Origin of the sequence: Tenacibaculum salmonis (assembly GCF_041053065.1) — a bacterium.
Taxonomy (GTDB): Bacteria; Bacteroidota; Bacteroidia; order Flavobacteriales; family Flavobacteriaceae; genus Polaribacter; species Polaribacter pacificus_A.
Genome location: NZ_JBFCVV010000001.1, coordinates 2,206,545 through 2,264,215, shown reverse-complemented (window position 1 = coordinate 2,264,215; position 57,671 = coordinate 2,206,545). Strand labels below are relative to the sequence as shown.

56 protein-coding genes and 3 tRNA genes (1 of these 59 only partly in view) are annotated in these 57,671 nt (G+C 29.4%); 28 read left to right on the top strand and 31 right to left on the bottom strand.

Translation table 11 applies throughout. The features are described from left to right. Positions 1 to 486, top strand: partial view of an MBL fold metallo-hydrolase gene (locus AB0T67_RS09970; protein WP_369220177.1) — the 3' portion only. It extends 477 nt beyond the left edge of the window; only the last 486 of its 963 coding nucleotides appear in the window; the start codon falls outside the window, past its left edge; its stop codon occupies positions 484 to 486. A 108-nt stretch (positions 487 to 594) separates the two neighbouring features. On the opposite strand, the gene AB0T67_RS09965 is transcribed toward AB0T67_RS09970, so the two are convergent. Then, the gene (locus AB0T67_RS09965; RefSeq protein ID WP_369220176.1) at positions 595 to 2,511 is read right to left on the bottom strand and encodes an ABC-F family ATP-binding cassette domain-containing protein; all 1,917 of its coding nucleotides are present in this window, start codon (positions 2,509 to 2,511) and stop codon (positions 595 to 597) included. Positions 2,512 to 2,588: 77 nt separating this feature from the next. Between AB0T67_RS09965 and AB0T67_RS09960 the strand changes: the two genes are divergently transcribed. Next, positions 2,589 to 2,984, top strand: a complete 396-nt coding sequence (locus AB0T67_RS09960) for a DUF983 domain-containing protein (RefSeq protein ID WP_369220175.1) — start codon at positions 2,589 to 2,591, stop codon at positions 2,982 to 2,984. Positions 2,985 to 2,987: 3 nt separating this feature from the next. Here the strand turns inward: AB0T67_RS09960 and AB0T67_RS09955 are convergent, their stop codons facing one another. The 7 genes from AB0T67_RS09955 to topA form a co-directional block, all read right to left on the bottom strand. After that, entirely contained in the window at positions 2,988 to 4,028 is a 1,041-nt protein-coding gene (locus tag AB0T67_RS09955; RefSeq protein WP_271232166.1) for an NAD(P)/FAD-dependent oxidoreductase, read from the bottom strand. A gap of 85 nt (positions 4,029 to 4,113) precedes the next feature. Then, positions 4,114 to 4,977: a type IX secretion system ring subunit PorN/GldN gene (porN, locus tag AB0T67_RS09950; RefSeq protein ID WP_369220174.1), complete on the bottom strand. Its 864-nt coding sequence runs from the start codon at positions 4,975 to 4,977 to the stop codon at positions 4,114 to 4,116. A 19-nt stretch (positions 4,978 to 4,996) separates the two neighbouring features. Then, positions 4,997 to 6,529: a type IX secretion system motor protein PorM/GldM gene (gene porM / locus AB0T67_RS09945; RefSeq protein WP_369220173.1), complete on the bottom strand. Its 1,533-nt coding sequence runs from the start codon at positions 6,527 to 6,529 to the stop codon at positions 4,997 to 4,999. A 47-nt stretch (positions 6,530 to 6,576) separates the two neighbouring features. Next, on the bottom strand, positions 6,577 to 7,233 hold the full coding sequence (porL, locus tag AB0T67_RS09940) for a type IX secretion system motor protein PorL/GldL (protein WP_369220172.1): 657 nt from the start codon (positions 7,231 to 7,233) through the stop codon (positions 6,577 to 6,579). 54 nt (positions 7,234 to 7,287) lie between these two features. Next, positions 7,288 to 8,664, bottom strand: coding sequence for a T9SS ring complex lipoprotein PorK/GldK (porK, locus tag AB0T67_RS09935; RefSeq protein WP_271230658.1), 1,377 nt, complete (start codon positions 8,662 to 8,664; stop codon positions 7,288 to 7,290). Between the two features lie 91 nt (positions 8,665 to 8,755). Continuing rightward, positions 8,756 to 9,916 carry a formimidoylglutamase gene (locus AB0T67_RS09930; RefSeq protein ID WP_369220171.1) on the bottom strand — a complete coding sequence of 387 codons (1,161 nt, stop codon included), beginning with the start codon at positions 9,914 to 9,916 and terminating at the stop codon, positions 8,756 to 8,758. A gap of 58 nt (positions 9,917 to 9,974) precedes the next feature. Continuing rightward, the gene (gene topA, locus AB0T67_RS09925) at positions 9,975 to 12,473 is read right to left on the bottom strand and encodes a type I DNA topoisomerase (RefSeq protein WP_369220170.1); all 2,499 of its coding nucleotides are present in this window, start codon (positions 12,471 to 12,473) and stop codon (positions 9,975 to 9,977) included. A gap of 198 nt (positions 12,474 to 12,671) precedes the next feature. Here topA and miaB point away from each other — a divergent pair, with 198 nt between their 5' ends. The 6 genes from miaB to groL all read left to right on the top strand — a co-directional run bounded on the left by miaB (position 12,672) and on the right by groL (position 18,697). After that, complete coding sequence (miaB, locus tag AB0T67_RS09920) at positions 12,672 to 14,126, top strand: tRNA (N6-isopentenyl adenosine(37)-C2)-methylthiotransferase MiaB (protein WP_369220169.1); 1,455 nt, start codon at positions 12,672 to 12,674, stop codon at positions 14,124 to 14,126. Positions 14,127 to 14,227: 101 nt separating this feature from the next. Continuing rightward, positions 14,228 to 15,472, top strand: a complete 1,245-nt coding sequence (locus AB0T67_RS09915; RefSeq protein ID WP_271230661.1) for a sigma 54-interacting transcriptional regulator — start codon at positions 14,228 to 14,230, stop codon at positions 15,470 to 15,472. Between the two features lie 29 nt (positions 15,473 to 15,501). Then, on the top strand, positions 15,502 to 16,011 hold the full coding sequence (locus AB0T67_RS09910; protein WP_369220168.1) for an LptE family protein: 510 nt from the start codon (positions 15,502 to 15,504) through the stop codon (positions 16,009 to 16,011). Between the two features lie 230 nt (positions 16,012 to 16,241). After that, entirely contained in the window at positions 16,242 to 16,580 is a 339-nt protein-coding gene (gene secG, locus AB0T67_RS09905; RefSeq protein WP_271230663.1) for a preprotein translocase subunit SecG, read from the top strand. Positions 16,581 to 16,749: 169 nt separating this feature from the next. After that, on the top strand, positions 16,750 to 17,025 hold the full coding sequence (locus tag AB0T67_RS09900; RefSeq protein ID WP_232112261.1) for a co-chaperone GroES: 276 nt from the start codon (positions 16,750 to 16,752) through the stop codon (positions 17,023 to 17,025). Positions 17,026 to 17,068: 43 nt separating this feature from the next. Beyond that, on the top strand, positions 17,069 to 18,697 hold the full coding sequence (gene groL / locus AB0T67_RS09895; protein ID WP_369220167.1) for a chaperonin GroEL: 1,629 nt from the start codon (positions 17,069 to 17,071) through the stop codon (positions 18,695 to 18,697). A 203-nt stretch (positions 18,698 to 18,900) separates the two neighbouring features. Here groL and AB0T67_RS09890 read toward each other — a convergent pair whose 3' ends face one another. From AB0T67_RS09890 to AB0T67_RS09825, 14 genes are all read right to left on the bottom strand, one after another. After that, entirely contained in the window at positions 18,901 to 19,878 is a 978-nt protein-coding gene (locus AB0T67_RS09890; protein WP_369220166.1) for a polyprenyl synthetase family protein, read from the bottom strand. A 22-nt stretch (positions 19,879 to 19,900) separates the two neighbouring features. Continuing rightward, the gene (rlmN, locus tag AB0T67_RS09885) at positions 19,901 to 20,941 is read right to left on the bottom strand and encodes a 23S rRNA (adenine(2503)-C(2))-methyltransferase RlmN (RefSeq protein ID WP_369220165.1); all 1,041 of its coding nucleotides are present in this window, start codon (positions 20,939 to 20,941) and stop codon (positions 19,901 to 19,903) included. A gap of 68 nt (positions 20,942 to 21,009) precedes the next feature. After that, a complete protein-coding gene (gene queA / locus AB0T67_RS09880; protein ID WP_271230669.1) occupies positions 21,010 to 22,059 on the bottom strand; it encodes a tRNA preQ1(34) S-adenosylmethionine ribosyltransferase-isomerase QueA in 1,050 nt (349 codons plus the stop codon). A gap of 65 nt (positions 22,060 to 22,124) precedes the next feature. Then, a complete protein-coding gene (locus AB0T67_RS09875) occupies positions 22,125 to 23,357 on the bottom strand; it encodes a 3-phosphoshikimate 1-carboxyvinyltransferase (RefSeq protein WP_369220164.1) in 1,233 nt (410 codons plus the stop codon). A gap of 27 nt (positions 23,358 to 23,384) precedes the next feature. Continuing rightward, positions 23,385 to 23,633 carry a hypothetical protein gene (locus AB0T67_RS09870; protein WP_369220163.1) on the bottom strand — a complete coding sequence of 83 codons (249 nt, stop codon included), beginning with the start codon at positions 23,631 to 23,633 and terminating at the stop codon, positions 23,385 to 23,387. Beyond that, positions 23,634 to 23,960, bottom strand: a complete 327-nt coding sequence (locus tag AB0T67_RS09865; RefSeq protein WP_369220162.1) for a nucleotide pyrophosphohydrolase — start codon at positions 23,958 to 23,960, stop codon at positions 23,634 to 23,636. Positions 23,961 to 24,097: 137 nt separating this feature from the next. Next, on the bottom strand, positions 24,098 to 25,309 hold the full coding sequence (locus AB0T67_RS09860) for an MDR family MFS transporter (RefSeq protein WP_369220161.1): 1,212 nt from the start codon (positions 25,307 to 25,309) through the stop codon (positions 24,098 to 24,100). A gap of 549 nt (positions 25,310 to 25,858) precedes the next feature. Beyond that, positions 25,859 to 26,611, bottom strand: coding sequence for a cyclase family protein (locus AB0T67_RS09855; RefSeq protein ID WP_369220160.1), 753 nt, complete (start codon positions 26,609 to 26,611; stop codon positions 25,859 to 25,861). Between the two features lie 4 nt (positions 26,612 to 26,615). Beyond that, complete coding sequence (gene hemW, locus AB0T67_RS09850) at positions 26,616 to 27,731, bottom strand: radical SAM family heme chaperone HemW (protein WP_369220159.1); 1,116 nt, start codon at positions 27,729 to 27,731, stop codon at positions 26,616 to 26,618. A gap of 1 nt (position 27,732) precedes the next feature. After that, a complete protein-coding gene (locus AB0T67_RS09845) occupies positions 27,733 to 29,862 on the bottom strand; it encodes a KAP family P-loop NTPase fold protein (RefSeq protein WP_369220158.1) in 2,130 nt (709 codons plus the stop codon). A gap of 7 nt (positions 29,863 to 29,869) precedes the next feature. Further along, on the bottom strand, positions 29,870 to 30,424 hold the full coding sequence (gene ruvC / locus AB0T67_RS09840; RefSeq protein WP_369220157.1) for a crossover junction endodeoxyribonuclease RuvC: 555 nt from the start codon (positions 30,422 to 30,424) through the stop codon (positions 29,870 to 29,872). A gap of 172 nt (positions 30,425 to 30,596) precedes the next feature. Then, positions 30,597 to 32,219: an adenine deaminase gene (gene ade, locus AB0T67_RS09835; protein WP_369220156.1), complete on the bottom strand. Its 1,623-nt coding sequence runs from the start codon at positions 32,217 to 32,219 to the stop codon at positions 30,597 to 30,599. 90 nt (positions 32,220 to 32,309) lie between these two features. Further along, a complete protein-coding gene (gene pckA, locus AB0T67_RS09830) occupies positions 32,310 to 33,917 on the bottom strand; it encodes a phosphoenolpyruvate carboxykinase (ATP) (RefSeq protein WP_369220155.1) in 1,608 nt (535 codons plus the stop codon). An 86-nt stretch (positions 33,918 to 34,003) separates the two neighbouring features. Continuing rightward, a complete protein-coding gene (locus tag AB0T67_RS09825; protein ID WP_369220154.1) occupies positions 34,004 to 34,387 on the bottom strand; it encodes a DUF423 domain-containing protein in 384 nt (127 codons plus the stop codon). Between AB0T67_RS09825 and AB0T67_RS09820 the strand changes: the two genes are divergently transcribed. Both AB0T67_RS09820 and AB0T67_RS09815 read left to right on the top strand, forming a co-directional pair. Continuing rightward, positions 34,363 to 35,841 (top strand): saccharopine dehydrogenase family protein, encoded by a 1,479-nt coding sequence (locus AB0T67_RS09820; RefSeq protein WP_369220153.1) that lies wholly within the window; start codon positions 34,363 to 34,365, stop codon positions 35,839 to 35,841. The genes AB0T67_RS09825 and AB0T67_RS09820 overlap by 25 nt on opposite strands. Positions 35,842 to 36,037: 196 nt before the next feature. Beyond that, positions 36,038 to 36,667: a WG repeat-containing protein gene (locus tag AB0T67_RS09815; protein ID WP_369220152.1), complete on the top strand. Its 630-nt coding sequence runs from the start codon at positions 36,038 to 36,040 to the stop codon at positions 36,665 to 36,667. Between the two features lie 88 nt (positions 36,668 to 36,755). Here the strand turns inward: AB0T67_RS09815 and AB0T67_RS09810 are convergent, their stop codons facing one another. Next, positions 36,756 to 38,615, bottom strand: coding sequence for a B12-binding domain-containing radical SAM protein (locus AB0T67_RS09810; RefSeq protein ID WP_369220151.1), 1,860 nt, complete (start codon positions 38,613 to 38,615; stop codon positions 36,756 to 36,758). Between the two features lie 218 nt (positions 38,616 to 38,833). On the opposite strand from AB0T67_RS09810, the gene AB0T67_RS09805 reads away from it, so the two are divergent. Then, a complete protein-coding gene (locus tag AB0T67_RS09805) occupies positions 38,834 to 39,685 on the top strand; it encodes an alpha/beta fold hydrolase (protein WP_369220150.1) in 852 nt (283 codons plus the stop codon). An 8-nt stretch (positions 39,686 to 39,693) separates the two neighbouring features. Here the strand turns inward: AB0T67_RS09805 and AB0T67_RS09800 are convergent, their stop codons facing one another. From AB0T67_RS09800 to mnmD, 3 genes are read right to left on the bottom strand one after another with little or no spacing between them, the layout of a single operon-like run. Then, positions 39,694 to 40,413 carry a tRNA1(Val) (adenine(37)-N6)-methyltransferase gene (locus AB0T67_RS09800; RefSeq protein WP_369220149.1) on the bottom strand — a complete coding sequence of 240 codons (720 nt, stop codon included), beginning with the start codon at positions 40,411 to 40,413 and terminating at the stop codon, positions 39,694 to 39,696. After that, positions 40,414 to 40,545, bottom strand: a complete 132-nt coding sequence (locus AB0T67_RS09795) for a hypothetical protein (protein ID WP_369220148.1) — start codon at positions 40,543 to 40,545, stop codon at positions 40,414 to 40,416. 27 nt (positions 40,546 to 40,572) lie between these two features. Further along, entirely contained in the window at positions 40,573 to 41,253 is a 681-nt protein-coding gene (mnmD, locus tag AB0T67_RS09790) for a tRNA (5-methylaminomethyl-2-thiouridine)(34)-methyltransferase MnmD (protein WP_369220507.1), read from the bottom strand. Between the two features lie 195 nt (positions 41,254 to 41,448). On the opposite strand from mnmD, the gene AB0T67_RS09785 reads away from it, so the two are divergent. Both AB0T67_RS09785 and AB0T67_RS09780 read left to right on the top strand, forming a co-directional pair. Beyond that, positions 41,449 to 42,504 (top strand): branched-chain amino acid aminotransferase, encoded by a 1,056-nt coding sequence (locus AB0T67_RS09785; RefSeq protein WP_369220147.1) that lies wholly within the window; start codon positions 41,449 to 41,451, stop codon positions 42,502 to 42,504. A gap of 138 nt (positions 42,505 to 42,642) precedes the next feature. Next, positions 42,643 to 43,491: a TlpA family protein disulfide reductase gene (locus tag AB0T67_RS09780; protein ID WP_369220146.1), complete on the top strand. Its 849-nt coding sequence runs from the start codon at positions 42,643 to 42,645 to the stop codon at positions 43,489 to 43,491. Between the two features lie 48 nt (positions 43,492 to 43,539). Here AB0T67_RS09780 and AB0T67_RS09775 read toward each other — a convergent pair whose 3' ends face one another. Beyond that, complete coding sequence (locus tag AB0T67_RS09775) at positions 43,540 to 43,923, bottom strand: nucleoside triphosphate pyrophosphohydrolase family protein (RefSeq protein WP_271230692.1); 384 nt, start codon at positions 43,921 to 43,923, stop codon at positions 43,540 to 43,542. Between the two features lie 116 nt (positions 43,924 to 44,039). Between AB0T67_RS09775 and AB0T67_RS09770 the strand changes: the two genes are divergently transcribed. Further along, the gene (locus tag AB0T67_RS09770) at positions 44,040 to 44,255 is read left to right on the top strand and encodes a hypothetical protein (protein ID WP_369220145.1); all 216 of its coding nucleotides are present in this window, start codon (positions 44,040 to 44,042) and stop codon (positions 44,253 to 44,255) included. Here AB0T67_RS09770 and AB0T67_RS09765 read toward each other — a convergent pair. Both AB0T67_RS09765 and AB0T67_RS09760 read right to left on the bottom strand, forming a co-directional pair. Then, positions 44,252 to 45,172 (bottom strand): ion channel, encoded by a 921-nt coding sequence (locus AB0T67_RS09765; RefSeq protein ID WP_271230694.1) that lies wholly within the window; start codon positions 45,170 to 45,172, stop codon positions 44,252 to 44,254. The genes AB0T67_RS09770 and AB0T67_RS09765 overlap by 4 nt on opposite strands. Before the next feature lie 70 nt (positions 45,173 to 45,242). Then, positions 45,243 to 45,800: a DNA-3-methyladenine glycosylase I gene (locus tag AB0T67_RS09760; RefSeq protein ID WP_369220144.1), complete on the bottom strand. Its 558-nt coding sequence runs from the start codon at positions 45,798 to 45,800 to the stop codon at positions 45,243 to 45,245. Between the two features lie 233 nt (positions 45,801 to 46,033). Between AB0T67_RS09760 and sppA the strand changes: the two genes are divergently transcribed. Then, the gene (sppA, locus tag AB0T67_RS09755) at positions 46,034 to 47,779 is read left to right on the top strand and encodes a signal peptide peptidase SppA (RefSeq protein WP_369220143.1); all 1,746 of its coding nucleotides are present in this window, start codon (positions 46,034 to 46,036) and stop codon (positions 47,777 to 47,779) included. A 65-nt stretch (positions 47,780 to 47,844) separates the two neighbouring features. Here the strand turns inward: sppA and AB0T67_RS09750 are convergent, their stop codons facing one another. Together AB0T67_RS09750 and metK are read right to left on the bottom strand one after the other, a co-directional pair. Next, the gene (locus AB0T67_RS09750; protein WP_369220142.1) at positions 47,845 to 48,618 is read right to left on the bottom strand and encodes a hypothetical protein; all 774 of its coding nucleotides are present in this window, start codon (positions 48,616 to 48,618) and stop codon (positions 47,845 to 47,847) included. A gap of 93 nt (positions 48,619 to 48,711) precedes the next feature. Next, positions 48,712 to 49,968 carry a methionine adenosyltransferase gene (gene metK, locus AB0T67_RS09745; protein WP_369220141.1) on the bottom strand — a complete coding sequence of 419 codons (1,257 nt, stop codon included), beginning with the start codon at positions 49,966 to 49,968 and terminating at the stop codon, positions 48,712 to 48,714. A 316-nt stretch (positions 49,969 to 50,284) separates the two neighbouring features. Between metK and trxA the strand changes: the two genes are divergently transcribed. The 13 genes from trxA (at position 50,285) to AB0T67_RS09680 (ending at position 57,617) form a co-directional block, all read left to right on the top strand. After that, positions 50,285 to 50,602 (top strand): thioredoxin, encoded by a 318-nt coding sequence (gene trxA / locus AB0T67_RS09740; RefSeq protein WP_271230699.1) that lies wholly within the window; start codon positions 50,285 to 50,287, stop codon positions 50,600 to 50,602. 70 nt (positions 50,603 to 50,672) lie between these two features. Further along, positions 50,673 to 51,596 carry a DUF58 domain-containing protein gene (locus AB0T67_RS09735; RefSeq protein ID WP_369220140.1) on the top strand — a complete coding sequence of 308 codons (924 nt, stop codon included), beginning with the start codon at positions 50,673 to 50,675 and terminating at the stop codon, positions 51,594 to 51,596. Between the two features lie 58 nt (positions 51,597 to 51,654). Continuing rightward, a tRNA-Asp gene (locus AB0T67_RS09730) sits at positions 51,655 to 51,728 on the top strand. A gap of 39 nt (positions 51,729 to 51,767) precedes the next feature. Further along, positions 51,768 to 51,841 (top strand) — tRNA-Asp (locus tag AB0T67_RS09725). Positions 51,842 to 51,880: 39 nt separating this feature from the next. Further along, positions 51,881 to 51,954, top strand: a tRNA-Asp gene (locus AB0T67_RS09720). A 524-nt stretch (positions 51,955 to 52,478) separates the two neighbouring features. Further along, positions 52,479 to 52,814, top strand: coding sequence for a hypothetical protein (locus AB0T67_RS09715; RefSeq protein ID WP_369220139.1), 336 nt, complete (start codon positions 52,479 to 52,481; stop codon positions 52,812 to 52,814). A gap of 10 nt (positions 52,815 to 52,824) precedes the next feature. Continuing rightward, positions 52,825 to 53,199 (top strand): hypothetical protein, encoded by a 375-nt coding sequence (locus tag AB0T67_RS09710; protein ID WP_271230702.1) that lies wholly within the window; start codon positions 52,825 to 52,827, stop codon positions 53,197 to 53,199. After that, positions 53,189 to 53,431, top strand: a complete 243-nt coding sequence (locus AB0T67_RS09705; protein WP_369220138.1) for a hypothetical protein — start codon at positions 53,189 to 53,191, stop codon at positions 53,429 to 53,431. The genes AB0T67_RS09710 and AB0T67_RS09705 overlap by 11 nt, the downstream gene beginning before the upstream one ends. A gap of 276 nt (positions 53,432 to 53,707) precedes the next feature. Next, positions 53,708 to 55,654: a threonine--tRNA ligase gene (thrS, locus tag AB0T67_RS09700; protein ID WP_369220137.1), complete on the top strand. Its 1,947-nt coding sequence runs from the start codon at positions 53,708 to 53,710 to the stop codon at positions 55,652 to 55,654. Positions 55,655 to 55,725: 71 nt separating this feature from the next. Next, positions 55,726 to 56,244: a translation initiation factor IF-3 gene (gene infC, locus AB0T67_RS09695; protein WP_271232168.1), complete on the top strand. Its 519-nt coding sequence runs from the start codon at positions 55,726 to 55,728 to the stop codon at positions 56,242 to 56,244. 48 nt (positions 56,245 to 56,292) lie between these two features. Continuing rightward, positions 56,293 to 56,490 (top strand): 50S ribosomal protein L35, encoded by a 198-nt coding sequence (gene rpmI / locus AB0T67_RS09690; RefSeq protein ID WP_271230705.1) that lies wholly within the window; start codon positions 56,293 to 56,295, stop codon positions 56,488 to 56,490. A gap of 92 nt (positions 56,491 to 56,582) precedes the next feature. Further along, entirely contained in the window at positions 56,583 to 56,927 is a 345-nt protein-coding gene (gene rplT / locus AB0T67_RS09685) for a 50S ribosomal protein L20 (RefSeq protein WP_369220136.1), read from the top strand. Between the two features lie 93 nt (positions 56,928 to 57,020). Beyond that, positions 57,021 to 57,617 (top strand): hypothetical protein, encoded by a 597-nt coding sequence (locus AB0T67_RS09680; RefSeq protein ID WP_271230706.1) that lies wholly within the window; start codon positions 57,021 to 57,023, stop codon positions 57,615 to 57,617. The last annotated feature ends 54 nt before the right edge of the window (positions 57,618 to 57,671 follow it).

The following is a 57,671-nucleotide window of genomic DNA, read 5'->3' as shown; positions in this document are numbered from 1 at the left end:
TTTCCCAAAGCTACCGTTTGGACGACAAAAGAAGAATACGATCATGCTTTTAGCGAAGAGGCTACTCCACCTGCTTTTATCAAAAAACAATATGATGCTGATTTTATCAAATGGAAATTTATTGATTTTACTAGCACGCAATATGAAATTTTTAAAGACAGTTATGATGTTTTTAATGATGGAACTGTAGTTTTGGTTAAATTACCTGGGCATACAAAAGGTTCTATAGGAATGTTTGTGAACTTAAAATCAGGAAAGCGATACTTTTTTACAGGAGATTTAACTTGGGCTACTGAAGCCTTTATTACTCCTTCTGAAAAACATATTATTCCTAGAAAAAAAGTTGATGATAATAGTCAGAAAGTTAAAGAAACTATTGTAATGGTTCATCATTTAAAAAAGAAAAAACCTCAAATTATTATTGTTCCTGCTCATGATTCTAATGCACAAAAAGCAATTGCTCGTTTTCCTAAAGTAGAGTTTTAAATAATAAAATAGTAACTGTTTTCAACTAAAAAACCTACTCACTAAAATCATTTAAGATTCTTGTAAGTAGGTTTTTTAATAATGATACTATTTTATAAAAACTAAAGTTTAAAAGTTAGAAACTTGTTCTTCTATTTTTTCCCATTCAGCCATTAAATTATCTAATGATGCTTTTTTAGCTTTATATTTTTCAAAGAAATTAGGACGAGCAGAAACTTCATCATAATTATTTGCTAATTCTAAATCTATTTTAGCAATTTCAGTTTCTAAATCTGCAATTTCAGTTTCAGTTTTAGATAACTTATTTTTAAGCTTTTTCAACTCTTTTTCTTGCTCTCTAGATAATTGATACGCCTCTTTTTTAGCCGTTGGTTTTTCAGTTTTAACAACTGTTCTTTTTTCAGCTTCTCTAAGATTTTCCATCTTATGCTGTTCTAAGAAATAATCAATATCACCTAAATATTCTTTAATTTCTTTGTCTTTAAATCCGTAAACAGTTGATGTTAACCCTTGTAAAAAATCTCTATCGTGAGATACAACTATTAATGTTCCATCAAAGTTTTTTAAAGCAGTTTTTAATACTGTTTTAGAGGCTATATCCAAGTGATTTGTAGGCTCATCCATTACCAACACGTTAAATGGTGATAATAATAATTTACATAACGCTAAACGGTTACGCTCGCCTCCTGATAATACTTTTGCTTTTTTATCAACAGCATCTCCACCAAACAAGAAAGAACCTAACATGTCTCTAACACGCATTCTGTTAGTGTCAGAAGCGGCATCTTCCATAATTTCTAAAACCGTTTTTTCTGGCGGTAATTCTTCAGATTGATTTTGAGCAAAATATCCTATTTCAACATTATGACCTAATTTTAGATTTCCTTCAAACGGAATTTCACCAACCATCATTTTTGCTAAAGTAGATTTACCTTGTCCGTTTTGACCAACAAAAGCAATTTTACTGTTACGTTCAATCATTAAATCAACGTCTTCTAAAACATGTTTATCGCCATAACTTTTACATAAACCGTCTGCTTCAACAATAATTTTACCTGGTTCTTTTGATATTGCAAACTTTACATTCATTGCTGCATTATCATCGCCATCAACCTCAATAATTTGAACTTTATCAAGTTGTTTCATCAACGACTGCGCCATTGAAGCTTTACTTGCTTTTGCTTTAAATTTATTGATTAAATGTTGTTTTTGCTTAATCTCTTTTTCTTGATTTTTCTGAGCTTGTAATTGTTTTTCTTTAATTTCAGCTCTTAATATCAAAAATTCAGAATATGGTTTTTTGTAATCGTAAATTTGTCCTAATGAAATTTCAATAGTTCTGTTAGTTACGTTATCTAAAAACATTTTATCATGCGAAACCAATACAATAGCTCCAGAATATGATTTTAAAAAGTTCTCTAACCAAATAATAGATTCAATATCTAAGTGATTGGTAGGCTCATCTAATAGTAAAATATCATTACTTTGTAATAATAATTTAGCTAATTCGATACGCATTCTCCATCCACCAGAAAAAGTACTAGTTAACTTATCAAAATCTTCACGTTTAAATCCTAAACCTTGTAAAATCTTCTCAGTATCACCTTGATAATTATATCCTCCTAAAAGTTCATAACGCTCAGTTAAATCTGTTAAATCAATAATTAACTGGCTATATTCTTCACTTTCATAATCAGTTCTTGTAGCTAGTTGATTATTAATATCATCTAACTTTAACTCTATTTCTTTAATTTCTTCAAAAGCTTGATATGCTTCTTCTAAAATTGTTCTTCCTTCAACAAAATCGATATCCTGACGTAAAAACCCCATACGGATATCTTTATCAAAAGCCATGGTACCACCACTAGTTTCAATATCTTTGGATAGCACTTTTAATAGCGTAGATTTCCCAGCTCCATTTTTTCCTATCAATCCAATTCGATCTCCTTTATTTAACTTAAAAGTGATTCCTGAAAACAAATCAGAACCCATAAAAGAAACTGATAAATTGTGTACGTTTAACATATATATGTGATAATTGTTACTTATAAAGATTGATAAAAAATTTACCTTTGCAAAAGTATGTAAATTTAAATTTGATTATGTTTAAAAGAGGAAGCAAATTATACAGTATTTTAAAAGGTAAATGCCCTAGATGTCATGAAGGTGAATTCTTCAAATATAAAATGACGATTAACCCTAAAAAAATCACTAAATTACATGATAACTGTCCAAAATGTGATTTAAAATACATGATGGAACCATCTTTTTTCTTTGGAGCGATGTATGTAAACTACGGATTAGCTGTTGCCTTATTTGTTGGTGTTTTTATTATTTCTAAAGTATTTATTGGCTTAACTATTTTACAAAGTTTTATTTCGATAATAGTTGTTTCTTTACTACTTACACCGTTTACATTACGCTTGTCTAGAATTATTTGGATAAATATTTTTATTGCTTATGATAAAAATGTTAAGAAATTATCTTCAAAAAAATAATTTTTAATCAAATCTTTTTATATCGATATCAACATCTAATTCACTTCCATTTTCCAAGTGATTAAATAAGTTTTTAGCAATTGTTGGTCCAATCATAACACCACGTGTTCCTAAACCGTTTAAAACTACTAATGATTTGTGTTTTGGATGAGTACCTACCATAGGTCTTCTATCATTTACTGTTGGTCTAATTCCTGCGGTGTGTCCTGTTATGGTGTAAGGAACCGTAAGTACTTTTTTCAACTTATCGATTAACTCTTCCTTTGCTTCTTCCGTTGGATTACAGGTTTTATCTGTCCAATTAAAAGTAGCTCCAACTTTATAGTAATCATTTCCTAAAGGCATTACAAAAGCACTTGATTTTAATAAAAAATCAATTTTTAACTCAGGAGCGTGTATTGTTATTGTTTCTCCTTTTGCTTCATTTAAGGGTAAGTGATTAAAAAATGGATTTTTAGTAATTCCAAAACCTTCACAAAAAATTATTTTCTTTGCTGTTATATTTTGATACTTAATTCCATCTTCTAAAACAGTTATTTCTGAATAATCAAAAGATTCAGTTATTAATCTCTTTGAATTTTCTATATAATTCCTATATGATTTCACTAATAAAGCGGTGTCTATTCTTCCAGTTCCTGTAAGTTCACCGAAACCTAAATCACCAATAACACCTGCAACTTTTTCTTTACTAATTACAGGATTCATATAATGTAACAATGTTGGTTTATCTAAAGCAGAAAACCAATTATTCTCATCTCCAATACTGGTAAAGGCTTTTTTTATAGAGAATTTATAGTCTAATTTTACATTTAATTTTTTTTCTAAATTTTTGTAAAAAGGTAGTGCTGTTTCTATTTGCTGATGCGCATTCCAAACGGCATTAAAACGTTTTAAAATAACAGGATTATATACACCTCCTGCAACCAAAGAAGAAGTTTGCGAATTATTTTCAAAAACTACAAATGATTTATTCGCTTTTAATAACTCTTCTGTAAAAGCGATTCCTGCTAAACCTAAACCTACTATAATATAATCTACATCAATATTCATAATGCGAAAATAATACTATTTATCGCAAAAAAAAAGAGCTTGCGATGCAAGCTCTTTTTAATTTTATAAAAATATGTGATTAATAATTCCACATATCCATTTCGCGATTACGAATACCTTCTTTGATTCTATCAGCTTCTAATAATTGAAATAAAGAATTTCCTCGGACATATTCTTTGATTTCTCTATCTCCGTAAATATTCTCTTCTTTTATTATTGTTGAATTAAACCTTCTAGCATTTAAAAGATTATCATAAGACAATGGTTTCGATGAGTTTACAGGATTAAATACCTTCGATTTATGTAATGTTTCTCTTGCATCTGGAAAAAACACCCAGAACAATTCATACGCACTATCTTTGTCGTCAATTCCCTCTACTCCAAGAACTTGAACATCAGGACCCATTGGCGACATAGCCAATATACGGTACTTTAATTCTCCTCCTCGTTTATCAAAATACCAAATACCTTTTAACATATAACCTTTAATATCGGCAGATTGTAAAGAATAAGCATCCATATTTCCGTAACCATCATCACGTTCATTATAGGTCATAGACTTAATTTCGTCCATTCCTATTTTTGTTGTGAAATAAGAATCACTATATACCTCTGTGATTTCACCGTTACGAATACCTTTTAATAAGGTGTCAAATAATGAACGTCTTACTAAACCTGCATTTGTAGTATCAACTGGATAATAATAAGGTAAATTGATCTTTTGATTTATATCTACATATTCCCACACCACTTTAGACCATAACACATCTCTATCGCTAATATAGCCATAAGGAAGTGGTTTGTCATCTTCTGAAGCAATTTGGGCTTCAGATTTAAATCCAATCTCATCAACCTTTTTAGAGTTTAAAAGGTTAGCCTGAGCACCTACATAACTTGTAGTTGCAAGGGCAAATAAAACCATATAAAAACGCTTCCAATTCATACTTTAAATTTTTTACTTATTAATTAGTAATCTCTATACTTACAGGTAACACTTTTTTGATCTTGTAATTAGACCCAGAAACAGATGCTTTAATATCATAAATAACAATTAAATCATTTCTTCTGGCTTTAGCAAGTGCCTGCTTTGCTCTAGCATTTAAGTTTCTTCCATTTACAGGAATTGTTACCTGTCCTGGAACTTTAATTTTAAAACTAGATACATTTAATTTTAAATCGAATAAGAAATCAGGTAAACCAGCAGCTACATTAATTTTAGCTAAACTTGCTTTTGGCATTTTTACCGTACCATATTGATTTCTTACCATACCAACAGCTGGTGGTATATCTTTAATTCTGTATTTCTTTGGAGTACTGATTTTTCCTCCTCCTGGTAATGTTGCAGAAACTCTAATAGTTACTTCACTTCCACTACCTGGGTTCATTACATATTTATCTCCTTTAACTCTTTTTAAACCTGGAGCTGATGCAGAAACTTTATTTCCTGATACACCTGGTACAGATATGGTTAATGGATTAGATAAACCACGGTAAACAACATTCATTTTATCAGCAGAAACAACTGCTTCATTAGGCTTAGGAATAACTGAATATCCTCCTAAAATAGGGATACTAACTAAAGAATCATTTTCCATAAATTGGAATTCTCCTTTTAGTTCTTTATCTCCTACTGATCCTGCAGGACCATCTAAAATAACCTGTCCAGCTTTTATTTTGTCAGCAGCAATTACTTTACCATTAACAACAACTTTTTCAGCAGTTAAATTATCATCTTTTTTACCTAAAACAATTTTACCAGATAATTTTTCTCCTGGATAATATGCGTTCTTATCAAAAATCACCATTGCTTCGTAATTTTTTAAAGATACTGCACTTTCTAATTCACCTTGTAATAAAGCCGTTAAAGCATCTGCTTCAGTAGTTTTAATATCAGACTGAATTTGTGTTAACTTAGTTAATGATGCAATTAAAGGAAATCCTTCATAATTGTATTTTAACCAATTAATTGGCGCTCCTTCTTTATTTTTAACATCATTTGTACTAAAACGAGCTGTTACTACACTAGATAATTCAGATTTCCCTAAAACAGCTAAAGATTGCTCTCTAAACTGATTTACTTTATCTACAAATTCTTTTCCTTTAGGTGTAATTTTTCCACTAGCGAAAAAATATTGATCTAAAAAACCAGACTTATCCATAGATTCATAAGCTTTCTTATCTTCTATTTCACTCGTCATTTGAGTTTTTAAATCTGCGATATAAGCAAAAAATTCATCTGCCATACCTCTAAGCTTATCAGTTTTCACTTTTGCTTCACCATATTGCTTTGCTTGCTCAGATGCTTTTTGAGCTAAAGTTGCATACGATGCTTTATTTTTCTCGGTTGCTCTAATATTAGAATCCGATAATTTTTCATTCATTAATCCAAATGCTGATAAAACTTCTTTACTCATATTCATTGCTAACATCGCAATAAATACAAGGTACATTAAGTTTACCATCCTTTGCCTTGGTGACTGTTTTCCTCCTGCCATCTTTTAATTAGTTTGTTTAGTTAATAAAAATTAGATAAACTAATTAATTATTTAGTTGACATTGCCGTTAACATTCCTCCATATACTCCATTTAAAGAAGATAAGTTAGTTGCTAATGATTGCATTTGTTCTTGTAAACGTTGAGAATTTTCAACTAAAGAAGAATTTAATTCTGATTGCTTACTTGCATTTTCAACTTGCGTAGTATATAATCCGTTTAAAGACTCTAATTTAGCAGCTGCCATAGACATTTGCTCGTTGTATTGGTTTGTAGAAGATACAGTTGTTGATGTAGCAGTTAATCCTTCAGCAGCACCTTGAAAATTCTTAATACTATCTCCTAAACTAGAAATTAAAGTAGCATCTAACTTTGCTTCTTTTAAAATATTATCTAATTTTTCAGATAACATACTCTGAGTTTGTTCTGGAGCAATAGCAGCAGTAGCTTTATTGTTCCCTAATGAATCACCACCAGCTAATTCTGGATATACTTTTGACCAATCTAATTCCTCTTCTATCGGTTCAAATGCTGAAACAGCAAAAATAATTGCCTCTACAACTAAACCTAATGTTAACATTAACCCTCCTGTTAATGGACCGATTTTAAAGTGCATGATTTTAAATAGTGCTCCTAGTATTACTACAGAAGCTCCTAAACCATACATCATGTTAAAAATTTTCTTAGTTGTTTTCGATTGTGCCATAATTGTTTGTTTTTTTGTTGGGGGTTATTGTTAATGATTAATATTAATTATTGTTTATTTGCTTTTATTTGTACCTAAATAATCTTGTACAGTTCTAAATCCTATATAACTTCTTGCAGTATCTGCATATTCCCAATCACGAGAACTTACTTCTAAAAAGTATGCAACATCTTTCCAAGAACCTCCACGAATAATTTTCCTACGATTTTCTTTAATTTCTACATTAGGATTCATTGTTGACCCCATATAGTAAGACATTTGATTATACGCTGTATTTGTCCATTCAGAAACATTTCCTGACATGTTAAACAAACCATATTCATTTGCATTATACGAATTTGCTTCTACAGTATATAAAGCTCCATCGGCAGCATAATCACCACGTACAGGTTTAAAGTTTGCTAAAAAACAACCTCTATCACTTGTTGTACTTGGTCCACCCCAAGGGTATTTCCCAAAGTTTAATCCACCACGAGCAGCATATTCCCATTCTGCTTCTGTAGGTAATCTAAAAGAAGGAACTAATCCTAATTGTTTTTTAGAACGTTGAAATTTATTTTTTGTTTGTGTTCTCCAATGACAGAATGCTTTTGCTTGATTCCATGTAACTCCAACTACTGGATAATCCTCGTAAGCTTTATGAGCAAAATACTCTTGGTGCATTGGATCGTTATATGAATAATTAAAATCTTTAATCCAAACAGTAGTATCTGGATAAACATTAATTACTTCATCTTTCATAAAATCTTTTCTATTTTTACCTGTCTTAGCTGCTTGTTCATTATCAAACCAGTAATATCTGTAATTTAAAAACTTAGTATTAAAAGTTCTTATTCCATTTAAAGATTCATCTTTTTTAATGTATAATGAATCCATTACTTCTACATAATCAGCATCAGGGTACTCTTGTTGTTCCCAAGCAAGTTCTTCATTCCAGTTTAATGGTTTTAAAGAATCTAATCCCTCACCTAATTCATAATAATTTTCACGCATATATTTTGCATATGGTGTTTCATTTACAGTATCTTTTGAAGCAAAAGCATATAATTGAATACCTTTAGCATTCTTATCAGAACCTTCTTCATCACCTCCTCCTGAAGCAAACTCTGCTTGATACGCTAATTTTGTTCGAGTAATAGAATCTCTTACCCAAAACACAAATTGCTTGTATTCGCTATTTGTTATTTCAGTTTCATCCATATAAAATGGTTGAACAGTTACTGTTTTAGTTGGTGCATTCATCGCTCCTAACGCATCTTCATCTTGTTTACCCATTGTGAAAGAGCCTCCAGGTATTTTAGCCATTCCAAATGGTTTTTCAGCAAACCACTTTCTTTTAGACTTATCTCCTACTAACTCTCCTCTATCGCCACTTGAACCACAAGCGTAAATTAGAGACACTAACAATGTAAATATTACTACTTTCTTCATATTATATCTTTCTTATAAAAGGGAATGGTAAACCTATTATTTTTTTTAATAAAAAACAATTACTTTTTTTATAAACAAAAACAAGTTATTTTTAAACAAGTTTTTGTAACGCTTTATACCATCTATCTGGCATTTTTCTTTCTAATGCTTGTTTGTAATCTTTATAGTTACAAGGTACTAACGCATGTCTTTTGTATTTAGTATTTGAAATCATATTTATTTCCATCCACCAACGTCCACTTTTATCACTTTTATAAAAATTTATAGGATCATCATCTGTTAATAATACCGTAAATTTATGATAATTTTCCTTTGTTACAAAGGGATAGTCCTTAGCCCTGGCATTAACACCTTCAATAAAACACCAAATCATTTGGGCTATTAAATTTGCTGTTTGATAATTTGAGTCCAATATACTATTATATTCATAAATACCAAAAGAAGTTACCTTATCACTAATTCCCGCATATCTTGAAATTGCACAAATTTCTTCGCCATAAAAACCATTTGGAGATGCATTTTTGTTTCCTGGTGCCTCACTTTGACGTACGGCACTAATATCAATACTAACAATATCAGCATCTCTCATAATAGGCTCTACTAAAGTGATATCCTTAACTTCACCTAGCCTAAATGCATCAAAATAAAGTCTATCTAATAACTCTATTTCTTCTTGTGAATTAAAATAAGTTTGGTATCCTATATTACTATAATTAAATAAATTATTAGGCTGTTCCATAATGATTTTACTTAAAAATGAGCTAGAGCGTAAATTCTCATTCATAGCACCTAAATCAAACTTACTATCTACTGATACTAAATTAATTGTTTGATCTAAAGAATCATAACCTCTATAATTTGCGTAGGTCAAATCTTGACTACCACCTATTAATATAGGTATTATTTTTTTCTTTAGCAAATACTCAACAGAAGAGCTTACTGCAAAATAAGTGTCTTTAATTGTATCTCCTTGCTTTATATTTCCTAAATCGGCTATTTTAGTTTGCCAGTTTCCAGGAAATAATTGATATAGTTTTTCACGAATATATTGTAAATTCTCTCCACAACCTTCGTTATCAGGAGCTCCTCTACCGTCTTTTATTCCTATAATAGCAATATTTACTTCTGATAAATCAGGTAAACCATTTCCAGTAGTATGAATAGCAATATTTTGACCTAAAGACTTCATAGACTGCGACATTAGATGCGCAACTACAGTGTCATTTATAGGTGTTAAAAAATTGAAATCCATTATTCTTAGGGGCTTTAAGATGCTTGCAATATACTAAACTATTTTTTTACGAGCTATTTTATTTCTTTTTCACCACTTTCTTTTTTACTACTTTCTTTTTTGCTACTTTCTTTTTAGGTGTTTTTGCCTCAATTATCTTTATAGCTTCTTCTTTTGTCATTTTTTCAACATCAGTAGTTTTAGGCATCTCTACTTTTATTTTTCCTTTGATGACATTAAAGCGACCCCAACGTGCTTTTTCTACTCGAATTTCAACATCTTCCCAGTTCTGTAATACTTTATCAATTTCTTTCTGTTTTTTAACTTCAATTAATTCAACAATATCAGCATCTGAAAGATTATCAAAATCGTATTTTTTACTAACATTGATAAATATCGAATTCCACTTTAAGAAAGGACCAAAACGACCAACACCTTTTTGAACAGGTAATTCTTCATAATGATAAATTGGCGCATCTGCTTTTTGCTTTGCTACGATTAATTCTTCAGCTCTTGGTAAATCTACTTCCATAGGATTTTCACCTTTATCTAAAGAAACAAACATTGCCCCAAACTTAATATAAGGTCCAAAACGTCCGTTAGAAACAATTACTTCTTCATCTTCATAAGTTCCTAAAGTTTTCGGAAGCAAGAACAATTCTAATGCTTCTTCCATCGTTATAGTTCCTAAGTTTTGATTTTTATTTAAACTTGCAAATTGTTTTTCTTCATCTTCAGGAGCTCCAATTTGTGCAATTGGTCCAAACTTTCCTAAACGAACTAAAACTGTTTTTCCTGATTCAGGATGTTTACCTAAAATACGCTCACCGCTTTCTCTTTCGGCATTTTCTTTTACATCTTCAACTGTTTTATGAAAATCGATATAAAAACCTTTAATCATTTCTATCCAATCTTCATCTCCTTCTGAAATATCATCAAAAGAATTTTCAACTCTTGCTGTAAAACCAAAATCTAAAATATTTGAGAAATTTGCAACTAAGAAATCATTTACAATATTTCCAATATCCGTAGGAACTAATTTATTTTTATTTGAACCTGTTTTTTCGGTCAATAAATCACTTTCAACAACTCCATTAGACAGAATCATCTGTTCATAATTTCGTTCTAAACCTTCATTTTCTCCTTTTTCTACATAACCTCTTCGTTGTACTGTAGAAATTGTTGGTGCATAAGTTGATGGTCTACCAATACCTAATTCTTCTAATTGCTTTACTAAAGATGCTTCTGTAAAACGGTAAGGAGGACTTGTAAAACGTTGTGTTGCATTAATAAAATTATAAGCTAAGTTTTCACCAGTAGTTAAGTTTGGTAACATACCTGCTTGCTCTTCTTCTTCGTTATCTGTTCCTTCTAAATACACTTTTAAGAAACCATCAAACTTAATCATTTCACCGTTTGCGGTAAATATTTTTGTATTTTCAGAATTAGCTATTTTCACATTGGTACGCTCTAATTGCGCATCACTCATTTGAGAAGCTAATGTTCTTTTCCAAATTAAATCATATAATCTATTCTGGTCGTATTCTGTATCAATAGTATGCATTTTCATATTTGTAGGACGAATAGCCTCATGTGCCTCTTGTGCACCTTTTGCTTTCGACTTAAATACTCTTTGCTTACTATATTCTTTTCCGTAATAATTACTTATTTCTTCTTCTGCAGCATTTCTTGCATCATCAGATAAATTAACACTATCTGTTCTCATATAAGTAATTAAACCTGCTTCATACAAACGCTGTGCAACTTGCATGGTTTTACCTACTGGAAAACCTAACTTACGAGAAGCCTCTTGCTGTAAAGTTGATGTAGTAAATGGTGCTGCTGGCGATTTTTTTGCTGGTTTTTTAGTTAAATCAGCAATAGAAAAATCAGCATTTGCACACGAATTTAAGAAATTTTCAGCAGTTTTTTTAGTGGGAAAATTCTTCGGAATCGTTGCTTTAAATGTTTTTCCGTTGGTATTTGCAAACTGAGCAATAACCTTATAATGTGTTTCTGATTTAAAATCAAGAATACTACGTTCTCTCTCTACAATTAAACGAACCGCAACAGATTGCACTCTTCCTGCTGATAAACCTCCTTTTACTTTACGCCATAAAACTGGTGATAATTCATAACCAACAAGCCTATCTAAAACTCTACGAGCCTGTTGTGCATTAACCATATTATAGTCAATATCTCTTGGATTTTCAACAGCTTTTAAAATAGCATTTTTAGTAATTTCATGAAAAACAATACGTTTTGTATTATCATCATTCAAATTTAATTGCTCTTTTAAATGCCAAGCAATTGCTTCTCCTTCTCTATCCTCATCACTTGCTAACCAAACAGTTTCTGCTTTTTTAGCCAACGCTTTTAATTTCTTAACAACTGGTTTTTTATCATCAGAAATTATATATTTTGGACTAAAATCTCCATCAACATCAATTCCTAATTCCTTCGATGGCAAATCTGCAATATGACCATAACTAGATTCTACTTGAAAATCTTTTCCTAGGAATTTTTCAATCGTTTTTGCCTTTGCTGGTGACTCAACTATAACTAAATTCTTTGCCATATCTCTGTTAGATTATCTCTTTTACAGCATACATTATAATGATGCTTTCAGTTTGCAAAAGTAGAATGTTTTTTTTAAAAAAAAACTTTTTGTTTTAATTTCACGTTAAAAACAGCAATAAATCAATAATAAATTTCTGCCAATTTGTCATAAAACTTGTATTTTGGTTGTATCTTTGCCATCATTTTTATTATGGATATGGAGCACACAGACAAGGTTATCGATGAAAAAATACAAGGACAAGCACTTGTAACAACACATAAAGAGGAAAACTCAAAAAAATTATTTATAGAAAGTTACGGTTGTCAAATGAACATGAACGACAGCGAAATTGTAGCTTCTATTTTAGCTGAACAAGGTTTTAATACCACTCAAGTTTTAGAAGAAGCAGATTTAGTTTTAGTAAATACTTGTTCTATTAGAGAAAAAGCAGAAACAACTATTCGTAAACGTTTACAAAAATACAATGCTGTTAAAAAAGTAAATCCGACCATGAAAGTGGGTGTTTTAGGATGTATGGCAGAACGTCTAAAAGAAAAATTTTTAGAAGAAGAAAAAATAGTTGATTTAGTTGTTGGACCAGATGCTTACAGAGATTTACCTAATTTATTAGAAGAAATTGATGCAGGTAGAGACGCTATAAACGTAATTCTTTCTAAAGAAGAAACTTATGGTGATGTTGCACCTGTTCGTTTAAACTCTAACGGAGTTTCGGCATTTGTATCTATTACTCGTGGTTGCGATAATATGTGTACTTTTTGCGTAGTTCCGTTTACTCGTGGACGTGAAAGAAGTAGAGATCCGAAGAGTGTTTTAGAAGAAATTAGATCAATGCATGATCAGAATTTTAAAGAAATCACTTTATTAGGTCAAAACGTAGATAGTTATTTATGGTATGGTGGAGGATTGAAAAAAGATTTCAATAAAGCAACCGAAATGGCGCAAGCTACTGCTGTTGATTTTGCTCAATTATTAGACATGGCTGCTACTGAATTTCCTAAAATGAGATTCCGTTTTGCAACTTCTAATCCTCAGGATATGAGTTTAGATGTAATTCATACCATGGCAAAACATAAAAACATTTGTAAATACCTTCACTTACCAGTACAAAGTGGAAGTAACAATATGTTAAAAGCAATGAACCGTCAACACACTCGTGAAGAATACAAAGAACTTGTTGATAATATTTTCAGAATAATTCCTGAAATGTCTTTATCTCAAGATATGATTGTTGGTTTTTGTGGAGAAACAGAACAAGATCATCAAGATACTTTAGATTTAATGCGATATGTAAAATATGACTTCGGTTTTATGTTTGCATATTCTGAAAGACCAGGAACTTTGGCTGCTAATAAAATGCCAGATGATGTTCCTTTTGATGTAAAGAAAAGACGTTTACAAGAAATTATCGATTTACAACAAGAACACGCTTTATACAGAACACAACAACATTTAGGAAAAACCGAAGAGTTTTTAATTGAAGGAACTTCTAAGAAAAACCCGAATGAATGGAAAGCTAGAAATACACAAAATACCGTAGCTGTTTTTCCTAAAGAAAATTACAAATTAGGTGAATTTGTAATGATAAAAGTAGAAGATTGTACTTCTGCAACCTTAAAAGGAACTGTTATTGGATATTCTGATAATAATTAAAAGAGTATTATTTTAAAGTTTTAACGTTAATTTTTATCAACGTTAAAACTTTAAATAAGTAAAAAACTCTTCAAATTAAAAATTTTGCAACTACATAAATAATGGAAAACTTACAAGCTATAAAACAACGTTTTGGAATTATTGGTAATGATACTCAACTAAATCGTGCTATTGAAAAATCCATTCGAGTTGCTCCTACTGATATTTCTGTGTTGGTTATAGGAGAAAGTGGTGTTGGTAAAGAAAGTATTCCTAAAATAATACATCAATTATCGCACAGAAAACACGCCAAATATATCGCCGTAAACTGTGGAGCTATTCCTGAAGGAACTATTGATAGTGAATTATTTGGTCATGAAAAAGGGGCTTTTACAGGTGCAACAGCTACACGTAAAGGATATTTTGAAGTTGCCGATGGTGGAACTATTTTTTTAGATGAAGTTGGTGAATTACCACTAACAACTCAAGTACGTTTATTACGTGTTTTAGAAAATGGAGAGTTCATCAAAGTAGGATCATCGCAAGTACAAAAAACAAATGTTCGTATTGTTGCCGCTACTAACGTAAATATACAACAGGCAATATCCAAAGAAAAATTTAGAGAAGATTTATATTACAGACTAAGTACAATCGAAATTGAATTACCGCCTTTGCGAGAACGAGAGCAAGATATTCACTTATTATTTAGAAAATTTGCTTCTGATTTTGCTCAAAAATACCGAATGCCAACCATTCGCTTAGAAGATGATGCCGTAAAAACATTATTAAATTATCGTTTCCCAGGTAATATTCGTCAATTAAGAAACTTAGCAGAACAGATTTCTGTAGTAGAAGAAAGCCGTTTAATTTCTTCGGAAAAACTATTACAATATCTTCCAAAAAATAAAGGAAATTTTCCCGCAGTTATTGGAACGAAATCTAACAATTCTGATTTTGCTAACGAACGAGATATCATGTACAAAATTTTGTTTGATATGCGTAACGATATCAATGATTTGAAAAAATTGACATTAGACTTAATGCAAAGCAATGATACAGAGCAAGTAAAAGAAGAAAATCACGGCTTAATAGAACGTATTTATCAAGAGAAAAAACAACCAGAAAATGAAAATATAGAGGTTGTTCAAATTGGACAAGCAACGCCTACTCCTTCAACAACAGCTCAAAATAATTATGAATATGCTGAAACAATTGAAGAAGATGAAAACTTATCATTACAAGAAAAAGAAATTGAAATGATTAGAAAATCCTTAGAAAAAAACAGCAACAAACGAAAGTTAGCCGCTAAAGAATTAGGGATTTCTGAACGAACTTTATATCGAAAAATAAAACAATACGATTTATAAAAACTAGCAATAACAATATTCTTAAAATTATGAAAAACCGTATAAACATTTTTTTATTTTCTATCATTACACTATTTATACTGATAGGTTGCGGCGCATATTCATTTACAGGAGGAAATACTGGAAAAGCAAAAACAATTCAAATTGATTTTTTCAGAAATCAAGCGCCGTTAATTGAACCTACTTTAAGTCAAAAATTTACGCAAGATTTACAAGATTTATTTACGCGTCAAACAAATTTAACACTCGTAAATGCAGGTGGTGATTTACATTTTTCTGGTGAAATAGTAGATTATAGAATTAATCCGATGAGTGCTACGGCAAATCAAACAGCGGCACAAAATAGATTGACAATTACTGTAAATGTTATTTTTGAAAACAAACTAGAAGAAAAAGATGATTTTGAAAAACGTTTTTCTTTTTACTATGATTACGGAGCAACCCAACAATTAACAGGTGCTGTGTTAGATACTGCTTTATCAGAAATTTTAGAAAGAATAACACAAGATATTTTTAATGCTTCTGTTGCTAAATGGTAAATATTAAGTAAAAAATTAGCTGTTATAAAAAAAATCTATCAGTAATTAATATTATTAAAAACAAAAAAATACTACTTTAGCTACTTATAACATTGGCAAAAGTATATTTTAAATACAAAATATAAGAAAAGGTACTAGAACTTTACAAAATATTAAGTTTGAAATATCCAGAAAAAAGTGGTTACTTTGCAGACCAAATTAAGAGAATAAATTTTTTAAAAAAATAAATAATGACAACATATACTTTACTTTTAGTATTAATATTGATTGTTGCAATAGCATTAATCTTAATTGTAATGGTGCAAAATCCTAAAGGTGGAGGATTATCTTCTTCTCTTGGTGGTGGTGGTGCTCAAAACATTGGTGGTGTACAAAACACAAATACTTTTTTAGATAAAAGTACTTGGACTTTAGCAATTGCTATGTTTGCTTTAATTTTAATGGCAAATTTTGCAATTCCTAGAGGTGCTTCAGTAGATGCTCCTCAATTAGATAATGCATTAGAAGATGTAGAAGCTACAGCTCCTGCTACACCAGCAACTAATACTACGAAAGATAGCGTAAAGTAATCTTATCAACATAAAATATAAAATGCCAACGTAATGACACGTTGGCATTTTTTTTATATCTAATTTTAAAGGATTTAGAAAAAATGTCACAATTTTTTTAATGGCATAATTTCTGACTATTTCTAAACTATAGAAAAGAAACAAAATACTTAATCATAATTTATATAAAATGGGATTAAAAATAAAACCTTTAGCAGACAGAGTTCTTATAAAAGCTGCTGATGCAGAAACAACTACAGCATCTGGACTTATCATTCCTGATAACGCAAAAGAGAAGCCTCAAAAAGGAACTGTTGTTGCAGTAGGAAAAGGAACAAAAAAAGAACCTTTAACTGTTAAAGTTGGTGATACTGTTTTATACGGAAAGTATGCAGGTACTGATTTAAAACACAAAGGAAAAGATTACTTAATTATGAGAGAAAGCGATATTTTCGCAATCATTTAATTTTCTCTTATCAATTTAAAATTAACAAAAAAATAGATCTAAAATGGCAAAAGATATAAAATTTGATGTAGACGCTCGTAACGGTTTAAAACGTGGAGTTGATGCATTAGCAAATGCAGTAAAAGTAACTTTAGGTCCTAAAGGACGTAACGTAATTATTTCGAAAGCTTTCGGTGCGCCTCACGTTACAAAAGATGGTGTTACTGTTGCTAAAGAAATTGAATTAGAAGATCCTTTAGAAAATATGGGAGCTCAAATGGTTAAAGAAGTAGCATCTAAAACTAACGATTTAGCTGGTGATGGAACTACAACTGCAACTGTATTAGCTCAAGCTATTGTACAAGAAGGTTTAAAAAATGTTGCTGCGGGTGCAAATCCAATGGATTTAAAACGTGGTATTGATAAAGCTGTTATTGCTATTACTGAAGATTTAGCCAAACAAGCTAAAGAAGTTGGTGATTCATCAGAAAAAATACAACAAGTAGCTTCTATTTCTGCTAATAACGATAAAGTTATTGGTGATTTAATTGCAACTGCTTTTGGTAAAGTTGGTAAAGAAGGTGTAATTACTGTTGAAGAAGCTAAAGGAATGGAAACTTATGTTGACGTTGTGGAAGGTATGCAATTCGATAGAGGTTATTTATCTCCTTATTTTGTTACCGATGCTGATAAAATGATTGCTACTTTAGATAACCCTTATATCTTATTATTTGATAAAAAGATTTCTAACTTACAAGAAATTCTTCCAATATTAGAGCCTGTTTCTCAAGCTGGAAGACCTTTATTAATTATTGCTGAAGATGTTGACGGACAAGCATTAGCTACTTTAGTAGTTAATAAATTACGTGGTGGTTTAAAAATTGCTGCTGTAAAAGCTCCTGGTTTTGGTGATCGTAGAAAAGCAATGTTAGAAGATATTGCTATCTTAACTGGTGGAACTGTTATTTCTGAAGAAAGAGGTTTCTCTTTAGAAAATGCTACTTTAGATTTATTAGGTACTGCTGAAACAGTTACTATTGATAAAGATAACACTACTGTTGTTAATGGTGCTGGTGATGATACACAAATTAAAGCGCGTGTAAATCAAGTTAAAGCTCAAATTGAAACTACTACTTCTGATTACGATAAAGAAAAATTACAAGAACGTTTAGCTAAGTTAGCTGGTGGTGTTGCAGTTTTATATGTTGGTGCTGCTTCTGAAGTAGAAATGAAAGAAAAGAAAGATCGTGTTGATGATGCTTTACATGCAACTCGTGCTGCTGTAGAAGAAGGTATTGTTGCTGGTGGTGGTGTTGCTTTAGTTCGTGCTAAAAAAGTTTTAAAAGCTATTACGACTGAAAACTTAGACGAAACTACAGGTATACAAATTGTTTACAAAGCAATTGAAGCACCTTTAAGAACTATTGTTGAAAATGCAGGTGGTGAAGGATCAGTTGTTATTAACAAAGTTTTAGAAGGTAAAAAAGGATTTGGTTATGATGCTAAATCTGAAGCTTATGTAGATATGCTTGAAGCTGGTATTATTGACCCTAAAAAAGTAACTCGTGTTGCTTTAGAAAATGCAGCATCGGTTGCAGGGATGATTTTAACTACCGAATGTGCTTTAATTGATATTAAAGAAGATGCAGCTCCTATGCCTCCAATGGGTGGTGGTATGCCAGGAATGATGTAATAATTAACATCATTATAAAATAAATTTAAAAACCCTCTTGATAAAATAATCAAGAGGGTTTCTTTTTATATTTGATATATAAATTATTTTAGTTTAGCAGAAAATACCTAGCCCCGATTGAAGCATCTGTTTGAGCTCTTTTTTTGATTTTTCTTCAAAAAAAAGCGAGTGCGGAAAGCGGGAAATAGCTTCTAATAAAAAATTTATATTTTACGAGCAACTACATAATCAATCATTAATTTTAATGAGTTTTTATAGTCCGATTCTGGAAAATTTTCAAGTATTGCCAAGGCTTTATTTTTATAACCGTGCATTTTAGCTGTGGCATATTCCAAACCTCCATTAGTGTTTACAAAAGCAATTACTTCTTTTACTCGTTTTTTATTAGTGTTATGCTTTTTAACCGAATTTATTAACCACGATTTTTCCTTTTTCGAACAGTTATTTAAAGTATAAATTAAGGGAAGCGTCATTTTTTGTTCTTTAATATCGATTCCTGTCGGTTTCCCTATTTTTTCTTCGGTATAATCAAACAAATCATCTTTAATTTGAAAAGCAATTCCAATATACTCTCCAAATTTTCGCATTTTTTGAACCGTTTCATTATTCGCTCCTACGGATGCAGCGCCAATTCCGCAACAAGCAGCAATTAATGTAGCGGTTTTTTGACGAATAATATCGAAATAAATATCTTCGGTAATATCTAATTTTCTTGCTTTTTCTATTTGAAGCAACTCCCCTTCGCTCATTTCACGAACAGCGATGGAAATCAATTTTAAAATATCAAAATCTTCATTATCAATAGAAAGTAACAATCCTTTTGATAATAAAAAATCGCCTACTAAAACGGCTATTTTATTTTTCCAAAGTGCATTTATTGAAAAAAATCCACGGCGACGATTACTATCATCCACAACATCATCATGTACCAAAGTTGCCGTATGAATTAATTCGACAACGGATGCGCCTCTGTAAGTTCGCTCATCAAATCCGCCGTCAGAAACCATTTTAGCTACCAAAAAAACAAACATAGGACGCATTTGTTTTCCTTTTCTTCTAACTATATAATAGGTAATTCTATTCAATAAAGGAACCTTCGATAACATCGAATCTTTGAACTTTTTTTCAAAAAGTTCCATTTCATTTTGAATAGGAAGTTTAATTTGTTCTACAGGCTTCATAAGGCTCTAAAATACAAAATAACTATGATTTATTAGCTAACTGACCACAAGCAGCATCAATATCTTTTCCTCGTGAACGACGAACGTTTACTGTAATATCGTGCATTTCTAGGTTTGAAATATAATTATTGATAGCCTCAGGACTTGCTTGTTGAAATTCTCCATCATCAATAGGATTATATTCGATTAAATTTACCTTACAAGGAACATATTTACAGAATTCAATTAATGCCTTAATATCCTCTCTTTTATCATTTATCCCTCCCCAAACTACATATTCATAAGTAATCATTCTTTCTGTCTTTTCGTACCAGTACTCTAAAGATTCTTTTAAATCTTTTAAAGGAAAAGTAGCATTAAAAGGCATTATTGAAGTACGAACTTCATCAATAGCCGAATGTAAGGAAACAGCTAAGTTGAATTTTACTTCATCATCAGCCATTTTTTTAATGATTTTTGGTACTCCTGATGTAGAAACCGTAATACGTTTAGGAGACATTCCTAAACCTTCTGGAGATGTAATTTTATCTATTGATTTAATTACATTATTGTAATTCATTAACGGCTCTCCCATCCCCATAAAAACAATATTAGATAATTTTCTATTATGATATAGTAAACTCTCTTTATTTATGGCAACTACCTGATCGTAAATTTCATCAGGATTTAAGTTTCGCATTCTTTTTAAACGTGATGTAGCACAAAATCGGCAATCTAAACTACAACCTACTTGACTGGAAACACAAGCAGTCGTTCTTGTTTTTGTAGGTATTAAAACCGATTCTACCACTAAACCATCGTGTAAACGTACCGCATTTTTTACCGTACCGTCTTTACTACGTTGCATTGTATCAACCTGAATATGATTAATTACAAAGTTTTCATCTAACATTTGACGTGTACCTTTCGATAAACTAGTCATATCATCAAACGAATGTGCCGATTTACTCCACAACCACTCGTATACTTGATTTCCTCTAAATGCTTTATCTCCATTGCTTACAAAAAAATCACGAAGTGCTTCTTTTGATAATGCGCGTATGTCTTTTTTCTTAACTTCCATCGGGTACAAAAATACAAAAAACCTCACAAGTATCCTTGTGAGGTTTTGTTATTAATATTATGCTATTTTTATAAAATTAACATCGCATCTCCATACGAGTGAAATTTATATTTTTCTTTAATTGCTTCTTGGTAAGCTTCCATCATAAAATCATGACCAGCAAATGCTGAAACTGTCATCATTAAAGTAGATTTTGGTGAATGAAAATTTGTAACCATACAATTTGCAACACTAAAATCAAATGGAGGAAAGATAAATTTATTTGTCCATCCTTCAAATTCTTTTAATTTTCTTTTAGATGTAATTGAAGATTCTACAGTTCTCATTACGGTAGTACCAACGGCACAAACTCTTTTCTTCTTTGCTATGGCATTGTTTACCATATCTGCAGTTTCTTGAGTTACCTTGATTTTTTCAGAATCCATTTTATGTTTCGATAAATCTTCTACCTCAACTGGATTGAAAGTACCTAAACCAATATGTAAAGTTATTTCGGCAAAATCAACACCTTTAATTTCTAAACGTTTCATTAAATGTTTAGAGAAATGTAATCCTGCTGCAGGAGCTGCTACTGCACCTTCATTTTTTGCAAAAATTGTTTGGTATCGATCTTCATCAGACGCCTCAACTTCACGCTTAATATACTTAGGTAATGGAGTTTCACCTAACTTTACTAATTTTTCTCTAAACTCTTCGTAAGGTCCATCATATAAAAAACGTAATGTTCTACCACGTGATGTTGTATTATCAATAACCTCAGCAACTAAACTTTCATCGTCTCCGAAGAACAATTTGTTACCTATTCTGATTTTCCTTGCAGGATCAACTAAAACATCCCACAAACGGTTTTCAGCATTTAGTTCACGTAGTAAAAACACTTCAATAAGAGCACCAGTTTTTTCTTTATTCCCGTACATACGAGCAGGAAAAACCTTTGTATTATTTAACATTAGCACATCTCCTTCATCAAAATAATTGATTAAATCTTTAAACAATTTATGTTCAATTTTTTGAGTATCTCTATGTAACACCATTAAACGTGCTTCATCTCTATGCTCTGAAGGATATTCTGCTAATAACTCTTCTGGTAATTCAAAACTAAAATTTGATAATTTCATTTATATTTTTTTCTTACTTGGCAAATATACAATTTCGAGATAGGCCTTGTCAAGTGATTTGCCTTTTATTTTTGTTTAATCGTTTCTAAACCTACTTGTTGCATATCCTTCCAAAAATTTCGGTACGATTTACTAACCACTTCTGCATCTGAAATAATAATAGTAGTTTTTAATGCTAAAGGAGCAAAAGCCATTGCCATTCTGTGGTCATTATATGTAGTAATTGCAATATTTTTATTGATACTATTAGCAACCTTTAAATGTAAACTTTGGTTAGTAATACTAATATTAGCACCTAATTTAATTAACTCTTCTTTTAATGCCTCTAACCTATCTGTTTCTTTTATTTTTAAGGTATGAAGCCCTGTTAAGTCACAAGCAACTCCTAATCCAAAACAAGTAACAACAATGGTTTGCGCAATATCTGGAGCATTTTTTAAATTTTCTGTTAAAATAGCAGTACTATGCTTTTCTTCTTTAGATAAAACAATCGTATTCTCTTTAAAAGTAGTTGTTACACCAAAATGTTTATAAATAGTAGCCAAACAATTATCTCCTTGTAAGCTATCTTTTTTATAAGCTGTTAATTCTACTGTAGCACCTACTTTACTCAATGCTATTAACGAATAAAAATAAGAAGCAGAACTCCAATCAGATTCAACAACTATATTTTGAGGTACAACATTTTCTAAAGCTTCAATTTTTATACTATTTTTGATAAAAGTAGCCGAAACACCTATTTTATGCAATAAAGATAACGTCATTTCAATATATGGTACAGAAGTAACAATACCTTTTAAATCAATTGCTAACCCATTTTTTAAACTAGGTGCAATTAACATTAAAGCAGAAATGTATTGACTACTTACATTCCCATCAATAGAAACAGTGTCTTTTTCTATTTTTTTACCTGTAATTTTTATTGGAGGATATCCATCTTTTTCTAAATATTCAATATCTGCACCTAAATCACGAAGTGCATCAACTAAAATTTTAATAGGACGATTATGCATTCTCTCAGACCCTTGTAAAACTTTTGTTACGCCTTGTTGAGTTGCAAAAAAAGCAGTTAAAAAACGCATTGCAGTACCTGCATGACCAATATCTGCTATTTCATTATCAGAAGATAAAGCTTCTTGTAAATGATGTGTATCATCTGAATCTGATAAATTTTCAATATTTATATTCGAAAATAATTGTTGTAAAATTAACAATCTATTCGATTCACTTTTTGATCCAGAAATAATTACTTCTGAATTAATTAATTTATTTCTACTGCTAGTCAGTTGTAAGTTCATTATTATATAATTTTGAAAAAATACTATTTATTTTGTTTTTTTATTTACTACATAAATAGCATATAAAGTACTAACTGTTACTTTTGTTAACCAAAAACGTTTCCATTTACCTTCCGAAAAATTGATAGTATGTACTGTTTCAAAATCTCCAGAAAATAACGCACCTCCACTATTTACTAATAATGAAAATATTGTTACAAAAACTAAAAACGGAACACTTACTTTAAGTACATTAATCCAAAAACTTCCTTTTTGTATATTTTTAGTAAAACTCATTTATTTTAATTTTTCGTTATTGTGATGACGATCATGATCACGTTTTGTTTTTATATCTAACTTTTTATCAAAAGCATCTTGTAAGTTAATACCTGTTTGATTTGCCAAACATAATACAACAAACATAACGTCTGCTAACTCTTCACCTAAATCTTTATTTTTATCACTTTCTTTTTCGCTTTGTTCTCCATAACGACGAGCAATAATTCGAGCAACCTCTCCTACTTCCTCTGTTAATTGTGCCATGTTTGTTAATTCGTTAAAATAACGAACTCCATGATTTTTAATCCAATTATCTACTTCCTTTTGGGCGTCTTGTATATTCATTTTTACGTTGGTCATTTAAAACTTCAAATATAAATATTTCTTTTGGGCTAAATAATTTGCTAAGGCGGATTTTTTCCATTCTCCTTTACTTTAAACAATATAATCTGATTTTCATCAAGAACTAACAAATACAGCACTTAAATTTTAAGATTTTCTTTTTTAATAACCTTACTTAACATCAATAAAAAAAACAAACCTATAACTGTTATTAAGGTGATAATCCACCATGTTTTATCAAATCCTAAGGCATCAACCATTTGCATACCTGAATTATGACCAAAAATATGTGCTAAAGAGAATGCAATACTATAATATGCCATATATTCTCCTTGCTTTCCTTTTTTAGCTCGCTCCATTACAAAAGCATTTGAAAATGGAAAAGCAATCATTTCGCCAATAGTCATAAATAACATTCCTATAATTAAAATACCTACCCATCCTGTTAAGTTTAATACTAAAAAACTTATTCCAGTTAAAAATAAACCGACAAACATCAAACGTTCTTTGGTATATTTACTTTCTTCTAACCATTTAATTAATGGCATTTCTAATAAAAAAATTAAAAAACCATTCATACCCATTATCAAACCTATTTCAAATTCAGACAAATAATGTGCTTCTTTATAATACAGTGGTATGGTTGAAAAATATTGTAAAAACACAAATCCGAAAATAAACATAGCAACAAAAAATACCCAAAAAGCTTTATCTGAAAATACAGAAATAGGGTTCTCTATTTTTATTTCATCTAAAATTTTTGCTTTTTTAGGATGTAATACTTTTACCAATAGTAACGTTGCCAAAAGACAGGTAATTCCATCAACCCAAAACAATCCGCTATAACTTAAAGAAGTGATAATAATTCCGCCAACCGCAGGACCTGTTGAAAAACCTAAATTAATCGCCAAACGAATTAAAGTTAACGAACGTGTTTTATTTTCAGGCTTACTATATGCACTTAAAGCAACAAACATTGCTGGTCGAAAAGTGTCAGCAACTAACATTACTAAAAAAATACCAATACAAAATCCATAAAAAGTAGAAACAAATTGTAAAGCAATAAATAATAAACCTGTTAAAAACAGACTAACTTTCATCACTTTATAAAATCCTATTTTATCAGTTAATTTACCACCTAACCAAGATCCAATAACAGACCCTGCTCCGAAACAGCTCATAATCCAACCTACATCTTTTAAACTAAAATTTAAATCTTTAGTTAAATACAATGATAAAAAAGGAATAACCATAGTACCTGCTCTATTTATCAAAGTGATTAAAGCTAACCACCAAACTTCGGTAGAAAGTCCTTTAAAAGTAGCTAGATAATTAAAATATAGTTTTTTCATAAGTTCTAGTTTTATTTTGAATTTGATATAAAAATAAAAAGTCCGACTGTGAAGTCGGACTTTTTAGAATTGATATATTTTATACTTAAATAATCATAATACATAAACAGCCCGAGTTATACCGTATCTTACGGTTAACCAACATTGTTTATAAGTATTAAAAATTGTCGTGTTTTTTTTTATTGAGCTGTAAATCTATAAAAAAAAGAACTCTCTTTTACATCTATTAATAATTTAGTTTATTTTTATATTCATTCTAAACAAAAAAAAGAAATAGCAACCTGAAACACAAAAAAGACACTTTTACACATTTTAAAGACATTAAAGTACCTTTCATCTTATATTTAATATTTTTTTGAGTTCTTATAGTATCTTTGAAATATAAATGAAACATAAAGTAAATTTCGCTGAACAAATAGAAATCACTAAAAAGAAACATTTATAGTAAAAAGCTTAAAAAGAAGTAAATAACACAAATATTTATTATTATTATTATTATTATTATTATTATTATATGCTTATGTTTTTACCAGAAAACAAATTTACCTACTAATTTAAGATTTTATACAAAACAGGTTTACTTGGCGTAGCATCATTTTCAAAAGGTGCTATCATTAAATTTAAAAGATAAGTACCATCTTTTATAGCATCTTTTACATAAATAAATTCTGTTATCGTTGCATCTAAACGAATATTTTTTGATGTATTCCAAAAAGCATTATGAGATAATAATTCACCCTCATCCTTTTCTTTATCTACCGAAGGCAAATCAATTAATAAATGCTTAATATTTTTTTCTTTGAGATAAACAGCACCTTCTTCTAACAAATATGGCGGATTCGTATTTGAATATCTAGCAATTGTTTTTTTATCAGAATTTGGCAAGGTTCTAATAATAACAGCTTCTCTCTTCTTATCATCTAAAACATTTTCTAATTGTTCTTTTGTTATTACTAAATCTCCATTTTCTAATTTCTTCGGATAAATACTTATCACTTCAGCCAAAAAGAAAAATTTATTTAAATTCTTATTGATAGAATGCACTTTTTTAGTGATATGCCCCACACATTCGGTGTGTGTTATGTGCGAATGTGGATTAAACGAAATCATATTAAAATTAACCGCTGCACCTTGCGCTACACTACCTACCCAATCATCTAATTTAACAGGTGTAATTTCAGGATCATCAATATACCAAGCATTTACACTTTCTTTTGATACATCAATTGCGATTGAAATATCTAAAGGTTTTGCTAAATCTATTTTATATTTTTCTGAATTATGATATATTTCTGCAATCATATTTTTATTTTATTCTAAATAATTCTGATGCCAAACCATCTGCTAAAAACTTTCCTTTTGGAGTCGTTTTTAAAGTATTATTTTCAATAATTAATAATCCTTCGGATATAAATTTTTCTGATGATTTTAATAACTCTTCTTTAAAAGAAGCTTTAATTTCATCTAATGAAACTCCCCAAATAGTTCGTAAACCTGTCATTAAATATTCATTAAATTGGTCTTCTTCGGATAATTCTTCTTGTTCATTCGGAAGCTTTCCTTCTTCTAATTCTTTTATATATTTTGCATTATTGGCAACATTCCAACTACGATGCGTTTTACTAAACGAATGTGCCGAAGGGCCTATTCCGATATATTTTTTACCCAACCAATACGAAGTATTATGTTTCGAAAAATAAGCTGGTTTTCCAAAATTTGATATTTCATAATGTACAAATCCATTTTTAGCGGTTTCTGCGACTAAAATATCAAAATGTTCTTTAGCTTCTGTTTCATCTGGTTCGGGATATTTTCCATTTTTAACAAAACTATCTAACACTGTTTTTGACTCAACAGTTAAGGCGTAACTCGAAATATGATTTACGCCAAAATCGAAAGCAATTTGCAAATTTTCTTTCCATCGTTGGTTACTCATATTCGGAACGCCATAAATTAAATCAATCGTAATATTATCGAAATAACGAGTTGCTATTGATAAACATTCTTTTGCTTCTTTTGAATTATGCGCCCGATTCATACTTTTTAAATCTTCTTCAAAAAAAGATTGCACGCCAATACTCAATCGGTTAATTGGTGAATTTGCGAGTTCTAAAATTTTTTCTTCGGATAAATCATCAGGATTTGCCTCTAGCGTAATTTCAGGATTTTCGATAACTTTATAATGCTGATAAATCGCATTTAATAAACTTGTTATTTCTTCGGATGATAATAACGAAGGAGTTCCGCCACCAAAATAAATAGTTTCAATTATTTCTGATTGTAATTCTTTTTTTCTGATTTCTAATTCTGTTATTAAACACGAAATTAGTTCGTCTTTCTTTTTTAAAGAAGTCGAAAAATGAAAATCGCAATAAAAACATGCTTGCTTACAAAATGGTATATGTATGTAGATTCCTGCCAAATTAGTTTATTAAATTTTTGTCTTTTTTATACCAATAAATAAATTGTTCTACGTTTTCTTCTTCTGATGGTCTGTTGCTAATAGAAAAAGACATATTATCTTTAATATTTATTTTATTGATTAATTCGGGTTTCATTTCTTGAATTTTTTGATAAATCACATCAACATCTATAATTTTTTTCATGTAATTATAATTAGTTCCTTCTAAATCTCCAAAATATTCATTGTTCCAAAAACCAGGGAAATTCCTTATCAATTTCAATATATTATCAAAATTATTGGTTTGATTGTCAATATATTTTTCAAATGAATTTTCATCATATTCTTTCCATAAAGACATAATCATTTTATAATGTGAATGTTCTTTTGTTAAATCATTAAAGAAAGGAGTAGGTTTATTTATATATTCTTCTTTTGCTTTGCTTACAATTAATCTATCTAATTGTTTTCTAACATCAATTTTTAAATTTATGGTTCTAGTAAAATAACATAATTGATGAATAGTTAGTTTTTTCGCTAATTGTATTATTTTCTCTTTATCAATACTACTTTTATCTAAATTAGATGCGATTAGCTCTATGACTCTTAGTTTATAAGTCAACCCAAAATAATCCTTTTCACTTTCGGGTATTATATCTAAATTTGAAAATAAAAAGTCATAAAAAAACAGGTAATTTATATTTTCATCATTAATAAAATCCTCAATAACACTGTAAAAACGATGAACTTCTAAATCATCCTTATCTCTTAAATCAATAAGATTTACTTTTAACTCGACTTCATTTTTATCAATTATATTTTGAAGTATTTCTTGATTTTTCACGTTAGAAAATTTTCTTTCCATGTGATAAGAAAAATATTTATCAAAATGATTAGGGTGATTAATTTTTAAATTAAAATTTGAAATTTCAATAAGATTTTTACCCTTATTATATTCCATTTTCGATTTAGAATCTTTATACTCTGGAAATAATCCTTGTACAATTTTATTAGAATGCTCATTAAATATTTCATCTTTATTTAAAATACTTGTAAAATACTTAATTATAGTACTATTAGTAATTAATTCTTCTATATTAGATGAATTATATTTTTTTATAACATCAAAAACATCTGTATATTTTACCTTCAAATATTCAATCCAAAATAAATCTCTTAGATTAACTTCTTCCCCAATAGCAAAAGCACTTACAAAAAAACTATTAAGAACTCGTATTATTTCTCTACCGTTATTAAAATACTCAGATGCATGAATATAACTTATATCCTTAATTTCTTCTACTCTATTAGAAAAACCCAAATTATTGATTATTTCTCCAAGTTTTATCTTAAAAAAATATTTAAAATCTGCTGATTCAATTTTTGGTAAATGAATTGGAATATTAATAATTTTCTCTAAAAATAATTCTCCATCTTTCGTGTCTACACCATAACGTTTCCCTATTGCTTTTGCAACATGATTTTCATCTAAAGCAACGATATATACAAAATTATTAAAATTCGCATTTAATTTTATCAACTTTAAAATAGTATATATTTCATCTTTATCAAGACGGTCAATATCATCAATAAATATGACTATTTTATATTTAGATTCCTCTAGTTTTTTATTGATATTATCTATTATTACTTCTAAAACTGGCTTTTCTCCTATAAAACCTTCACCTAAAGATTTCATAATTTCACTTATATCTAAAGTAGCACTAACTTTATTTGAAGGACTTAATCCCGCAGAAGCAGAAACTTTAATCGCCTTAGCATATTTACTGTATTTTATAAGCTGTTCTCCTACTTTTTGAAGTGTTTCATTTTCTGTATTTACAAACATCAATTTAGAAAGTCCATCAAAAAAATCAAATAGCATTTCTTCTTCGGTGCTATATCTCCAAGGATTAAAATGATATTTTAAAATACCTTTTTGTCCTTTTTCTTTTTCTCCTGAATCAATTCCCTTGTCAATTAAATTTAAAAAAGATGTTTTACCTTCTCCCCATTTTCCATAAATCCCGATAGTTAAAGGCTCAGAATTATTGGAATTATTTTGAATTATCTTTTGAACCTTTTTAGCATAATGTTCAAAATTAAAAAGGTCTATTCCGTTATTTTTTGAAATCGGGGAATTACTAATCATAATTTAATTACTTTTTAACACGTTTTTCATTCTGACTCACAAACGATGCCCAGCCTGTATAATTTTTACCGCCAATAACTTTCCCTGAATTATAATGATGACAAACCGCAGCGGCTAAACCATCGGTAGCATCTAGATTTTTTGGTAATGTTTTTAAATTTAATAGCGATTTTAACATTAAAGCAACTTGCTCTTTACTTGCTTTTCCGCTTCCTGTAATTGCCATTTTTATTTTCAAAGGCGCATATTCTGTAACGGGAATATCTCGTGATAATGCTGCCGCCATCGCTACACCTTGCGCACGTCCTAACTTTAACATCGATTGTACATTTTTACCAAAAAAAGGTGCTTCTAAAGCAATTTCATCAGGATGATACGTATCTATTAATTCAATAGTTCGTTCAAAAATCAGCTTTAATTTTATATAATGATTATCGTATTTTTTTAAAATCAACTCATTCATCTGAACAAATTCCATTTTTTTTCCTACAACTTTTATAATCCCAAACCCCATGATACTTGTACCTGGGTCAACTCCTAATATTATTTTTTCTGTCTTCAAATTTTATGGCAATTTCTGCAAATACAAAACTAATCAATTATTACTAGGGTACAGACGCGATTTATCGCGTCTCTCATTCAGCTTATTTATGCCTATCTACGCTATATTATTGTTGCTATTTATTCTTGCAGTGTTGTTGCAGACGCGATAAATCGCATCTCTACGGGAAAATTTATCCAACTTCTAATGATGTAAATTGAAATGTATTTCCATCAAACAACCCTTTATCCGATAGTTTTAACGATGGAATAACCAATAATGCCATAAACGATAAACTCATATAAGGCGCTCTTAATTTACTTCCCATTTGTTTTGCCATCGCATCTAATTCAGCGTAAGATTTTCCAATTTCTATTGCCGATTTATCAGACATAATTCCTGCTACAGGCAAGGAAACTATTTTTTCTTCGGATGTTGTTACTGCACAAATTCCGCCTTTATTTTCAATTAATAAATTTACTGCCTTGCAAATTGCTTCATCAGAAACACCGATAGCAATAATATTATGAGAATCATGACCAACAGAACTTGCAATTGCTCCTTCTTTTAATCCGAAGTTTTTTATAAATGCTATTGATGGTTTGGCATTTTTATAACGATTTACAACCGTCATTTTTAACACATCATTTTGAGTATTTGAAACTAAATTCCCATCTTTAATTAACGAATTTGCTTCAATTTGATTGGTTACCAATTCGCCATCTAAGGCTTCAATAACTTTAATTTTTTCTGCGGATGATTTAAACTCAAAATCAGCAATACTTTTTTTATCAGTATTAAAATTATTCAATACCTCAAAAGCTACTGATTTTACAAACGATTTTCCATTTTCAGCAACTAACTCGCCATTTATATACGTTTGTAATACTTTAAATTGCTCTAAATTTTCGACTACAATAAAATCGGCATCATCACCTTTTTGCAATAAACCAACATCTAAATTATAATGTTTTACAGGATTTACACAAGCTGCTTTCAATACTTTAAAAACATCAATTCCTTTTGAAACGGCACGTTCACACAATTCATTTATATGTCCTACTAATAAATCATCAGGATGTTTATCATCAGAACAAAACATCATATTATCAAAATGATTTGGTAATAAATCAATTAAAGCATCAAAGTTTTTAGCTGCACTTCCTTCTCTAATAATTACTTTCATTCCTTTTTGAAGTTTTTCTAAAGCTTCATCATAGGTAAAACACTCATGGTCTGTTGAAATTCCTGCTGAAATATATTTTGAAATATCATCGCCTCGCAAAGCTGGAGCGTGTCCGTCGATGGGTTTGTTATTATTTTTTGCATGTTGAATTTTTTTCAAAACCTCAGCATCGTCAAATAACACGCCTGGATAATTCATCATTTCAGCTAAATATTTGATATCTGGATTTTCCATCATCAATTTAATATCTTCTGAATTAATAACAGCACCAGCACTTTCAAAAGATGTTGCTGGTACACAACTTGGCGCTCCAAAATTAAATTTAAACGGAACTTTTTTTCCGTTTTCAATCATAAAATTAACACCTTTTACACCTAATACATTTGCTATTTCATGCGGATCAGAAACTGTTGCAACTGTACCATGTGTCACTGCAATTTTTGCAAATTCAGAAGGAACTAACATCGAGCTTTCAATATGAATATGAGCATCTACAAAACCAGGTAAAATATAATTTTCTATAGAATGATTTACTTCTATAATATTTTTTATTTTTCCGTTTTCAACCTCAACAGCTCCTTTATAAATTCGTTTATTTTCTATATCTACAATATTTCCTTTTACAATCATACTAGTTATTTTAAAGTAACAAAAATAGGTGGTATTTAGGCATAAAAAAAGCATCCTTTCGGATGCTTTTATATATTATTTTATTGCTTATTATTTAACAGTTGGTGGTCCACCTGCTAAAATTTCATCATTTGCATTTTCTTCAAACTGTTTGAAGTTAGCTCTAAATGAATCTGCTAATTTGTGTGCTGTTTTATAATATTCTTCATCATTATCCCAAGCTTTACGTTGGCTTAATAATTCAGCAGGAACTCCAGGACATTGTCTTGGTTGTGCTAAACCAAATACAGAATGTACATGATAGTTTTCATTATTCATTTCACCTAATTCACCGTTTAATGCTGCATTAATCATAGCACGAGTGTATTTAAGTTTCATTCTATGACCAACTCCGTAAGGACCTGCAGTCCATCCAGTGTTTATCAACCAAACGTTTACATCAGATGCTTTCATTTTTTCGCTTAACATTTCTGCATAACGAGTTGGGTGTAATGGCATAAATGGCGCTCCGAAACAAGCAGAAAAACTTGGTAATGGCTCAGTAACACCTGCTTCAGTACCAGCAACTTTAGCTGTATAACCTGAAATAAAGTGATATGCTGCCTGACCTGGTGTTAATTTAGATATTGGAGGCAATACACCAAAAGCATCAGCCGTTAAGAAAAATATATTCTTAGGGTTTTTACCTGTTGATGGTGTTTGAATATTTTCAATATGATGTATTGGGTAACTTACACGTGTATTTTGTGTAATAGATGTATCATTAAAATCTACATCACCTTTAGCATCTGTAACTATATTTTCAAGAATTGCTCCTCTTTTAATAGCTGCATAAATTTCTGGCTCTTTATCTTTAGATAAATCAATTACTTTAGCGTAACAACCACCTTCAAAGTTAAATACAGTATTTTCTGAAGTCCAACCATGTTCATCATCACCAATCAAACTACGATTAGGATCTGTAGATAAGGTTGTTTTTCCAGTTCCTGATAATCCGAAGAAAATAGCAGTATCACCTTCTTTACCAACATTTGCAGAACAGTGCATTGGTAACGTGTTTTTAAACACAGGTAAGATAAAGTTTAAAGCAGAAAAAATTCCTTTTTTAATTTCACCAGTATAACCAGTTCCACCAATTAAAGCAATTTTTTTCTCGAAGTTTAAAATAGCAAAATTGTGCTGACGTGTTCCGTCAACCTCAGGATCTGCCATAAAACCTGGTGCATTAATTACAGTCCATTCTGGAGAAAAACCTTTTAATTGTTCTGCAGTTGGGCGTAAAAACATGTTATAAGCAAACATGTTACTCCAAGGATATTCGTTTACTACTCTAATATTTAACTTATAATCTTCATCTGCACATGCATAGCTATCACGTACAAAAACTTCTTTTTCTGAAAGATAATTAGTTACTTTATCATAAAGTTTGTCAAATTTTGCTGAATCGAAAGGTAGATTTATATCTCCCCACCAAATTTCATCTTTAGTAATATCGTCTTTAACGATAAAACGATCCATTGGTGAACGTCCAGTAAATTCTCCTGTTTTTACAGCTAATGCTCCAGAACTAGTGTTTTCTCCTTGTTCTTTTTCAATAGTTATATCGTGTAATTCGTCTGATGTTAATTGATAACGAACCGTAGCATCCTTAATTCCTAAGTTTTCTATCGATATCGTTTTTGCATCAAGATTTGTCATCTTAAAATAATTTAGTTGTGTTAAGTTGATACAAAAATAGTCCTTTTTGGCTAAACTGATTAATCATTGAAAAACTTTATCAATTATTATTCTGATTTAAGAGCCTTTTTCACAAAATGAAAAGTCATTAAAACCCAAGCTATTATTAGTAAAACACCACCTAAAGGAGTAATAAACCAAATTGATTTAACTGGCACTTCAAATAAGTATATTGCATAAATTGAACCTGAAAAAAGCAATATTCCTAATATTAATAGCAAACTAATGCTATTTTTTTGCTTAATATTAAACTCTTTAAACGTATTTACAAAAAGTAATACCAAGACATGTAAAAACTGATACCTTACTGCAGTTTCAAAACTTTGTAAGGCATCTGCACTTAATTTTCCTTTTAAAGCATGCGCTCCAAAAGCTCCTAAAATTACTGCAATAACTCCTAAAACAGATGCAATTGTTAAATTTTTATACATTCTTAATGGTTTTGTTTAATTTTAAACTTTATTTTAACGATATTGTCGCTTCAAATAGAAAAGATAACAAAAGTACATTATATATGAGAAAAATATTAATTATTGGCGCTGGTAGATCTTGTTCATCTCTTATAAAATATTTATTAGATAAATCAACAGCAGAAAATCTACAAATAACAATTGGTGATGTTTCGCTTAAAAATGCAGAAGCAATTATTGATAATCATAAAAATGCGACGGCAATACAATTAGATGTTTTTAATACAGATGAACGTATTACTGCAATTAAAAATGCTGATATCGTTATTTCAATGCTACCTGCTCGTTTTCATATAGAAGTAGCAAAAGATTGTATTACCTACACAAAACACATGGTAACGGCTTCTTATATTTCTGATGAAATGAAAGCCTTAGATGCTGATGTAAAAGCAAAAGGTTTGGTATTTATGAACGAAATTGGTTTAGATCCAGGAATCGATCACATGAGCGCAATGCAAATTATCGATAAAATTCATGATCAAGGTGCTAAAATGTTACTTTTTGAATCGTTTACAGGTGGATTAGTTGCCCCTGAAAGTGATACAAATTTATGGAATTATAAGTTTACTTGGAATCCTAGGAATGTTGTTTTAGCAGGTCAAGGCGGGGCTGCTATGTTTATTCAGGAAAATACCTATAAATATATTCCGTATCACAAACTTTTTAGAAGAACTGAATTTTTAACTATTGATGGTTATGGTAAATTTGAAGGATATGCAAATCGTGATTCTTTAAAATACAGAAGTATGTATAATTTAGACAACATACCAACTATGTATAGAGGAACAATTAGAAAAGTTGGTTTTTCTAGAGCATGGAATGTATTTGTTCAATTAGGAATGACAGATGATTCATACACTATTGAAAATTCTGAAAATTTAAGTTATCGTGATTTTACCAATTTATTTTTAGCCTACTCACCTACCGATTCTGTAGAATTGAAATTTAGATCTTATCTAAATATACAGCAAGATGATATGATGTGGGATAAATTTTTAGAATTAGATATTTTTAATCCAACTAAAAAAACAGGTTTAAAAAATGCAACGCCTGCTCAAATGCTTCAAAAAATACTTTCTGAAAAATGGACACTTGAAGCTGATGATAAAGATATGATTGTTATGCATCATAAATTTGGGTACGAATATAACAATGAAAAACATCAAATAGAAAGTAGTATGGTTATTAAAGGTGATGACCAAACTTATACTGCTATGGCAAAAACGGTAGGATTACCTGTAGCAATGGCAACTTTACGTATTTTAAATGGTGATATTACTACGCCTGGAGTACAATTACCTATTTTAAAAGAAGTTTATGAACCTATTCTAAAAGAACTAGAAGAATACGGAATTACCTTTGTAGAAAAAGAAACTCCTTACTTAGGATACAACCCGAATACTATAAAAGAATAATTTTAGCCTTAAATTATACAAACACATTAAAGACATCAATAGAAATGATGTCTTTTTTGATATATAAAATCGTAAATTCTTTTAAAACAACTAGTAAAAATATAACATACACTTAATAATTTTTAAATATTAAAAAACTGATTTTTATATTAAATCAGACTATATTTGAAGATTAAAATCCCTTAATTATAAATTAATGAAATTAAAATTAACACTAGCTTTTATTATTGTTTCAAGTTTTTACGCAAATGCTCAAAATTTTTTTATTGTCAAAAATCAAGATCTTTATGGTGTCGTAAATAATAAAGGTTTAGAAATTACACCTACAAAATACAATAGTATTGAACCATATAATAAAGTAAGAAAAGGATGGGCTAAAGTAAACCTTAAAAATAAAATTGGGTTTATTGATAAATTTGGTAAAGAAATTGTAGAAGCAGTTTATGATTCTATTGGTGAATTTGGTCTCTATCAAAAAAAATGGGCGCTGATAAAAGAAGAAAATAAGTTAGGATTTATTGATAATAGTGGTCAAAAAGTAATAAATACCAAGTTTGACGAAATTTATAATTTTGACCTATATAGAAGAGGTTGGGCTTTAGTTAAAATTAAAGATAAATTTGGTTTTATTAATAAAAAAGGAAATACAATTGTTAGAATAAAATATACCGAAATAGATCAGTTTGATAAATATAGAAAAGGTTGGGCTAGAGTTTCTATTGATAACATCAAATATGGTTTTATTGATAAATCTGGGAAAGAAATAATTCCTCCTATTTATGATAATATTGATTCTTTTATCGAAATAAAAGATTCTAAAGAATAAAGTTAATACTATCTATCTTAAAAAAATCATTTTACTGTAAAAAGTAAAATGATTTTTTTTTAATTTTATTTTAATAAGTTTATCAACTTTATGATTTTAAAAAAGCTTCAATTAAATTAGATTCTTGCATTGTTTTTGGCACTTTAAAATCAAAATAATCTTGTAAAGGAATTTCAAAACCTTTATTATTCAAATAATTATTTAATGCCGAATTTAATCCTTGACTATACAAATGATGCTCTGCTCCTGTTGGATCTTCATGATATAAATCGTTCTCTGCAAATCCTTTAAATTCTGGACCTGTAATTTTAATTTCAAAAGCATCAGGATCTTTTCCTACAGGGCTATGACTCGTACAAGCAAACATATGCCAAAAAGCAGATTGAATACAATTATGTTGAAATAACTGACGTACAACTTCTAAAGAATCAATAGTTTCTTGATCGGTTTCGGTAGGAAATCCAAACATTAAGTAAGCATGAACCATAATATTTTCATCAGAAAAAGCTTTGGTTACTCTTGCTACTTGTCCAATATCTACACCTTTTTTCATTCTAGCAAGCAATCTGTCAGAAGCAACTTCTAAACCTCCTGTTACGGCAATACATCCTGATTTTGATAACAAAGAACAAAGTTCGGGAGTAAAAGTTTTTTCAAAACGAATATTTGTCCACCATGTAATATATACTTTTCTTTCTAATAATTTATTAGCTAAAGCTCTTAACATTTTTGGCGGAGCAGCTTCATCAACAAAATGAAAACCTGTAACACCTGTTTCTGATATTATTTTTTCAATTTTATTAACTAAATCATCAGCAGTTGTATTTTCATAATTACTGATATAATCTAATGTAACATCACAAAAAGAACATTGTTTCCAATAACATCCGTGCGAAATAGTTAGTTTATTCCATTTACCATCCGACCACATTCTGTGCATCGGATTCATTACATCTAAAAACGATAAATATTTATTTGTCGGCAAGCCGATATAACTCGGCGCAGGTAAGTTTTTATGATGAAATATAGTATTGGGAATTTTATTTGCATAAATAACCTCATTATTTTTACAGATATAAGTTCTTTCTAAAGCTTGTTCTGTTATTTTTCCATCTAAAAATTCTGTTATTTTTAATAATGGAGCTTCACCATCATCCAAAGTAATAAAATCTACAAAATTAAAAATTCTTGGATCAGATAAACGCCTTAATTCTGTATTACAATAACCGCCACCCATGGCTATTTTTATCTTTGGATATTGTTGTTTTATAAATTGAGCACATCGCAAAGCGGAAAATAAATTTCCTGGAAATGGCACAGTAAAACAAATTAAATCATACGATTCTTCTTTTATTTTTTCTTCTAAAAGATATAACATTTCATCTTCTATTAATGTTGTTTCATATTCAAGAAACTCATCAATAATATCAAAACTAGAAGCCGATCTTCCTAATTGTTCAGCATAACGTGTAAATGAAAAAAACTCATCTACATTTGCATTTATAAAATCACCTAATTCCTCTATAAATAAAGTTGCAATATGTTTGGCTTTATCTAAAATTCCTAATTTCCCAAATTCGGTTGTTAAATCTTTAGCTAATTTTATACGCCTGTGTCCGTGAGGCAAAAAATCTTTATGTACTATTTGATAAGCTGCAGTAACTTCTTGCACTCGCAAGTAATTCATAACAGTATCTACTTTATTTATATATGCTTCTTTCTGCTTTACTACTAGCGGAAAATTAGCATTACCAAGCATTTCAGCCTGCTTAAAAATAGCATCTATAAACTCTTTCGTAAAAATAGCTGTAAATAGCTCGATGCTTAAATCCATTTGCGTTGCATTTGCATCTTTAGAATTTAAAAATCCTTTAATGTATGCCGTTGCAGGATATGCCGTATTTAATTGTGTAAAAGGTGGTGTTATTAAAAGTGTGTTGATAGCCATAAATATAAATGAACCGCAAAGATACCATCATTTACAAATAGTCTGTAAAATTACAGGTGCTTTTTAATATTGATAACTAAATAGTGAAAAATTTAAAGAATAAATATAGTTTGATTATTAACCTATTTCCTTTTATTATTGCATTGCTAAATAGATTTAACAAAAAAAACTATATTTTATTAATAATCTAACCAACAATAATAAGATAAAAAACTACTATGAAAAAAACAACATTACTAAAACTTATTTTACCTTTTTTTATTTTTTTAATGAGCAATATCAATACTCAAGCTCAATTTAAAACTCCTTACGGAAACAATAAAGAAGTTGGAAAATATGTAAAAATAAATAAAGCTAAAATTTATTTTGAAGAATATGGAGAAGGCGAACCTTTATTAATAATTCATAATTGTGGTGCTGATATTAAAGCGATGGAATATCAAATTGATTATTTTAAAGATAAATTTAGAGTAATTGCTGTAGATAGTAGAGGTCAAGGGAAATCTGAATTAAAAACAAAAAACTTAACATACAGCTTAATGGCTAAAGATTTAGATGGACTTATAAAACATTTAAAACTAGACTCTATAAATATCCTTGGATGGAGTGATGGCGGAATTGTTGGCTTAAAAATGGGTATCAACAATAAAACTAAAATCAAAAAAATAGTTACAATGGGTGTCAATTTAAGACTAGATACTACTGCTGTTAATAGTTGGGCAATTGACCAAGTTAGAGAAATGCACTCAGAAACAATAACTATGATTAAAAAAGGTGATACCTCTAAAAACTGGGAAAAAGAATTACAGTTAGATAAATTATTACTAAATCAGCCAGATATAAGTCATGCTGATTTAAAAAAAATTAGTGCGCCTGTATTAATTACCGTTGGAGATAGAGATATTATTAAAAACGAACATGCTGTTGAAATATTTAATAATTTACCTAAAGCACAACTATGTATAATGCCTGGTTCTAATCACGGAATACCTCGTAATAATGCAAAAACATTTAATGAAATAGCTGATAAATTTTTAAGTACCGAATTTGATTACAGTGCTAAAGAATAATATATATTTTACATTTTCAAATAAAAATCTTTTGTAAGGTTTATATAGGCATCAGTATACTGGTGCCTTTCTTTTTCTATAATTAAAACATCTTTTTTAATTACTTTTTCATTAAAAGAAAATGCCAATAAACTTCTTTTTATTTCAGAAACTTCATTTCCTTTTACATGACAAACTTTATTTAAAAATAAATTATAGGTTTTTGCTAAATTGATAAAATCAACTTCTTCTTTAAAAGGAATAATAACAGAGAAAATTCCGTTTTCTGATAAAATTTCGGCAGTACCTTTTATTAAATCTTCAAAAGATAATGAAGAAGTAAAACGAGCTTTATTTCTAGCTTCGTTTGTTGTTTCGTAAGTATCTGTATAAAATGGCGGATTTGAAACTATTACATCATATTGCTCTTCTTCTTCGGCTATTTCTTCAGCAAAATCAGAAAAAGAACTGTTATAACAAAATAATCTATCTCCCCAAGGAGATTGCTCAAAATTAGCAACCGTTTGCTCGTAAGCATCTGGATCAATTTCAACAGCATCAACTGTCATGGCATCGCTACGCTGTGCTAACATCAATGAAATAACACCTGTACCTGAACCGATATCTAAAAGTGTATCGGGATATTCACCTAAAGAACACCAAGCTCCTAATAAAACGGCATCTGTACCAATTTTCATGGCTGTTTTGTCTTGAGCTACCGAAAACTCTTTAAATTGAAATGGCTTCATCTATAAAAATCTTCCGATTATTTTATCTGCATTAAAAAACAAGTACAAAATAACAATAAGTACCACTACTAAATATAATCCTTTTTTAGGTTCTGTTTTTTTACGATTACCAAAACGTCTTTTAAATTCCATTACTTTTTAAAATATTATTTTTATTAACTATTTTAATTCCTCCGTTCTTTTTGTAGCTCGAAGCATTTCTCTTTTTCCTGGAGGACCTGCCAAACGTTCAACTGTAAATCCAACGGCTTGCATAGCACGACGCACACTTCCTTTTGCACAATAAGTAACTAAAATTCCGTTATCTTGTAAAGCTTCAAACATACTTTTGAAAATAGCTTCCGTCCATAAATCGGGCTGATGTTCAGCAGCAAAAGCATCAAAATATATTAAATCAAATTGATTTTTATCATCAATATCTTTAAAAAATTGTTGACGCTTGGTTAAACTAAAATCGGCTGTAATTTCGTGCTTTTTATCCCAAGAAAAACCATGCATATTATCAAAAATAGTTTGCTGTTTTTCTGCTTTTAATTCTGCAACATAATTTAATTTTGCTACTTCTTCATTTATTACAGGATACGCTTCTACTCCAACATAATTAATCTTTTTAATACTTTCAGATTTTCTTTCTAAAAAAGTAATAAAACAATTTAAACCAGTTCCAAAGCCTATTTCTAAAATTGAAATTTCTTCTTTTTTTTGCAATGCTAATCCGCTTTTTATAAAAACGTGATATGCTTCTTGTATTGCTCCGTGTTTAGAATGATATTGCTCATTCCAATCAGGTAAATGGATAGTTGTAGAACCATCAGACGTAATAATTATTTCTCTTTTGATAATAAAAAATTTATTTTATGAATACTCTTTTAAGTAAAAAAGAGATGTATTTATCTTCTGATTAAGATACAAAAAAATGACTCCTAAAAAAATAATGGTGTCAAATATATGTTATTTTTAATAATGTCATTTCTGTTTATTGTTAAATGACATACTATTTTTGTATTTTTGCCTACATAAACACATACCTTTTTTATGAAATCTAATATTCGCGTTGAACTTGTAGAAAAATCAAAGATTGATACAGTAGACTTTAACAATTTAACATTTGGTAGTATCTTTTCAGACCATATGTTTGTCTGTGATTATATTGATGGAAAATGGAGTAATCCTTCTATTCAACCTTATGCAGAAATTTCATTAAATCCTTCTGCAAAAATATTCCATTACGGACAATCTATTTTTGAAGGAATGAAAGCTTATAAAGATGAAAATGATAATACATTATTATTTCGTCCTTTAGACAATTGTAAGCGTTTAAATAAATCTGCGGAACGTTTGGTAATACCTCAAATTCCAGAAGATTTGTTTATGGATGGTTTAGAAAAATTATTAGAAATTGACAACAAATGGATTCCTACTAAAGAAGGAAGTTCATTATATATTCGTCCTTTTATGTTTGCTTCAGGAGAAGGTTTTCATGCATCTCCTGCTGATGAGTATAAATTGATTATTTGTGCTGCTCCTTCTGGCGCATACTTTTCAGGAGATATAAAAGTTTTAATTGAAGAAAAATATGCCCGTGCTGCCAATGGTGGTGTTGGTTTTGCAAAAGCTGGTGGAAACTATGCAGCTCAATTTTATCCAACAAAATTAGCTACTGATAAAGGATATCAGCAAGTAATTTGGACTGATGATAATACACATGAGTATATTGAAGAGGCTGGTGCAATGAATATTTTTATCAGAATTAACGATACTTTAATTACAAGCCCTACTAGTGATAGAATTTTAGATGGTATTACTCGTAAAAGTATTCTTCAAATTGCTGAGGATAAAAATATTACTGTAGAAGTTCGTCAAATTACAGTTAGTGAAGTTGTAGAAGCATCTAAAAATGGTTCTTTAAAAGAAATGTTTGGTGCAGGAACAGCTGCTGTTATTTCACCTATTTCTGGTTTTGGATATAAAAATGAAGACTACGAATTACCTAAAATAACTGATGGGTATGCAACTAGCTTGAAGAAATATATTACAGATATACAAACAAATAAAGTAGAAGATCCTTACGGTTGGAGAGTTCAACTTTAATACAAAATATTTTAAATAAAAAAAGCATCAAGTTTTACTTGGTGCTTTTTTTATTTTATTTCATTATTAAAACAACCAAATAAAAAAGACTATATTAGTATTATCAACTTTATTTTTAAAAAAAACCTCTGAAAAAGAATGAAAAATATCCTCCCAATATTGTTGTCTATTATAATCGGTTCAGCTTTGTCCTTGTTTATATTAAATACCTTTTTAAATACAACTACAGAAAATAATAAAACAACAAAAGACATTAAAAAATCAATAAAAAATGAAGTAACAACGGATGCCAAAAAAGTTATAAATCTAAATAATATGCAAGATAGCTTTGATAATTGGAAAACGTATATGAAAGAAAATGTCGATTTAATGGCAACCTTTAATCCTATTGATAGCGAAGGAAACCTTATCGAAAAAGGAATGTTTTTGACGTTATTACGAACAGGTGCTTATGTTGTTATCAAATCTAAAAAAGACAAAAATATTGAATATAAATTAACAACGATTAAAGAACCTGTTAATGAAAAAATAAAAAAAGCGATTACTAGAAAAGCTCATATGGCAAATCAATATTATAAAATGGAAGGTAAAAAATTACCTAAATATGATTTTATTGATTTAGAAGGAAAATCACATAATAAAGCTGTTAGTAAAGGAAACATAACCGTTTTAAAATCGTGGTTTATTAACTGTAAAGTTTGTGTAGAAGAGTTTCCTAAACTAAATGATTTAGTAGATATCTATAAAGATAAAGATATTCAATTTATTAGTTTAGCTTTTAATGAAAAAGATAAATTGAAAAAATTCTTAAAAAAGAAACCTTTTAAATATGTTACAATTCCTGATCAAAAAAGATATATGTCTAAAGAATTAAAAGTAAAACAATATCCAACACATATTATTATAAATTCCGATGGTGTTATTCTTAAAATGGTTAATAATGTAAATACCTTAACATCAGAATTAGAACGCATTTTTGAAGAATAATTTCACAAAAAACCTTCTGATAATTCAGAAGGTTTTTTTATTCTGATACTATTTTAAAATTTCTTTGATGTTTGGTTTAAAATAATTAGGTCCTTTTAAAACCTTACCATCTTCACGATAAATAGGTTTTCCATCTTCACCTAATTTACTCATATTACTACGTTGAATTTCATTAAATACTTCTTCTATTTTATCTTGCATTCCGTGTTCAATAATAGTTCCGCATAAAATATATAACATATCGCCTAAAGCATCAGCAACCTCAACTAAATCGTTGTTTTTAGCAGCTTCTAAATACTCTTCATTTTCTTCTTTCATCAACTCAAAACGCAATTTTTTTCTATCTTCAGAAATAGCAATAGTTGGTTTATTTTGAATATTTATTTTAAATGCTTCGTGAAATTCTTGTACTGATTTTATTTTATGTTTCATTTTTATATGATTTTTTACCTAATTTTTTATTCTTTAAAATAAACATCAAAAAACAATTACCTGTTTAGCTATCTTCATTATAAAATCATTCTTTAACTTTGCCGAAAATACAATTTATGTTTATTCCTTTTGCAACTATAGAATTTACCACAGGAAGAATTATTTTTTCATGTTTATTTGCCTTTTTTTTTATTATAGCTATGTTTTATAGCTATATAAAAGATGCTAAAAATAATAAGAAATATTATAAAAATACGGCTTTATTTGTAGCTATAGGTCTTGTAACTGCTATTGCTTTATTATTTCTTGCAAAATATTTAATTAAAGGTTAATTCATTTTTTCTACTTCACTTAATTTTTCATGATTTAAAATAGTAAATCCTTCTTTATCAAAATGAGAAGAAGGAACATACTTTTTGTTTATTTCTAAATCTGAAAAACTATAAGAAGTTGCTTGATATACATGTTGCCCAAAAGACTCTTCATGATATTTAAGTAAAATATATACTTGAGCATCCATTTTTGCTATTTCTTGTTTTGTATATTTATATAACGGACTTTCTGTATCAATTTCATGAACAACCGTCCAAACGGTTGGCAAATACATTATATTATCTCGTTCTAATTTTAATTCGTGAAATTCTCTTTGATAATTTCCTGCTGCATTTTTTTCATTTAAAACTAAAGTGACTTTTATTTCAGGCTCAATCATAACTGTTTTTCTGTTATTTATTAATCGAAACATTAAAGCACTATGATTTTTAAAATCTCTTAATAATAAATTTTCACTAAAACGAATAGCCGCTTTTGGTTTTGCAAATCGTCCATATAATAAACCTGTTATAAATGAGAATGATAACAAACCTAACATTGCTTCAAAAGCAGCGATTAAATTTGCTGTAATTCCTTTGGGAGCAATACCTCCATAACCTACGGTTGTTAATGTTTGAGCACTAAAGAAGAATCCATTTAAAAAATCTCTAAAAAAACTTCCTTTCGATGGTGTTATTTGTTCAATACCAATTGAAGTATATAAAAGTCCGAAAATAATATTTAAAAAAGTATAGCTAATAAAAACTACAAGGAAAAATTTACCCCAAGACATTTCTACAAAATAAGTATACAAATCATCAATATTAAAATTTTTATTGATGTGTATTACGTTTGAACTTCCGTCTTTATTAATAAGTCCTCTTTTATTTTCTTGAGAATTATAACCAAACCCAGGGTCTTTTGTTTTTTTCGCCATCACCTTTTCTTTTTTTTTTGATAAAAAATAAGCACCTTTTTATCTATTTATTTTGCTGATACTTGATTCGTTAATTTTCATATCTAAAACAATCGGTTGTATGATCATTAACCATACCTATTGCCTGCATATATGCGTATATTATAGTTGATCCAACGAACTTAAATCCTCGTTTTTTTAAATCTTTAGATATAACATCAGATAAAATAGTAGTCGCAGGAACATCTTCTTTTTTATCAAAAGTATTATTTATTGGTTTTCCATCAACAAAGCTCCATATATAATCAGAAAAAGAGCCAAATTCTTTTTGAATATCCATAAAAAATTTTGCATTAGAAATTGCCGACTTAATTTTTAATTTATGCCTTATAATTCCTGAATTCTGAAGTAATTCTTCATATTTATCATCATTATAAACAGCTATTTTCTGATAATCAAAATCATCAAAAGCTTGCCTAAAATTTTCTCGTTTTTTCAATATTGTTATCCAACTTAAACCTGCTTGAAAAGTTTCTAAAATTAAAAACTCAAATAGAATTGCATCATTATATACTGGAACTCCCCATTCGGTATCATGATATTCAATATACAAGGGATCATCACTTACCCAAAAACATCTTTTCATCATTTTTAACTATTTAAAGATTAAAACTAGTGTTAAATATCAATAAAAAATAAAATAATTTACACAAATTTATCAGTATGGATTTTATCTATTATGAAATAGATAAAATATAATACAACTACTAAAGAAGCTATCATTATTAATATTGATTTTAAGAACTAATTAGAATGACTTTACGCTAATATTTAAAGCTTGGTGTAAATCTGTATATTTGCTAAAAAAATAATCGCATTAATATGAACTTTTTACGAAACTTATTAGCATCCATTTTTGGTTTTTTTATAGCCATCTTTTTAATATTTCTATTTTTTATAGCCATAGCCGCTGTAATGGGATCAGAAGAAGAAATAGTAGTAAAATCAAATTCAGTTTTAGAGTTAGACTTATCTACACCTGTAAAAGATTATGCTCCGAAAGAAGATAATCCGTTAGCCGAAATTTTAGAATTAGCCGATGAAAAATTAGCTTTGAATAAAATAATAAATGCTATCGAAAATGCAAAAACTGATACAAGAATTACAGGAATCAGTATTAAAACAATAGCCGTAAACGCTGGTATTGCACAAACACAAGCTATCAGAAATAAAATTGAAGAATTTAAAGAAAGTGGAAAATTTGTCTATGCTTATAATGATGTATATACTCAAAAAAACTATTATTTAAGTTCTGTTGCCGATAGTTTATTTTTAAATCCTGTTGGAGCTATTGATTTTAAAGGATTATCAACAGAAGTTTTATATTATAAAGATTTTGAAGATAAATACGGAATTAAAATGGAAGTGATTCGTCATGGAAAATACAAAAGTGCTGTAGAACCTTATTTATTAAATGAAATGAGTGATGCTAATCGTGAACAAACAACGTCGCTTTTAAAATCTATTTGGTCTGAAATTACTTCGGATGTTTCTAAAAGTAGAAATATTTCTATTGAAAAATTAAATATAATTGCAGATAATGCGAATGGTAGAAATGCCAATCTTTCAAAAGAAAATAATTTAATTGATGCCATTATTTATGAAGATCAATACAAAGAAAAATTAGCTTTAAATTCTGATAAAAAAATAAATACCATTTCTATAGGTGATTATATCAAATCAGGAAAAGGACGAGTTTCTTCATCTGCAAAAAATAAAATTGCGGTTATTTATGCACAAGGAGAAATCAGATATGCCAAAGGAAATGAAGATATTATTGGACAAGAAGTTACCAACAAAGCAATTCGTAAAGCTAGAAAAGATAAAAATGTGAAAGCAATTGTATTGCGTGTGAATTCTCCTGGTGGAAGTGCTTTAGCTTCAGAATTAATTTGGCGTGAATTAGAATTAGCTAAAAAAGAGAAGCCTTTAGTGGTTTCTATGGGAAATTTAGCGGCTTCGGGTGGTTATTATATTGCTTGTAATGCAGATAAAATTATCGCAGAACCAACAACAATTACAGGTTCTATTGGTGTTTTTGGTGCTGTACCTAACTTTAACAAATTCGCTGATAATATTGGAATTAATGCAGAACAAGTATCAACAAACAGCAATCCTAATTATAGTGTTTTTGAACCGATAAACGACAAATTCTATAATGTAACAAAAGAAGGTGTTGAACAGATTTATACTGTTTTTGTAAACCGTGTTGCAGCAGGTCGTAACATGACTTTTGAGCAAGTTAACGATGTTGCACAAGGTAGAGTTTGGACAGGTAAAGAAGCTGTTGAAAAAGGTTTGGTTGATAAACTTGGTAATTTAGATGATGCAATTGCTGCTGCTGCTGAGTTAGCCGAAATTGATAATTATAGAGTTCGTAACTATCCTGTTTATAAAAAAGATTTAAAAGAAGCTTTAAACTTCTCTCTTTTTGCAAAAGCATCAAAAGTTGATATTTTAAAAGAAGCTTTAGGTAATGAAAATTATCAGTTATATAACAACATCAATCAGATGAAAAATTTAAAAGGAATTCAAGCTAGAATGCCTTATATTCTTCAGATAAAATAAACTTCATAAAAAAAATCCGTGACACAAATTGTATCACGGATTTTTTTTGTAAATATTTTTAAAAATTAGTTATAACTATAAACAACATCAATACTAATAGTTTCATTTTCATCGTTTATTGCTGTACCAGTTCCTTTTACAGGATATCCGTCAGCATCATAAGTATAATCGATATTTAAACTCCCTAAAACCTCACTATCAGCATTTTTATATACAACTTTTATTAAATTATTGGTAGGTAATAATTGTCTTGCTTTAATAATTTCTGATGCTTGTGTATTTATTCCAAAATCTAAAGAAACACCATCTAAAATTTCAACAAGACCAGCAGATTCTAAAGTAGCAAAATATAAATTTGGCTTATCGTCATAAGTCATTTCTGCAATTTGAGTTTCTACACTATAAGTATTTGTTTCATAATCATAAACTGTATCACGAAATGCAATTTTACTTGGATTTTTATTCGCATCGTATGCTAAAACCTCTCCCGTTTCATACATCTTATAAGGAGCTTTATATAATTCTTCTATAGAAAAACTTTCTGAATCCCCCTCATTATTTCCTCCTTTAATAGAAGTTCCATCATTTTTATAATCCATTGAAATAGATTCAGTCCCTTCTGTTCCTGACATTTTCATCAATTTATTATCTGAATCATAGAAAAAGTTTGAAGATAATGACTCTTGAATTTCTACTGGGTTTATAGCTGTAATTGATTTTAATGTTTTTTTCTTTACATTTCCATTAATGTCATCAAAATCTTCTGTAGCAGAACTCGTGCAAGCACTCATTAATCCGACTATTAAACCGATTGCTAATACACCTTTTAAATTTTTCATAATTTTTCAATTTATTTTGTACGAAAATAAGACATAAAAAAATACCTGCAACAAAATCACAGGTATTTTTTATATATAAATCTCATAATCAATCTATAAACCGAAACTTTCTTTTATTTTATCTACGTGATCTAATTTTTCCCAAGTAAATGTTTCTACTTCTTCAGATACAGTTTCACCCATTGGATTTGTAAAAGTAACTGTTTTAATTTCTGATTTTCTACCCATATGCCCGTAAGCAGCAGTTTCAGAATAAATAGGAGCTCTTAATTTCAAACGTTTTTCAATAAAATAAGGACGCATATCAAAAATAGTTTCTACTATTTTACTGATTTCTCCATCTGTTTTATCAATAGTTGAAGTTCCGTAAGTTTCAACATTAATACTAGTAGGTTTTGCAACTCCAATAGCATATGAAACTTGTACTAAAACTTCTTTACATAATCCTGAAGCTACTAAATTTTTAGCAATATGACGTGTTGCATATGCTCCAGAACGGTCTACTTTAGAAGGATCTTTTCCTGAAAATGCTCCACCACCATGTGCTCCTTTTCCTCCGTAAGTATCAACAATAATTTTACGACCAGTTAAACCAGTATCTCCATGAGGTCCTCCAATTACGAAAACACCTGTTGGATTAATATGATACGTTATACTATCAGTAAACAACTTTTGTAAATTAGCTGGTAATTTAGCAACAACTCTAGGAATTAAGATAGAAACAATGTCAGATTTAATTTTAGCTAACATAACTTCGTCACTTGCATCAAAATCATCATGCTGTGTAGAAATTACAATTGCATCAATTCTTTGAGGCACATTATCATCAGAATATTCAATAGTTACTTGCGATTTAGCATCTGGACGTAAATAATCGATATCCTTATTTTCTCTACGTAATTCAGCTAATTCAATTAATAAACGGTGCGATAACTCTAAAGCTAAAGGCATATAATTTTCCGTTTCATCAGTTGCATAACCAAACATCATTCCTTGGTCTCCTGCTCCTTGATCTTCAGGATTACCTTTTATAACACCTTGATAAATATCTGGTGATTGCTCATGAATTGCAGAAAAAACTCCACAAGAACTACCATCAAACATATACTCACCTTTAGTATATCCAATTTTGTTAATTACATCTCTTGCAATTTTTTGAACATCTAAATATGTTTTAGATCTTACTTCACCAGCCAAAACTACTTGACCTGTAGTAACCAATGTTTCACAGGCAACTTTTGATTCTTTATCAAAAGCTAAAAAATTATCTATTAAAGCGTCAGAAATCTGATCTGCTATTTTATCTGGATGTCCCTCAGAAACACTTTCTGAAGTAAATAAATATGACATAAAATTATATTTTAAAAATTTAGATAAAAAGGAAAAACTTAGATTGCTTGGTCGCGTAAAGAAGTAGAAAATTACTGCTTTAGCTTTTTTATTATGAACTTATGTTCAATGAGGTTGCAATCAGTCAAATTTTTCCTCGAAAATTATGGCGCTAAGTTATTGATTATTTTACACACATAAAAACAAACAGCCAAGGAAATAGAAACTATTGATGCTATGATAACAAAAAGTAATTTTTGTAGAATTGTATTGGTCAAATATTTGATTACTTTTGTAGTGTAGAAACAAGACTATAACTTAATTAAAACATAAAATTATGGCATTAGAAATTACAGATGCAAACTTTGAAGAGTTAGTATTAAAATCAGACAAACCAGTATTAGTTGATTTTTGGGCAGCATGGTGTGGACCTTGTAGAATGGTAGGACCTATTGTTGATGAAATTCATTCTGAATACGAAGGAAAAGCTGTTGTTGGTAAAGTTGATGTTGATAACAACCAAGAATTTGCTGCTAAATATGGTGTAAGAAATATTCCTACAGTATTAGTATTTAAAAATGGTGAAGTTGTAGACAAACAAGTTGGTGCAGCTCCTAAAAAAGCATATACTGATAAAATTGATGCTGCTTTATAAATAGCACAATTATAATATATCATTGAAAAGGTTTGGCTAGCGTCAAACCTTTTTTTATTTTAGATGCACTATGATTGATCTAAATACTACTTCTTCAGAAATAAAAAACCTTGAATTACTTGCAAAACAAGTTGTAGAAGGTTTTATTACAGGAATACACAAAAGTCCATTTCATGGTTTTTCTGTAGAGTTTTCAGAACATAAGCTATATAATAAAGGCGAAAGTACCCGTCATATAGATTGGAAACTATTTGCTAAAACCGAAAAACTTTACATAAAAAAATACGAAGAAGAAACAAATTTAAGATGTCATATTATTATTGATAATTCGGCATCGATGCACTACCCTATTGTTAAAAGTCAATCAATTGATAGTTTAAATAAAATTGGTTTTTCGGTAGTTGCTGCTGCTTCTTTGATGGAAATATTAAAAAAACAACGAGATGCCGTCGGTTTAAGTATCTATTCTGATAGCTACGAATACTACGCTCCTGAAAAAGGAAGCGAACGTCATCGTAAAATGTTATTGAATCAATTAGATAATTTATTAATCTCAACATCTAAAGCTACAACAGAAACTTATCAATATTTACATGAAATAGCAGAAAACATACATCGTCGTTCTTTGATTTTTTTATTTACTGATATGCTTCAAACAACAAAAAATGAAGAAGAACTTTTTGATGCTTTACGTCATTTAAAATTCAATAAACATGAAGTAATCTTGTTTCATACTTATGATAAAAAAACAGAATTGTTATTTAATTTTGATAATAGTCCGAAAAAATTTGTAGATATTGAAACTAATGAAGAAATAAATTTACATCCTGATAACATTCAAAAAGAATATACAGAACTAAGTAGTTTGTTTTTCAAAAACCTAAAAAACAAATGCTTACAATATAAAATTGATTATATCCCAGTAGATATTAATGAAGGATATGATAAAATATTAACAACTTATATTGTTAGCAGACAAAAAAAAATGAAATAATTTTTTTTCATTCCATAAAAAGGTCTTATATTTGCACTCGCTTAGAGTAATTAGCAACGGTCTGGTAGTTCAGCTGGTTAGAATACCTGCCTGTCACGCAGGGGGTCGCGGGTTCGAGTCCCGTCCAGACCGCTAAATTATTTTAAGTAAAAGTACAAAGCTAAAAGCAACGGTCTGGTAGTTCAGCTGGTTAGAATACCTGCCTGTCACGCAGGGGGTCGCGGGTTCGAGTCCCGTCCAGACCGCAATTAGTTAAGTAAGTTAAAAGTATTGCTACAAGCAACGGTCTGGTAGTTCAGCTGGTTAGAATACCTGCCTGTCACGCAGGGGGTCGCGGGTTCGAGTCCCGTCCAGACCGCAAAAGCTTCTCATTTATTTGAGAGGCTTTTTCTTTTTCACAACAAATTATACTTACTCTTCTTCCTCTTTATCCAAAGTATATTTTATTCAATTACTTGGTACCTTATCTATTTTCCAAACTCAATCATTCGTAACATTACTTCTATCATTTAATTACTCAAAAATTCTTTGCTTACTTTTAAAGCCTGTTTAAATTTCAAATAAAGTATCTTTTTTAAGATATAAACATCATTCTGAATTTATTTCAGAATCACATAAAATGAAGAACTACGACAAATCAGGATGTTAAACTGAAATAAATTCAGTTTAACGGATTCAGTTTCTCAGGATATAAAACTCTTTTTAGATAAAATTTAAACAGGCTCTTAATAAATCCTTATTAACCATAAATAAAAATTAGATACAGCTCAGTTTTAAAGTATTATTTAATTATCCATTTTAACTTTATTTTTCAACAAAAAAAGTTAAAAAATAAAATAAAGCACTTATATTTGCACTCTTATTTAGATTAAATAAATATAAATGAATTTAAAAAGATTAATATCACAAACAAATTCGAAAGCCATTTACCTTATTAATGAAAATGGTAATATTATTGATTTTTATTCTGAAGAAAATCAGTCTAATAAATTAAAAGATAAAACGGCAGCTTTTAATACAGCTATTTTTAATATGAGTAACCATTTTTTAAATTCTTTTTATAATACTGAATTAAATGAAATTATATTAAAGTCGAATAATCAAAACATATTATTAGTTAAATACAACCAATCAATTTTAGCTCTGTTATCTGACGATAATTTAAATTTATCATTAATAGAACTAATCTTAAAAAAAGAATTAAATAAACCACTATAAAATAAACAAAATGCAAAACCTTTTAGATGAATTAGTACGTAACGCGAAAGATAATATACCTGGTTATATAGCTATTAGTGTAGCTGAAATGTCTTCTGGTGAATGCCTTATTTCAAATTCAAGTGTTGCTGAATTTGATACAGCATTAGCCTCTGCCTATAATGTAGAAATAATAAATGCAAAACGAAAAGCAATAGAAGCCTTAGGTTTAAATGAAAACTTAAGAGATATACATTTTAATTTAGATGAACAAATACATGTAATTAATATTGCGCCTTCTGGTGAATATTTTATTTACTTAGCAGTAGATTCTAAAAAAGCAAATTTAGCACTGAGTAGAAAATTATTAAACAAATACACAAAAAGCTTAACCGATGAATTATAATCAACTAATTTTAAAGAAGCGTAATTTTGATAATGAATTTATTACATTTATTAATTCATATCAAAATTTATATCAAAATGTAATACTTGAAAATACCCCTTATCAGGCTGAAAGAAAAAATAATCATCAAAATTTAAAAAAACGTAAACTTAAGGAAACTTTAGAAGACTTCTTTTTTACACCAAAATATAATAATGTTTTAGACCTCCTAAAACTAAGTAACTCTAATTAAATAATTTCAAAAAGCTTCTCTAAAAAGAGAAGCTTTTTAAGTCTATAAATTCAAATATTTTCTTATTTTTTTTACATTTAATAATTATACTCATAACTTTCAATAGGTTTAAAAGAAATAAATACACATAAAAATTGACTACTACACTTAAATATATTCGTTAAATAAAAACCCTTTTTTAAATACCTAATATATATTGTATAAAAAATGCATTTACGGTATCTTTGCAGTTATAAAATTTCCACTTGTAAGGGAATTAAACATAACACATATACAATGATTAAAATCACACTACCAGACGGGAGTATTAAAGAATTTGAAGTAAATAGCACATCGATGGATGTTGCCAAAAGTATAAGCGAAGGTTTTGCTAGAAATGTAATTTCTGCAAATTTTAACGGTACAACCGTTGAAACTACCACACCACTTACCACTGATGGTTCTTTAGTACTATATACTTTTAATGATAATGACGGAAAGAAAGCATTTTGGCATTCTTCTGCTCACGTATTAGCTCAAGCTATTTTAACCTTTCATCCTGATGCTAAATTAACAATTGGTCCTGCAATTGATAATGGTTTTTATTATGATATCGATTTAGGAGAAGGTATTATATCTGAAAAAGATTTTTCTGCTATTGAGAAGAAATTTTTAGAATTAGCTCGTGGAAAGCATGAATTTAAATTACGTTCTATATCTAAGGCTGATGCTTTAGATTACTATAAAAAAGCTGGAAATCAGTATAAAGTTGAGTTAATTGAAAATTTAACCGACGGAGATATTACTTTTTGTGATCATAGTGATTTTACAGATTTATGTAGAGGTGGTCATGTTCCTAATACAGGGATTATCAAAGCAATTAAAGTAATGAATGTTGCTGGTGCTTATTGGAGAGGTGATGAAAAAAATAATCAATTAACACGTATTTACGGAATTTCTTTTCCTAAACAAAAAATGCTTACCGAGTATTTAGAGTTATTAGAAGAAGCTAAAAAACGTGATCATAGAAAATTAGGAAAAGAATTAGAGCTTTTTACATTTTCACAAAAAGTTGGTGCTGGTTTACCTTTATGGTTACCTAAAGGAGCTGCACTTAGAGGTCGTTTAGAAGATTTCTTAAAGAAAGCACAAAAGAAAGCTGGATATGAAATGGTGATGACACCTCATATTGGGCAAAAAGAATTATACGTTACCTCTGGTCATTACGAAAAATATGGCGCTGATAGTTTTCAAGCAATAAAAACTCCTAAAATGGAGGAAGAATTTTTATTGAAACCGATGAACTGTCCGCATCATTGTGAAGTTTATAATTTTAAACCTCATTCTTATAAAGATTTACCTAAACGTTTTGCAGAATTCGGAACAGTTTACAGATATGAGCAAAGTGGTGAATTACACGGATTAACTCGTGTAAGAGGTTTTACTCAAGATGATGCACATATTTTCTGTACACCAGAACAATTAGATCAAGAATTTAAAGATGTAATTGATTTAGTACTTTACGTATTTAAATCTTTAGGTTTTAAAGATTTTACAGCTCAAGTTTCTGTTAGAGACATGAACAACCCTGATAAGTATATTGGAGATGTTAAAACATGGGAAATTGCAGAACAAGCTATTATTAATGCAGCTACCGATAAAGGCTTAGCTTTTATAGTTGAAGAAGGTGAAGCAGCATTTTATGGACCTAAATTAGACTTCATGGTGAAGGATGCTTTAGGCAGAAGTTGGCAGTTAGGAACCATTCAAGTGGACTATAACTTACCTAAAAGGTTCGAATTAACCTATAAAGGAGCCGATAATCAATTACACGAACCAGTAATGATTCACAGAGCACCTTTTGGATCTATGGAGCGTTTTATCGCTGTGTTATTGGAGCATACAGGAGGAAATTTCCCTCTTTGGTTAACTCCTGAGCAGGTTATCTTATTGCCAATCAGTGATAAATATGAAATATATACTAAAAAAGTTTTAACTTTGTTAGAAAATTCCGAAATTCGCGCCCTGGTAGATAGCCGAAGTGAGAAGACAGGAAGAAAGATTCGTGATGCAGAAGTGAGCAAAATTCCATTTATGGTTATTATAGGCGAAAAAGAAGAGCAAGACGGAACAGTATCTGTAAGAAAACACGGTGAAGGAGATATTGGAACATTCACTATCGCTGAATTTATTGAGTTAATACAAAACGAAGTTAACAAAACATTAGTTCCTTTTGGAAACTAAATAATAGTAATAACCTAAAATCATGAGTCATAGCAATTAGAAGAAGAGGCGGACGTAGACCGCTAAGGGTAATTAAAGAAGATCAACATAGAATTAATGAAAAAATTAGATATGTTGATGAAGTTCGTCTTGTAGGCGAAAACATCGAAGTTGGTGTTTATCCTTTAGAAAAAGCCAAAGAAATGGCAATTGAACAAGAGTTAGATTTAGTTGAAATTTCACCTAAAGCAGTACCTCCTGTTTGTAAAATTATTGATTATAAAAAGTTTTTATACGAACAAAAAAAACGTGATAAAGCTTTAAAATCAAAGGCAACAAAAGTTATTGTAAAAGAGATTCGTTTCGGACCTCAGACTGATGAGCATGATTATGAGTTTAAAAAGAAACATGCTATTAAGTTTTTACAAGACGGTGCAAAATTAAAAGCATTTGTTTTCTTCAAAGGGCGTTCAATTGTTTTTAAGGAACAAGGACAGATTTTATTATTAAAATTAGCTCAAGAATTAGAAGAATACGGTAAAGTAGAACAAATGCCAAAATTAGAAGGGAAACGTATGATTATGTTTATTGCGCCTAAAAAGGCTAAATAAATTAAAAATCGTTCACAATATATAAGCAAGATAAACTAAAGAACAGAAATGCCTAAAATTAAAACAAAATCTAGTGCCAAGAAACGTTTCAAAATAACAGGTTCTGGTAAGATAAAAAGAAAGCACGCTTTTAAAAGCCACATCTTAACAAAGAAGTCTAAAAAACGTAAACTTGCTTTAAGACATGCAACATTAGTACACAAATCTGATGTAGCAAATATTAAGCAACAATTAGTTTTAAGATAATTCTTTATACAGGGAATTTAATTATTAACCATGGAGTTAGGCTCAAATAAGTATCGAATATTCGATCGCCTACTACAAAAAACATTTGAATTATGCCAAGATCAGTAAATTCAGTAGCCTCAAGAAGAAGAAGAAAAAAAATCTTGAAGGCAGCAAAAGGTTACTTTGGAAGACGTAAAAACGTTTACACAGTAGCAAAAAATGCGGTAGAAAAAGCGATGACATACGCTTATCGTGACCGTAAAAACAATAAGAGAAACTTCCGTTCATTATGGATTCAGCGTATTAACGCTGGAACACGTCAGTATGGAATGTCTTACTCTCAGTTTATGGGTAAAGTAAAAGCTAATAGTATCGAATTAAACCGTAAGGTTTTAGCTGATTTAGCGATGAACAATCCAGAAGCTTTTAAGGCCATTGTAGAAAAAGTAAAATAAGTTTCATATACTTGCTTATACTAAAAACCCAAACTTAAACGTTTGGGTTTTTTTAAACCTATTAGATTCAATCTTTACATAAAATTCTAATCAATGAAAATTTTAAGAATCCTATTACTAATTCTTATAACGCAGCAAATTTCTGCACAAAAGCGTTTATCTAAAACTCAAGTAGATTCATTGCCTAATACCATAGAAAATCAGTTTACAAAAGTGTATCGATTATCTAATAACTGGCAAGAATATAAACTGATTAAACGTACAAATTTTATCAGTTTTCAAAAAAACATACTAGATAGTGTCGTTGCTATCAAAAAAGATGTCGTTGCTAAACAGCTTCAATTAGATCTTCAATTAAAAAACACCAATACTTTAAAAGAAGAAATTAACTCTTTAAAAAACAATTTATCAGTATCTGTTCAAAAAGAAGATGCAATTTCAATTGGAGGGTTTTACTTAGATAAAACAACCTATAATACTATTCTTTGGAGTATTATAAGTGGATTATTAATTGGTTTAGCTTTTTTCATTTTTAAATTTAATAGCAGTAACTCTGTTACTAAAGAAACTAAAAATTTATTAGTTGGTATTGAAAATGAATTTGAACAATACAAAAGAAATTCGATTGATAAAGAACAAAAACTAAGACGTCAATTACAAGATGAAATTAACAAACAACGTGGTGTATAATTAAGTTTTGTACTATTATAAAATAAAAAAGCAACTCAAAAAAGTTGCTTTTTT

Bases quoted from the DNA above. Each gene is read 5' to 3' on its own strand.
- AB0T67_RS09965 (WP_369220176.1), bottom strand. From the start codon at position 2,511: ATGTTAAACGTACACAATTTATCAGTTTCTTTTATGGGTTCTGATTTG.
- AB0T67_RS09960 (WP_369220175.1), top strand. From the start codon at position 2,589: ATGTTTAAAAGAGGAAGCAAATTATACAGTATTTTAAAAGGTAAATGC.
- porN (WP_369220174.1), bottom strand. From the start codon at position 4,977: ATGAATTGGAAGCGTTTTTATATGGTTTTATTTGCCCTTGCAACTACA.
- porM (WP_369220173.1), bottom strand. From the start codon at position 6,529: ATGGCAGGAGGAAAACAGTCACCAAGGCAAAGGATGGTAAACTTAATG.
- porL (WP_369220172.1), bottom strand. From the start codon at position 7,233: ATGGCACAATCGAAAACAACTAAGAAAATTTTTAACATGATGTATGGT.
- porK (WP_271230658.1), bottom strand. From the start codon at position 8,664: ATGAAGAAAGTAGTAATATTTACATTGTTAGTGTCTCTAATTTACGCT.
- AB0T67_RS09930 (WP_369220171.1), bottom strand. From the start codon at position 9,916: ATGGATTTCAATTTTTTAACACCTATAAATGACACTGTAGTTGCGCAT.
- topA (WP_369220170.1), bottom strand. From the start codon at position 12,473: ATGGCAAAGAATTTAGTTATAGTTGAGTCACCAGCAAAGGCAAAAACG.
- miaB (WP_369220169.1), top strand. From the start codon at position 12,672: ATGGAGCACACAGACAAGGTTATCGATGAAAAAATACAAGGACAAGCA.
- AB0T67_RS09915 (WP_271230661.1), top strand. From the start codon at position 14,228: ATGGAAAACTTACAAGCTATAAAACAACGTTTTGGAATTATTGGTAAT.
- AB0T67_RS09910 (WP_369220168.1), top strand. From the start codon at position 15,502: ATGAAAAACCGTATAAACATTTTTTTATTTTCTATCATTACACTATTT.
- secG (WP_271230663.1), top strand. From the start codon at position 16,242: ATGACAACATATACTTTACTTTTAGTATTAATATTGATTGTTGCAATA.
- AB0T67_RS09900 (WP_232112261.1), top strand. From the start codon at position 16,750: ATGGGATTAAAAATAAAACCTTTAGCAGACAGAGTTCTTATAAAAGCT.
- groL (WP_369220167.1), top strand. From the start codon at position 17,069: ATGGCAAAAGATATAAAATTTGATGTAGACGCTCGTAACGGTTTAAAA.
- AB0T67_RS09890 (WP_369220166.1), bottom strand. From the start codon at position 19,878: ATGAAGCCTGTAGAACAAATTAAACTTCCTATTCAAAATGAAATGGAA.
- rlmN (WP_369220165.1), bottom strand. From the start codon at position 20,941: ATGGAAGTTAAGAAAAAAGACATACGCGCATTATCAAAAGAAGCACTT.
- queA (WP_271230669.1), bottom strand. From the start codon at position 22,059: ATGAAATTATCAAATTTTAGTTTTGAATTACCAGAAGAGTTATTAGCA.
- AB0T67_RS09875 (WP_369220164.1), bottom strand. From the start codon at position 23,357: ATGAACTTACAACTGACTAGCAGTAGAAATAAATTAATTAATTCAGAA.
- AB0T67_RS09870 (WP_369220163.1), bottom strand. From the start codon at position 23,633: ATGAGTTTTACTAAAAATATACAAAAAGGAAGTTTTTGGATTAATGTA.
- AB0T67_RS09865 (WP_369220162.1), bottom strand. From the start codon at position 23,960: ATGAATATACAAGACGCCCAAAAGGAAGTAGATAATTGGATTAAAAAT.
- AB0T67_RS09860 (WP_369220161.1), bottom strand. From the start codon at position 25,309: ATGAAAAAACTATATTTTAATTATCTAGCTACTTTTAAAGGACTTTCT.
- AB0T67_RS09855 (WP_369220160.1), bottom strand. From the start codon at position 26,611: ATGATTGCAGAAATATATCATAATTCAGAAAAATATAAAATAGATTTA.
- AB0T67_RS09845 (WP_369220158.1), bottom strand. From the start codon at position 29,862: ATGATTAGTAATTCCCCGATTTCAAAAAATAACGGAATAGACCTTTTT.
- ade (WP_369220156.1), bottom strand. From the start codon at position 32,219: ATGATTGTAAAAGGAAATATTGTAGATATAGAAAATAAACGAATTTAT.
- pckA (WP_369220155.1), bottom strand. From the start codon at position 33,917: ATGACAAATCTTGATGCAAAAACGATATCGATAGAAAACTTAGGAATT.
- AB0T67_RS09820 (WP_369220153.1), top strand. From the start codon at position 34,363: ATGCAATTGTTAAATTTTTATACATTCTTAATGGTTTTGTTTAATTTT.
- AB0T67_RS09825 (WP_369220154.1), bottom strand. From the start codon at position 34,387: ATGTATAAAAATTTAACAATTGCATCTGTTTTAGGAGTTATTGCAGTA.
- AB0T67_RS09815 (WP_369220152.1), top strand. From the start codon at position 36,038: ATGAAATTAAAATTAACACTAGCTTTTATTATTGTTTCAAGTTTTTAC.
- AB0T67_RS09810 (WP_369220151.1), bottom strand. From the start codon at position 38,615: ATGGCTATCAACACACTTTTAATAACACCACCTTTTACACAATTAAAT.
- AB0T67_RS09805 (WP_369220150.1), top strand. From the start codon at position 38,834: ATGAAAAAAACAACATTACTAAAACTTATTTTACCTTTTTTTATTTTT.
- AB0T67_RS09800 (WP_369220149.1), bottom strand. From the start codon at position 40,413: ATGAAGCCATTTCAATTTAAAGAGTTTTCGGTAGCTCAAGACAAAACA.
- AB0T67_RS09795 (WP_369220148.1), bottom strand. From the start codon at position 40,545: ATGGAATTTAAAAGACGTTTTGGTAATCGTAAAAAAACAGAACCTAAA.
- AB0T67_RS09785 (WP_369220147.1), top strand. From the start codon at position 41,449: ATGAAATCTAATATTCGCGTTGAACTTGTAGAAAAATCAAAGATTGAT.
- AB0T67_RS09780 (WP_369220146.1), top strand. From the start codon at position 42,643: ATGAAAAATATCCTCCCAATATTGTTGTCTATTATAATCGGTTCAGCT.
- AB0T67_RS09775 (WP_271230692.1), bottom strand. From the start codon at position 43,923: ATGAAACATAAAATAAAATCAGTACAAGAATTTCACGAAGCATTTAAA.
- AB0T67_RS09770 (WP_369220145.1), top strand. From the start codon at position 44,040: ATGTTTATTCCTTTTGCAACTATAGAATTTACCACAGGAAGAATTATT.
- AB0T67_RS09765 (WP_271230694.1), bottom strand. From the start codon at position 45,172: ATGGCGAAAAAAACAAAAGACCCTGGGTTTGGTTATAATTCTCAAGAA.
- AB0T67_RS09760 (WP_369220144.1), bottom strand. From the start codon at position 45,800: ATGATGAAAAGATGTTTTTGGGTAAGTGATGATCCCTTGTATATTGAA.
- sppA (WP_369220143.1), top strand. From the start codon at position 46,034: ATGAACTTTTTACGAAACTTATTAGCATCCATTTTTGGTTTTTTTATA.
- AB0T67_RS09750 (WP_369220142.1), bottom strand. From the start codon at position 48,618: ATGAAAAATTTAAAAGGTGTATTAGCAATCGGTTTAATAGTCGGATTA.
- metK (WP_369220141.1), bottom strand. From the start codon at position 49,968: ATGTCATATTTATTTACTTCAGAAAGTGTTTCTGAGGGACATCCAGAT.
- trxA (WP_271230699.1), top strand. From the start codon at position 50,285: ATGGCATTAGAAATTACAGATGCAAACTTTGAAGAGTTAGTATTAAAA.
- AB0T67_RS09735 (WP_369220140.1), top strand. From the start codon at position 50,673: ATGATTGATCTAAATACTACTTCTTCAGAAATAAAAAACCTTGAATTA.
- AB0T67_RS09715 (WP_369220139.1), top strand. From the start codon at position 52,479: ATGAATTTAAAAAGATTAATATCACAAACAAATTCGAAAGCCATTTAC.
- AB0T67_RS09710 (WP_271230702.1), top strand. From the start codon at position 52,825: ATGCAAAACCTTTTAGATGAATTAGTACGTAACGCGAAAGATAATATA.
- AB0T67_RS09705 (WP_369220138.1), top strand. From the start codon at position 53,189: ATGAATTATAATCAACTAATTTTAAAGAAGCGTAATTTTGATAATGAA.
- thrS (WP_369220137.1), top strand. From the start codon at position 53,708: ATGATTAAAATCACACTACCAGACGGGAGTATTAAAGAATTTGAAGTA.
- rpmI (WP_271230705.1), top strand. From the start codon at position 56,293: ATGCCTAAAATTAAAACAAAATCTAGTGCCAAGAAACGTTTCAAAATA.
- rplT (WP_369220136.1), top strand. From the start codon at position 56,583: ATGCCAAGATCAGTAAATTCAGTAGCCTCAAGAAGAAGAAGAAAAAAA.
- AB0T67_RS09680 (WP_271230706.1), top strand. From the start codon at position 57,021: ATGAAAATTTTAAGAATCCTATTACTAATTCTTATAACGCAGCAAATT.